The organism is Hydrogenophaga sp. PBL-H3 (assembly GCF_010104355.1).
Taxonomy (GTDB): Bacteria; Pseudomonadota; Gammaproteobacteria; order Burkholderiales; family Burkholderiaceae_C; genus Hydrogenophaga.
Genome location: NZ_CP044973.1, coordinates 1 through 57,671 on the forward strand (window position 1 = coordinate 1; position 57,671 = coordinate 57,671).

Sequence of the window (57,671 nt, forward strand, 5' to 3'; positions counted from 1 at the left end):
ATGATCATCATCATCGGCGCTGAAAAAGGCGGCGTTGGCAAGAGCCAAATCGCGTTCAACCTAGCTGCCTACATCGCCACGCATCAGACCGTCCCCGAAGGGAAAAAGAAGAGGGCGGCTCGTGTCATGCTGGTGGACACCGATACCCAGCGAACGTCATCCAAATGGGGCGCGCTGCGTGGGACCGACGGACCACTTCCGTTTCGCGTCATGGAGAAGACCTCCAATCCAGCGCCAGAGATCGTCGCCATTGCTCAGGATTACGACGCAATCGTGGTGGATGTGGGCGCGCGCGACTACGCTGGCCTCGCAGAGCTCGCGCGCATCGCTGACCTGTGGATTGCGCCAACCAGGGTGGGGCAGGGCGACCTGATGTCTTCGTTGGAAATGGCCACAGCCCTGAACACGGCCCACAGCAAACACAAAAACGGCCACATTCCCTTGTGCTTCTTGATCAACGCTGTGCCAGGCGCTTGGAACTCAACCGAGGGACAAGACGCCATTGAAGTGCTCCAGGCCGCTCTGCCGACCGGGAAGGTGCTCCAGAACTCGATCCGGGATCGGCGAGTCTGGCGCGATGCACACAAGCTCGGCCGCCACATTTTCGAGATGCCGCCAGCGGCGAGGGATAAGGCAGAGCAGGAGTTCCTTGCCGTCATCCAGGAGGCGTTCACGGCCTACCCGCAAACCTGATCGGAGTCGCACACCATGTCCAAGAAAATCAAACCCAACCTCAGCCTGGGCATCCGGCCCAACTCCGACGGCAACGCAATGCTCGACGCACTTGGCGCCGGTGCCAAGCCCACTGCCGTGCTGCTCGACACAGCGCCCGGCGCGAGCCCGATCACCGGCGAGGGACACCAGGCTGTCGCCTTCAACGTCAAGACTATGACGGTCAGTGACCTCAGGATCGGCTCTACCTACGAGCTGCCGCTGGCACTCCTGTCCCGCAGCGACAACAACGCCAGGGTCTACTACAACCCTGAAGAGATCGACGAAACGGCCGAGAGCATTGCACGCAACGGCCAAGAGGTGCCGGCGCTGGGCTACGTCAAGGGCGATACCGTGGTGATCGTGGACGGGCAAAAGCGTTTCAATGCCTGTGCTGACCGCAAGATCCCCACGCTGCGGGTAGTCATTCGAGAGGCTCCTGCCAGCGGGGCAGAAGAGTACGAGGCATCGCGTCGAATCAACATCGAGCGGAGCGCGCAAACCCCGTTCGATGACGCGGTGCGCTGGTCGGAGATGCTCACCAGGGGCGACTACAAGACGCAGGACGAGCTCGCCCAGCGTCTCGCTCTAACCCCGTCAACCGTGTCCAAAACGCTCGGACTCAACCGCATCCCGGTGCCATTGCGCAGGCTGATGATTGAACACCCTCAGACGGCCACCCTCGCAGTCGCCTACGAGATCAGCAACATCTTCGGCAAGGCCAGTGAGACGAACATGGATGAGCTGGAGGCCATCGCTGAGGACGTGGCCAACACAGTCATCAAGAAGGGCCTGGGCCGTGAGCAAACGATCGAGCTGGTGCGCTCCAAGATTGACGGACCGAAGACCCGTGTGAGGGGCGACAGCGTCCCGGTGAAGTACGGCCAACACAAGGGCGCCATCAAGATCGTTCCGTCCCGCGGCGAGTTCAGCATGAGCTTTCGTGGCCTGAGCGAGGAGGAGATTGAAGAACTCAAGCGCCGCGTTGAGTCCATCTTGGCTGGGCAGCAGGTTCTTTGACGCGGCACTGTGCCCACGTGCGGCCTGGCCCCTGATCGGCCAGGCCGCCGTTGTTTGGGGGTCGCAGACCGGTGCCAACTATTAGCGCTGCTGCACGCTTTGGTCGGGCGGTCACGAAGCTATGGGTGGTTTTGGGGTCGTATCCCCCATTGACGCGCTGTTTTCAACCAACTATTAGCTCTGGCGCACGATGCCAGAATCCAAAACCGTGATGTTGTTGAAATTAGCGACATTCAGCGATAGTAACCACTTACACCAACCGCCAGCACGCCTGTTTCGACCCTTTTTCGCGCTGCATATGCCGTGCTGCAGCGCTAGTAGTTCGGCATTCATGTCGCGATACCAGCCGTGCTGCAGCGCTAGTAGTTGTAGCCTTTGCCACAGTGCGGTTTTCATAGGGGAAAGGACGAACAAACCCCCTGGATCCCACACCCGTGCACCAGCGCTAATAGTTTCAGTTCGACGGCAACCGGTCGACCGGCCCAGCGCAACTGGCAACTGATAAATTGTTCGTGCTGTTCCGCTAGTAGTGCCTGCAGTCGAAGATCGCGCGCCACACCCTGCTCGATGATTCTTCCAGTGAGCTGCCCGGCCAACAACTCATTCGGGCCAATCCCAGCCTGCGACGTGCTGTTCCGCTAGTAGTGCAGCGACTGAGCGAGCAGTGATCGTGCTGCTGCGCTAGTAGTTCGCCGGTTGCGGCCAGCTAACTGCATGACACCGCCCAGACCTTCGGCTGAGCGCAATCCGCTATCGTGCTGTTCCGCTAGTACCCTTGACCATCTGTAGATCGCTCCCGTCGACCGGCTTCGCGCCATGGGTCGTGCCGTTCCGCTAGTAGTGGGCGGGGAAACAATCACCACTGGGCGATGGACGCCGCAGGGAACGTGCGCGGCGCGAGTGGTAATCGTGCTGCTCCGCTAGTACCTGCGTAGACCAGGAGGTCCCAACAGGCTCCCATGGAAAAGGGAAGACCGATCGTGCTGCTCCGCTAATAGTTGGTCACCGCTGCTCAGGGCATTCCTGAAGCCGACGTACAGACTGGAGCGTGCGTGCTGCTCCGCTAGTAGTTCATGAGCAGAGAGCAAAAGAGCGGTGCCAGGCTGTGCCGTGCGTGGGTGGCCGGTGCTGTCATATCGCTATCAACACCGCCAAATCGTGCTGTTGCGCTAATAGTCTGTGCGCACAAGCGGTGCAAACTGGGCTGGCCGCACAGAGTCCAGAAGGACGATGAGGCATGCTGCCAACAGGCGATCTGCAAAACGTGCTGCTCCGCTAATAGCTGAACGGCACGTTCACCACTGTGGATAAGTATCTGTGAAGCCATAGCGCAGTGCCACATCGCTAGTAGCGTGGTGCCATACCGCTAATAGCGGAGTGCTGTTGCGCTAGTAGCGAAGCAGCACACGAATCGACCTGCAGCCCGCATAAACACTGGTGTTGCGAGACCCTAAGTGTTTTGGAAGTCCTTATTAAATCTGTCTTTAGTCGGCGGCACCTGTGGAGAACACCACCATGTGAGCTAGCGCAGCGTTCTTTTTTTGAATGAAAAAGAAGCCGGGGATTTATCGTGCTGCTCCGCTAGTACCGTGCGTTGACCAACGCGATCTGACTCCGGTCTAATTGGAAAACTCTTCTGGAGCCTGCATGTCTGCAAAGCCAATTCCCAAAATCAACAACCTCGACTTTGAGCAACTGTCCCAGCTGGTGCCGAAGATCGGGCAGTCCGTGAAGAAGGTTGATCTGGCTGGCGACGTTGTTGAACCTACTGAAACAAAGGCGCGGGTCAAACGGAGCAGGAGCTACGAAGAATCGCTTGAAGCTGTACGGGCCCGTTCGGCGGCGCTGCTCGAGAAGAAGCAGATCGATTTCGAAGCACGGGTGATGCAGGAGAGCTTCCCCTGGTGGGATGACGAACACCGAGGCGTCCCAAACCCGTTCATCCGTAGTGGCTTGTTCAGTGTCAGGACCACGACCAAGCGAGAGTACCTGCCCAACCTGCATGTCAGCAGTTTGAGCAACTACGAAATCAACTACACCGGGCAAGAGCTCCAGCAGGATGACCTGAGTGTCTGGCTCAGCTTGATCAATCTTGCACGCGACAACAAGATGTCAGACAAGGTCCGCTTCACGGGCTACCAGTTGGTTACCGACTTGGGCTGGCGAATGCACTCAGAGTCGTACACACGCGCAAAGGAGTCGATCGCTCGCTTGAAGGTTACAGGTATCAACATCACCTCAAAGGACAGCTCAGAGGGGTACAGTGGGTCGCTGATTCGAGAGTACGCATGGGCAGATGCCGACGACAACGGCAAGACCAAATGGATGGTGCGTTTTGAGCCTCGGGTGTCAGTTCTGTTCATGGACGACACGACCACCATGCTGGAATGGGAGACTCGCAAGCGCATCGGACCAAGAGCCGCTGTTGCAATGTGGCTCCATGCCTTCTACTCCAGCCACCGTGAACCCATTCCATTGGCAGTGAGCAAGCTGCATGAACTGTCCCAATCAGGGGCCCCACTCAGCACATTCCGCCGCAACCTCAAAACGGCGCTGGACAAGTTGGTGGATGTTGGTTTCCTCGAAGACTTCAAGATCGTGAACGACACGGTCTATTTGAAGAAGGCCGCCAGGATTAAAGCGGTGACCAGCTCGGCACCGCGCACTGTCAAACGGTTGACCACCAAGCGCTGACGTTGGGCGTCACGTCCGCCCGTATGGCGTGTCCATGCGAGGCCACCTTGCTTCCTGGAAAAAGTCACTTTTTGCTGCGACCGACAAAGCGTCGTTTCAGCACTTTGTTGCCTGCTGTTTCCACGGTCTTGTGAGGTTCGAGTTGTCTTGCCCTGCGTTCAACATGATCTAAACCGACAAGGAGTTGACTTGGACACAAAGCCCTCCAGCGAATGCAAATACGACGATGACGGGAATTATTTCTGTTCTGCATGCGACGCGCCACTCTACGAAGAGCACCTTCAAGATCACACGCGGCCTCGCGGTATGCCCACTTGCTTGCAGTCCTGTACATGCGCTGAATGCGGCCACGTATGTTGCTGCACACGAGATGCGCCCAAGCCAAGACTCGAACCTATTGTCGAGGTCAAGAGCAAGCCGCCGCGCATGGGCTAGAACCGCGTTCTCTGTGACAGATCAGAAGCGGGATTTGTGCATTTCAATCATTCGAAGGCCGCCGTGCTGGTAGTTGGACTTGATCCTGGGGGTAACAACGCTTTTGGCTGGGTAATTGCCGCTGGCACATTTGCAGCACCTCGGTTCTTGTCCGGGGGTGTTTGCAGCAGCGCCCAGGCCGCCATCACGGAGGTCCAGAACAACCTCACTTGTGAAATGGCAGCTGTGGGAATCGATGCGCCACTCTTTTGGTCTTCCTCGGGCGACCGCCGCGCCGACGTTCACGTCAGAAGGCTGGTCTGCGCAGCTGGAGGCCAAGCAGGAACTGTCGGCCATGTGAACTCACTTCAAGGCGCGTGCTTGGTTCAGGGTGCGATAGCTGCACGGCTTGTGAATGAAAAATGGCCGGCTGCAGCAATCACTGAGGCACATCCCAAGGCCCTGTTGAGGGTCTGCTCCGATGTCCACGAATTCGCTGCCATTCAAGACCTGCAAGGCGAGGGACATCACATTCGCGATGCTGGACTTGGTGCGATCTCCGCGCTGGCCATGATTGAGAAACGTGCGTCCTGGCAGGATCTCGCAGCGACGGAACCTGAGCCGCTGTATCCCCTGGGGGTTCAGGTCGCCTACTGGTTTCCGCGACGGGCGGACCCTTCGCGCTGAGTACTCTCCACCTGTCAGCGGAATTGCAGCGGAGTGACGCCCACACGCTCACTTGCATGCAGAAAAGTTGCACAGATCCAGGTACCTGCTGAACTGGCCTGCAACGAGCCCTTCATGCACGCACCGCAACCCACCGACCGTGCCGGCCAGCTGCTCGTAGTGACCTGAGCTGACAGTCAGTCCAAACTGGGACCAAAACATTCGTCTAGCATGCTCCAGCCGCGTTTTCTGGTCCGTTGGATCGGAGGGGTTGGAGAGGATGCCCGAAACAGGGGCGTCTGGCTCGTAGGTTTTTTGCAGCACTTGCACTGCCAAGTTAACGGCGAAAGTGCCAAAGCCTCGGCGGTGCAATTTGCTGCCGTATCCGTTGCCAGTCAGGTCACCGAAGCGGGCGGACTGGTGCTGAAGAGGTACCCACAGGCGCATGCAGGGGGTTGCATCTTTACTCTTCCACCAAACATCCACGTCCAATTTGTAGCCTGGTTGGAAGTCTAGGCGCACGCGAACTTGATCATTTGTGCCACCTTCCCAGGAGTAGCAACCGGCATTCATGGGGAACATGACCATTTCAGACCGTTGCGCCCTGCATCCAGGCACGGCTGGGCGTGTACTGGTGCCAGTGATCCAGTTCAATCTCGCCTTCGCTACTCAGGTCCGGCCAATGGTCCGTCAGGGTGCACGCCTTGTAGATGGACAGGCACTCCTGAAACTTCTTCGCGCCATTGGTGAGGAATGACTCGCTAGCCGTCAGGCGATGGATGGAATGGGGCGCGCTCGTCTCTGCCGCCAGAAACACGAAGGGCTTGGGTGTGGCGCTTCCCTCGTAGAGCGAACGGCCCATCGAATACATGAACGCCTGAAGGTCGTAGTCCATGTCAACCGCGTCACGCCCGAACTTGGCGACTGTTCCGTGCCGTGTTGACTTGAGATCCAGAGTCATGTCGGGATGGTAGATGTCGGGCCGGATGCGCAGCTTCAAGCCAGTCGTGGGCTCAGTGAAGTAGATGCTGACCTCGGTAAGTGCCTCTTCCAAGAACAGACCGATCTTGCGACCCTTGAAAGTCGTCTCCTGCACCTTGGCGGTCAACGCGCGCGCCTCGGAGAACGTGGGCTCATCAACGACCAGCTTGAGCACATTGGCTTCGAGGAAGCTCTTGTAAGCACGGTCACGGCCGTTGCCAATACCAGGGTACACCGCGACTTCCTGACCGGCGAGGTGGGGCTGCAGAAGCAGCAGGTGCAGCAATGACCCAAAGTCCTTGGCGCTACTGGATGTGTACTGTTGAACGAGCGCGGTCTTGAAATGGGCTGGCGAAATCAGGAGAGGCTTTAGCAACGAACAGCTGAGTGATTCGCGGCCCGCGTGATACACGTGCGCCGGCAAGTCCTTGTACAGGAAGGAGCCGGGGGAGAACCCAACGGTGGCTTGCTCTTCCTGAGTGGCAACAGCGGCCATGCTCAGGGCGTCTGCGAAGTCAGTGAAAGTGTCCATGTGTCTGCGTGCTCTCTGGTGTTCTGCGCCTGCGCGTGTGCGGGCTTCGATCTATGAAAACACGCCGCGCTCTGTTGTCAAGGCCGTGTTGTGCAAAAACGCACAAAAGATATCGAACTGGTTCGCGTCAACGACTGGTTTTCCAGTGACTGGGGACCTTGAAGGTCGAAATCGACGTGATACCTTAATCAGGCAAGCCATCCAACAACAACCCATGACACAGACCAACATTCAGCACGCACCCGGCATGAACACTCTTCGTCCCCTTGACGCCAACCTCTGGCAGTCGCAACTGGATGAAGCGATCCGTAGTAGCAACGACGCGCAGATGTGGGACCTGGTGCGCCAACAGGGCGACCAGGAAGAGGCGCACGAGATCGTCGCTACCCGTCTTTCGCGACTGGCATTCCGTATCGACAACAAGTCGCGATATTCCGAACTGTTCCTCATGCCTCTCATCGACCATGCAGGTTGCGTGGTGGACAACGCCGATGCGTGGAAAAGGGCCAGTCACCCCATCGGCGAAGCTCTTGACCAGTGGCTTCCGGCCAAGTCCTCCAAGATCATCTTCAATGGCGTTCGCCCATTCGATTGGGTTGGTACGTGGCAGTCGAAGATCATTCGAAGTCATCTCCACCGTGCGGTGCCAGGATACGAACAAGTGCGGTTGACCACTGTCGCCGAGAAAATCCTGCTACCTGAAAACGCCCCGCGCCTGGGGTTCGTCAGCATGGTCCTGACGAGTCAACTCGGTTGGCTCTCTATGGGGCAGGCCACAACATTGCGAGATAAGCGACTTCGCGATGTTGTACGTTTCTCGCTTCAAGGTGAGGATGACACGCCGCCTTGCACCGTGCTCGCTCCTGATCGCGTTCAGTTCGCTGTCACGGATGGTGTTTGCGTTTGGCTCAACGAGCTTCACCAGGTGGTCCCCATCACCGGCTGGATGGTCGGCCTGGTACCGACGACCCCCGATGTCGTGAAGATTACGCTGAGCTTGGCAGACGAAAACGTGGGCCTGACCCAGTTCACTGTGCGCAGGCATCAGATTGGGTTACGCGGCTTGGACGACATCCTTTGCGTGCTCAATGACATTGCTCCATGTATGGAGCAACTGAAGGATGGCGCAACGCCTAAAAAGCCCTCGAAGCGCCCTTGACATACGAGCGCCGCGTGTTTTGATGTTTTGAAGCACCCCATCACTCACGTAGCCAACACACCATGAATCTCAATCGCATCTCCATCGCACCCTTTGTTCAGGGCGTCATTCGCGTCGACGTGGATGGCGAAGCTGACACGCTCAAGACCAGCCCGAACATGGTCATCTGCGCTCGCACGCATCTGCCTGTCGAGGCTGGCGCCCCCAAACTCGCGCCGCATCCCATTCAGGCGAAGGTGTTGGAGTCGGTGGTGGCCAACAAGGAGGCGGGCAAAGTCGTGGAAGTGCCTATCACCATGTTCTTCAACAAAGCAGAGAACGGCATTGGCATCCAGTACAAAGCCTATGACCGCGAGAAGGGGACCCCCTTGTGCGCAGGCGACGGCAAAACTGCGCATCGCTTGGCCACGGCGCCAGACCAGACCCAGACGCTCATCGAGGTGGCTTGTCCAGGCGCAGAAACCTGTGCCTTCGCCAACAGCGAAGCCGCGGCCTGCCGCCGTCAGGTGAAGATGGTCGTCCAGATCGTTGGGCAGGATGACCCGTTGAGTGTGTTCGAGGTCCGCTCGGGCTCATTGAACAACTACCGCACGCTTGCAGCGCAACTCAAGATCGTGGAACGCCGCTATGGTGGTCTGCGCCATGTGCCTTTGAAGCTCACGATGTGGCAGGCCAGCAATCAAGCCAGCAACTATGAGGCGTTTGATCTCATGCGATTGAGCATCGGCGCACCAACCGAAGCGCAGGCGATGGAACAAGCAAAAAAGGCTCGCGAACAGGTGGCGGCTGACGGCCTGGTCGACGACATGGACGATTTGTTCATCACTGGCGATGAGCGCCCCACCTTCGCCGAACTCATGGCTGATGACTTTCAGATGGTGCGCGACTTCTACGAAGAGTCGCCGGTTCGCCCGAACGCCGTCAAGCACAGCGGTCGCTCACCAGTGCGTGCGGCCGCAATCATGGATGGAGGCGTGAGCATGGCCAGCAGCATGATCGCGGACGCACTTCGAAACGCAAACAATGCCAGCGCTGCAGAACACGCCGCAAGCGTGCCTCCGGTCGCCAGCCAGGTGGCGGTGCCTGTCGCTTCAGAAGAGCCTGTTCTGGATGCAATCGGAGAGGGGACGTTCCTGTGAGCCAAGCTGACATCACTCGCCTGGTGGTGGGCGAGCCCATCACCATCGCCCTCGGGCAACCAGTAGGGCAGGCCCTCGCCGGCGCACGCGACCTTGGTTCCGGCGATCTGTCCAAAACACTGCGCTGGAGCGACGGAAAGTGGATGGGACAAGAGAGCCTGCTGGACAAGTTCACCCGAGCAAAGCGCTCAGACAAGTTGGTGATCAAGCCTCTGGGGGCCGCATCCGAGTCGAGCGCGTTGATCGTGGTACCGCCCAAGGTTGCGGCCATCGGCGCAGCTATCCTGGTGGCAAGCGCCGCTTTGGTAGTGGCTACCTTCGCCGGCATCGGCCCGTTCGTCGCGACCGCTCCTGAGCCAGTGGTTGAGGCGGAACAGCCTCTGCCCTTCGCCCCGCCTTCTGAGCCTTCCCCGGTACGCAGCATCAACGAACCGTTCGGCACCACGGCTGCAGGCCAGACCGGTCTCAGCATCATCCAGCAGGTCGACGGCGCGGGGCCTGGACCGAGCGTTGCGCCGCTTCCATTCGACGGCCCCAGCCCGACCATGCCGCTGGTGGCCAGCGTTCCAGATGCGCCTCCAATGAGGCTTGCACCGACAAAGGTTGCACCCTCACCACCTGATCGGTCTGCGAGTGCGAGAGAGCCGGACAAGGACAAGGCCGGCAAAGAAGACGAGCCCAAGCGCAACCGCGCCGTGATCCTTGATGAAGGCCCGGACCTCAACCAGAAGCCAGCCAGCAAACCCACAACGGCGGCAAAACCCGAAGCCACAGCTGCAGCGACAGTGGCCAAGCCAGCAACATCTCCCGCGGTCCCACAAGTTGCTGCGACAGCGCCGGCTGTGCCCGCACCTCCTGCACTCAAGCCCTCAGCTGGTTTGGTCGCCATCACCCCAGATGGGAAGGCGGCGCTGTTTACCAACCCGTCAACGCGGCTGCCTCAGCAATTCAAGGTGGGCGACAAGTTGCCCTCGGGTGAAACCATCAAATCGATCGATGCCTCGAACGGCAAGGTCACAACCGCAACGAAGGAGTACGGTCTTGACTGATCGCATCAACAAAGAAGAAATCGTGATTGACCCGGTGGCGATGAAGATCGTCAACCGGATCGCTCCTGGCTCAAAGTTCAGCGGCACACTGGAGTGCTCTGGAGGGCTGTTTGTCGAAGGTGAGTTCAGCGGCACGGCCATCGTCACAGGTGGCCCACTGGTGCTGATGCAAACCGGTGTGATGCGTGGCTCCATCAACTGTGATCAGAACGCGTTCCTCTTCGGTGAGATTGGCGCGTTGGAGAACGGTGATCTGAGCGAGCTGGAATGTCACGGCGCAGCCTTCATGACTGAAACGCTTCGTGCCAAGGCCAACATCACTGCAGGTTCCTTCAAGTCATACGATGGTTTTGAGGTCGAGGGCCGAATCAAGACCATCAAGCGCAGCTGAGCGCTAGCGTGGCCATGCAGCAGATATCCGCTCGATGGGTGCGACAAGTCCTCGCTGACCGGGGCATCACTGCGCCAGGTCTCCACCAACTGGAGTGGTATATCGCCGATCTGGATGGCAATGGAGTGGAGGCACTCCAGAAGCTCCTGCGCAGCATCCAGATCGGGGTGGAAAGCACGCTCGACCTGCAGGCCTTTCTGGAGCGGGTACATGCCATCGTTGTGCCTGAACAGGCCGGCAAAGGTGCAGAGACGCCATCCGCTGCTGCGCCCCTTCCTTTTGCTCGCGATCGCGCGAAGCCAGCGAAAACCGCTCAGTCCGCCTCTCGCCCACCCGTTGAGCGTCTTTGGGTGCGTGATCACGGTGTGCACATCTATGGCGGTAAGGCGGCCATGAAAGTTGAGTTGGACACGCTGCGCTCCGACGTAGAGGAAGCGGTTCGCTACACGGTGCAGGTTGAGATGGCCGGCGCCACCGCGCCTCGCACTTACGACTGGACGAAGAAGATTGCTTTTCAGTTCACTCGAAGGGAGTTGCCGCTGCTGGCTGTCCGGTTGCTGGGGTACTCCGCTGGTCCGCTGCGCCTCACGAACCATGGCCCGGACCATGACAAGCAGATCGAGATTCGCGACCAAGGGGACTCAATGTTTGTGGTCATGAAGCAGGGCGCGCGAACACTCGCTCTTCCCGTGGAGCCAGCCGATGTTTACCAGTGGCTTGCCATCGCCCTGGTGGCGCTCCAGAAAAACCACCCCGAGCTTGACGGCACGCTGTTGCTGGAGATGGTCAAGCGCACTGGCCAGATAGTGGCCACACCGAGGAACGAAGCATGAGCACATACAGCATTGGTTCGCGGACGCTGTTTATCGACGCGCAGCACAGCCAGGGAGCCGTGGCGATATCGATGGCACTTCTGGCCTTCCTGCTGGGTGTTGGCCTGGGCTGGGCAGGATGGGGTGAGGGCAGGGCGCCGGCATTGGCCGCAATGCTGCCACTGGTGGTGGCGCTATCCCGCACACGCGCGCAGGCATTCATGGTTGCCGCGGGCTACTCTGTGGGAGTTTTGCGTGAGGTACCGGCCTTCATCTCCAGCTGGTTCGATGGCGACCTGCGTATTGGTGCCGGTGCACTGTTGGCCTACGCGTTGATTGGGGGGGTGACCTGGTGCCTTGGCTTTAGCCGATCCCCCAAACCATGGCGCGGTGCACTGGCCGTCTGCATTGGGTGGACAGTCGCATTGCTGCCCCCCGTTACCATCGGCATTGCCGGGCATCCAGTCATCGCATGGGGCACACTGGCTCCGGGCTGGGGGTGGGTAGGCGTTGCCTTGAGCGTGGCTGTGCCGGCCGCTCTGGTCTACCTTCTGCGTGCTTATCGAACGGCGGCCAGGTATCAAGCCGCTTTGCTGGTTGCCCTAGCAGCGCTCCTTGCAACAGTCGGGCTCTTGCGCGATGAGTCCCACTCAAGCTACGCAGGTTCTGCGGTGGGTGTCACCACGCAATGGGGAAAGACCAGCGGCAAGATCGATGATGTCCTCGACCGGGTCAGCAGCATGGGCGCCATGGCCAAGACGCTGGCTGCAGAATCCCGAGTCACCACGGTGCTCTGGCCTGAGTCCATTGTTGGCGAATACAACCCAGCCCTGTACCCGGTGCTGAACATCGAACTGCTCAAGCCCGCGCGCGCGTCTGGGCAGACGCATATCGTTGGCATGGACCTGCCCTTGAAGGACAAGCGCTTCGAAAACGCAGCGGTGGCTTTCTACCCGGACGGCCGCAGTTCTCGCGTGGTAGCCCGTCAGCCCGCGCCAGTGTCGCTCTGGCGCCCATGGGACCCGGTTGGTTCCTTCACAGCAGACTGGCAGGGCGTCAACGTTCTGGCGCTGGGCGGTGGGCTTCGAGGTGCGGTGATCTTCTGCTACGAGGAATACCTGCCTGCGCTCTACTTGATCAACGAGGCTCGCGACGATTTCGAGGTCTACGTCGCAATGACGAATACCTGGGCTGCAGAAAGCGAACTTGCCTCGCTTATCCAGACGAAACACTCGCTGGGCATGGCAAGGCTGTTCGGTCGCCCGTACCTCAAGGCAGAGAATCGACCAGCCCTGTAGCTTCGGAGTGGTGCTTGACTGGATCGCCCCCGAACTGGCCGATCTGAATTGCCGGTCTGGGGGATTCGACCTAGAATCCGACCAGCTTCTCACCCTGTGAGGACTGCGCGTCTTGTGCGCGCCATCACCTGTCAAACCCTTCGGGATTCCAACGAGTCCCTTAGCGGTCCGTGGAATCCCATTTTTTTTGGAAATTCCATGGAAAACACCCAACCTCAAGCGAAGCTCAGCGAACTCATCCTTGCATCGCAAGTGAAAGAGGGCTTCAACTATCGTCGCCGCTACAACGCGGAGAAGATGATCAGTCTGCGTGCCAGCATCAAAGCCAATGGCCTGATGGCTCCGATCACTGTTCGTGCGCTCGAGGGCGGCGGTTACCAGCTCATCGCTGGCGGCCGTCGCTATCGTGCATTCGTCGAAGAGTTCGGTGCAGATGCGCAGATCCCTGCCAACGTGAGCATCATGACCGACGCGGAAGCGACGGCTGCGATGTTGACCGAGAACAAGGAACGCGAAGATCCCTCGATCATCGAAGACGCCGAAGGTGCTGCCCGCATGCTGGGGCTGTGCAACGGAGACCGCGAGGAAGCAGCGCGCCGCCTGGGTTGGACTCGCAGCCTTCTTGACCGCCGACTGGCTGTCATGAACGCGATTCAGCCCGTGCGCGACGCCTACATCGACGACAAGATCAATGTGGGCCACGTCGAGATCCTCGCGGCATTGCGCCGTGAGGTCCAGGAGAAGGTCATCCAGGCCCTCCTGAAGTCGCCAACGAAGATCACAGTGGAGCAGCTCAAGGCCATGGCCGAGCAGTCCCTGCAGAATCTGGAAGCGGCCATTTTCGATCGTGCCGAATGCGGTTCGTGCCAGTACAACACCGGCAACCAGCAGGCGTTGTTCGAAGCTTCGTTCAGCGGCACCCGCTGCACGAACAAGGAGTGCTTCGGCACCAAAACCGAGGGTGAGCTCGAAGCTCGCTCGAAGGCTCTGTCCGAGACCTACCAGGTCGTGCGAATCGTGCGACCAGGCGACAACTCCACGGTACTGCCGCTGCGAGTCGATGGTGCGCGCGGTGTTGGTGCTGAACAGGCGCTGGCCTGCCGCACTTGTGCTGACTTCGGTGCGTGCGTGAGCGCTGTGCCGGACAAGCTGGGCAATGCGTACAAGGACGTGTGCTTCAACAAGTCATGCAACGACGACAAGGTGGCAATCAACGCTGCAGCCTTGAAGGCCGAGCAGGATGCCCAAACCGCAGCCGCGGCACCAGACAAAGCCGGTGTCGAGGCTGGAACGACCACGAAAGCGGGCGAGGGTGCGAAAGCGCCTGCAGCTGCAGCTGGTGGTGCCAAGGTCAAACAGAATGCTTCGGCACCTGTGAAGCCAACGGCAAGTTCCGAGCAGCGCAGCGTCGTCAAGGAGTACCGCGAGAAGATCTGGCGCGATATTTTCCTCCGTGCGGCCACCAAGCTGGACGTGATGAAAAGCCGCTCGTTGCTGGTGGCAGAACTTCTGCATCGCCCGAGCGACATGGACGCCAGCGGCGCTCGCGAAGCCATCTCCAAGGCCCTGGGTCTGGAAACGCTTGCGGGCACCTCCACTCACGACCTGCTGACAACCATCCTCGCGTTGGACCAGCAAGGCCTGGGAACTGCCCTGCAGCACCTCGCCGCAAACGTGAGTCGCAACGCTGCGATCAACGACGTTGTTGGTTACATGACCGCTCTCGACATCAACATCGAGAAGTTCTGGAAAGTCAACGAAACATTGCTCGATGTCTTGACCAAAACCGAGATCGACGCCGTGTGCGTTGAACTGGGGTTGGACAAGTCGATGGGCAAGACCTACGCGAGCCTGAAGAACGGCTCGAAGAAGGACTTCGTAGCGGCCGTTCTGACCGTGAAAGACTTTCAGTACATCGGCGCCGTCCCGGCTTTGATGCGCTGGAAGAAGAAGTAAAGGGGATGGAGGCTTCGGCCTTCTTTCCGGCCCTGGCGGCATCTCAGCGCGTTATTCGCTGGTGGTGCCGAGCTTCAAACGAACAAAACCAGACTGCCGAAAGGTGGTCGTGATTCACGAGAGATCGTGATCCTGCAGACCTGAGACATTTCGTCTCGACATCAACCTCCCACGGGAATCACCTTCCCGTGGGGGAGGTGGTTTCTGTGCATTCCTTAGAGAATCACATGAAATTCATCGAACAATTCGCATCTCTGATCGCCGCCGGCGTTGCCGTTCAACTGAAGCTTTCCGCTCATGGTGAGAACGAAATCCAGCTGGACATCATTCCGGTTGCGAAGACCAACAAGGCAGGCATCCTGCTCACGCCCAAAGCCCTCATCGGCACTGCGCAAGAGCTCGACGACAACCTGCCGGCGTTCCTGGCCACCTACATCACCACTCAGTCCAGCATCAACACGCTGATCGAAGAGTCGGAGCGTGAACTGGCCACGGCCCAGGCTGCTGCGAAAGCAGCGACTGAAGCTGCCAAGAGCACGTCAAACAAGTCGGCCTCCACGCCGGCGCGCAAGGTTGCGCCCTCGGGCAAGCCTGGTGCACCAGCAAAGGTCCGTGACATGAGCGCGGGCATGCTGGATGAAGACGATACGGACGAAGGCACTGGCAGTGACGGAGAAGGCTCCGCAAGCTCCGAGGCCTCTGGCGGCGGCGAGGCGGAAGAACTTGCTGAAGCGGGTGCAACTGGGAGCGCTACGGCGAACACCGGTGGCCTGGACGCTTCGCTGTTCTGAAGGGAAGCATGACCATGAAAACGATCACGCTTACCCGCAAGTTCACCTACAACTCGCTGACCTTGCCCGACCCCAACGTGGGTATGTCAACGGATGCTGTGAAAGAGTTCTACGCTCTGCAGTATCCGGAACTCAACAACGCATTGATTGAAGGCCCTGTCACAGCCAATGGTGTGATGACCTATCAGTTCTTGCGTGCAGCAGGCGCGAAGGGCCGTGCCCCTGTGGCGGTCAAGACGGAAGGCAGCGATGCCCGCGCGGTCTTGAACCTCGCCATGGGTGGTGATGGTGCTTCGAGCACGATGCCCACGGACGAAGAACTGGCCGACCAGGCTCGTTTCAGTCGTGCCCTGGGTGCTGTGGTCCGCTCCAAAGGCGGTCGTGCAGTGAGCTTGCCATCCGCATCCTTCGGGATCTGGGGCTGAGCGAAAAGCAACTTTTAAGTCGCCTCGGGGGATCGTCCCTCGGGGCGATTTCCTTTTGGTGCTTGCCGTGGTTGACCCTGCGCCCGGTGCGGCCCAGACACATGAACTCCACTTCGGACCCCCGCCGCGTTTCGCGCTGCGGGGGTTTCGTCGTTGGGGGCTACATGCCGCGATGGCCTTGCTTCGGTAGCCACGACATGGCACGCGCACGCAACGGCGCACAAGCGGCCTGTTTGCTTTGACGCATTGGATGGCACCGGGCAAAATAGCCGGGACTTCGCCCTTGCGCGACTTCGTGCTGCGTTTAACCGCAGTGCCTCAATCAACCCATCGGGAACCCGCTTCCCGTAGGGATCGTGGGTTCTCACATTCGGAGAATCCATGGAAACAGCAGAAATCAGGCCTGCGCGCTCTCAAGCACGCAGCCTTCCTTCCCTGCCCGAGATCTCATCCGAGGTCCCGGCCTCGCTTCAACGGGCCAACACCCGCTCTCAGATCCTTGCGCGCCTCGTCCTGGCAGCAGAAGCCCACGGGCTGAAGTTGCCTGGCGGCCCGTTTGCGCAAGTGAACGACGTGCTGACCCAGCAATGGGCCCAGTACTGCGATGCAGTCTCTCCTGAACTGGGAAGGCTGTTGCTGGGTGAGCCAGAAATCCTCGTCAGTGATGATTTGCTGGATGTCGTGATCAACGCGCGTCCTGACATCAACACGTTCTTCATGAAGGCCGTGGTTGAGACGCTTGAAAAGGTGGCTGCAGGGTTGGGTTGGTTTGTCGTGTCTGTGCTGCAAAGCGCACGCGGCTCCGGCTTCGCCTTCTATGACCTGACGGTCGTGAGCTACCACCTCGAGTCCCGCTTCTGGGATCTGGATGAGTTCACCGATGAATGCTATGCGAGCCACCTCCTCATGGAGGAGGGCGATCGCGAGTACGGTGACGATTCCAAACCGACAGAAGACGATATGGCCAGGCTGCGTGAGCAGTACCAGTTCTGGCCCTCGCAGATCTTGGAAGCAGCCGGTGGTCATGACGTCTTGCTCGGCGGCGTTGTCGCTGCCAAAGACAGCAAGAAGCCGCGCGTGGCGCCTATGAAGCCCAGCGCGGTTCACAAGTGGATCAAGGCGAACTCAGACCATGCCCAGCTGGAGTGTGTGAAGGCGGCGCTTGCGCTGCAAAAGCACCTGTCGAAGAAAGAGGCCACGGCGCTCATCTTCGATTCCGGCCCGGATGACACCCAAGCCGTCGGCGGCATGTGTTTTCTTGCATGGGAAGACCCTCAAATGGTCTGGGAGTCAGCCAACCACGCAGAGGAGTACGCCTACAACGGCGGCGACGTCATGGAAGCAGTGGCGCGCAAAACACTTCAACTTGACAAAGAACTCACCGACGGCGACCTGTCGCAGCTGGTGGTCGAACTCAAGGCATACATCAACGGATGGCATCTGTTCGAGAGACTGATGTCGCACTTCCCTCAACAGGAATGACAACATGGACTTCAAAGTCAACAGCGTTGGCGCCGACTACAAGTTGGCGCACGCACTTCTGGTGTACCAAAGCTCACAGGACGGACGCGCGTACGTGACAAAGCATCCCGTTGCGTTGTCTGAAGGGCGTCCAGTGGTCCGACCAGGTCGTCCTCTAACGGAGGGCGACTTCAAGGATCTCGTGGAAGGCCTCAAGCCAAAAGATCGCCCAGCGATTCAATGGCAAGACCCCCGCGTCCTCGCAAAGGGCATGGGTCGCATGATCTGGTGGACGGCGCCTACAAAACGGGCAATGTTCTTCAAGGAAAGCACCTTCGCCTCTGGCACCTTCGAAGGCAATGCGGTCTGTCCCAATCCTGGGCTGATCTTCATGTCCACCGATACAGAGTTGTACGTCTTCGCCTTCCGGGGCGACGGCGCACCAACACAAGAAACGCACCTCTGCCAAGCGCCTTTTTTCAATGTGTGGTCGCAGGGAAAAGTCTGTGTCGGCAACGCCCGCGTCCCAAACGACGATCAAAAGGGTGACCCAAGCTCGTGGGAGCGGTTCTTCTTTGGATCACTGTTCACACACCCCAACTTCACCGAGAAGGACCGGCTGACCAAAGGCGTTTCGCCGGTCAAGTTCTGGCAGAGCCAGGTGAAAAAGCCCACCAACGCCTTCCCCGAGAAGGTGCTGGTGGATATCAACATCAAGGTCGCTGATCTGCTCAAGCTCGATTTCTTCGAGCGAAAGCATGTTCGCGCTCAAGGAGAGTTCTGATGAACGATTTCGATAAAGCCATTGCGGAAGCGTTTCCGCTGGTGGCGGCCCCCAAAAAGGAGCCGTTGGATGCACGTGTTGGAAGCGGCATCCGCTACGTCGTCGGCTCCAACGGGCTTGCGCGCGAAGTGATGCTGCCGTTCATGCGTGTGGTGCACATGGTGTCCGGTTTCGGTCCAAAGGTGAACCTGCCCTACGGGGCAGTGGAGCCGGTGGCTGAGATGTGGTTCGAGGGTATCCCCCGCGAGCTCATCCGTGAGTTCAAACAAGCCGCCATCGATGCGCTGCCCAACGAGGTTGCCGGTGCGTTCATCTGGGATGAGTGCAGCAACGACTTCCGTTTTGCCAAACGAGAGACGCTTGTCGCCAATGGCGGCTACGTCTCGTACCGTGAAGTGAAGCTGGAACAAGGTGAGCACCTGGTGGTGGACGTGCACAGTCACGCATCGCATCCAGCGTTCTTTTCGTCTACGGATGACAAGGATGACAACGGGTCCATGAAGTTCAGCCTCGTGCTGGGCAACGTGGATACACCCAGCGTGAGTTCTGCTTTTCGCCTGAACCTTGCCGGGTACACATTCCCGGCGAGCATCGATGCAGATGGAAACGTGGAGGTGAAGCTGTGAACCAAGAAACGATCCACCTGCTCGACGGCAAGTTGATGACCCGTGCCATTCAAGTGCTCCTCGTGGGCGCCGGCGGCACTGGTAGTCGAATGCTGGAGAAGCTGGTTGCGTTGCACCGCGCTCTGCGAGCCAAGGGGCACCCCTTTGGCCTGCAGGTGCTGGTCATCGATCCTGACACGGTGTCACCCGCCAACATCGGCCGCCAAGCCTTCTACCCCGGAGACTGCGGCAGTTACAAGTGCGACGTGCTCGTGAACCGAGCCAACATGGCGCTGGAAGATGTGCAGTGGGATAGCGAGCCAGCCAAGCTGGACACGCGTTCTGCGCTGGACAAATTTGACCTGGTGATCGGAGCGGTGGACAACCGCGCTGCCCGCCTGGCCATCCTGCGTGGTTTGGAGAACACGGTCAGCGGAACGCGGTATTGGCTTGACACTGGGAACAGATCGCACGACGGCCAAGTGGTGATCGGTCAAGTGACCTCGCGCAAGCGGGCGACCGATGACCTGAACCGCCTGCCGCACATCGCAGAGTTCTACCCCGAGCTCATCGACCCATCGGCTGAGGACAAGGACAACACACCCTCGTGTTCCCTTGCCGAAGCCTTGGAGAAGCAGAGCCTGTTCATCAACACCACCGTGTCCGACTTCGCAGCCAACCTGCTGTGGATGCTGTTCACGGAGGGGCGGTTGGACACTCAAGGGGCGTTCATCAACCTCAAACGGATGATGGTCACGCCTTTGCGAGTCGACCGTGACGTGTGGGCGCGATTTGACATCGTTCGCGATGGCAAGCGTCACAAGGTGGTGAGGCCCTCGTTGAAGGCCAAACGACTGAAGAAGCAAGAGGCAGCGGAAGTTGCTTGATCTGCAACCCCCGTCTTGGGGCAACATGGAAGGCCCGGGCATTTTGCTCGGGCTTTTTTTTATGGGCAACCTCCGCTGTTGCCTTCGATCTATCCGTTGTGCCGGGCATCCGCTGGCATTTGCAAAAGCGCGATCTGTAACAAATACTTTCATGCGCAAAGCGACTTCGATTGTCCCTCTCGTCAACCGGTCGCTGCCCCGTGATGTCCACAAATGCGGAACACCCCCCACCAGACCTACCCTTCGGCCCCTTCCGGCTCTGCTGCAGGCCTACTCAAGGGTGAGCCCAAGCTTGATCGCCAGCGGCTGTTGTCCAGCGAGTTGCTTCTGAGATCCCTCGAACAGGGCCTGATCACACAGGAGACATTCGATCGGCAAGCGCGCCAGATCGAGGAACTGGGGTGCGTCGTGGAATTCATGGGCGCAAGGGGGCGGTCTCAGGTCCATTTGTTGGGCTGAAGCTGCCAGGGAGAGGCTTCACTGGACGAAGGCGAGGTCCCCGACCGATCAAGGCGCGACATTTGTCACGTATGTGCCGGGAATAAGGCGTTCTTGTACTTCAGAACCTCTCCGACCCATAAAGCTGCGGGCAAGTCCGCCGATAGATTCCGTAACTTAAACTGTGCCGGTCAAGCAGGGTTTAAGTCGTGAAACATGCGACGGGGCTGCGCTCCACGTGGGCTTCTAACGCGGGCGGTGAATCGCACGCAAATTCCCTGCGCATGGGCGCAGTAGCGGAAGTACACAGAGGCGATTGAGAAATAATGATGACAGCGCAGATGGAGGGGGCTACCAAAGGTAGTCTGCACGTACCGACGTACGAAAGAGCAGTCCGTGCTGAAAACGTAAAGGCGATGATCCGTCGCTGGCGCATTGCTCAGAGCAGTGAGCTGGTGGACCAGCGCGTCATTGCCCGCTGGTTCCCTGGCCAGCGCAATCTGCTGGAACTCCTCGCCGTGCTGGTTGAGGAAGAGGTCATGAAACTGGCCGACTGTTCCCTCCCCCTCTTTTCCCTTTTGATTCACCCCAGTCTGATGCCCGCGACATCGGCTCCGTTGGTGCAACCCGGCGAATTTGAAGCTGCCAACCGACATGAGGCGTTCCTGGCGCTCGCATCGCGCGTTGACAGCATCAAAACCTCGTTTGCCGAGGGATGTGTCCTCTATGACTTGGCACTGCCCGACGCAGTGCATATCCGGCGTTTTGGTCCGCATGAGCTTTGGGACATCGCAGCCAACCCCGGCTTGGTGATGTTTCCTGTTGCCAGCGACCATTACTTCGAGGTGGCCGCTACCCGCGACCTGTCCTCGTCCCAGAAATCGCAGCTCATGACCATGAGCAAGCGATCGAAGAACAGCATTCACTGACACTTCAACCTTGGAATTGACAATGATGAACTCGGCTGGCCGCGCGCTCGCATCCTCAGGACACAAGCGAGTGCTCTTCGAAGACCAGGATGCGGATGATCGATTCGAGGCGCTGATCGCCCTGACTTCACGCACCAAGCTGATCGTCAAGTTGCTCGGCACCGATGTGGCCGAGCAACGGATCAAGGAGGAAATGGATCGTCGGCTGGGTCAGTACGGCATCAAGGTCAAACGCCCTCGCGGATTGGGGCAGACCACGGCGGCCAAGACGTTTCTTGACAGCGCAGCAGAGCGTTTTGAGGCAGCCTACCTGATGGCCCTGCACTTCGGCTCAAGGGGCATCGGTGAATATTCCGTTGTGGAGACAAATTTCGGCCGGGCGCTGGATACGATGATTGAGGTCTACAACCACTATCGTAGAACGGTGCCCCCAGTCGGGGACTCGATGCGCATTCCCTTCGAGACCTATGCTCTCTTGGTCGATGGATTGCAAAGCCGTGAAATCGAAGTTCGTCAGTGCAGCTTGTGCAACACGAAGCACCCCGTGGTCAACCATCATCAAGGTCCAGTGCATTGTCCCGCCTGCTCCACGCAGGATCTGCGCATGGATGAGGTGCGCGCAGACGTTCAGTCTCGCATCACCGCCTACCGCCAATCGCGCAATCAGATGCCCAAGTTCGGGTGATCGTTTGCCCTATGGGGCAAAACGGAGCCGTTGGCCCCGTGCCATGGTCGGCGCTGAGTAGAAGAATGGAGGGATGCTCCAAACGTGGAACGCCATCCCATTGCTCCAACTCCGGACGATCCCGTTCTGTAGCGGCTCTCCCTCGAGCGCACTTGTCTTTCACTCACGCCTGGAATCAGGTCGACTGCATGACTGCAGTCGTCAAGCCCAGGTGTTGGCCAAGAACTTCTTGCGAAAGCTGCTCTCGTCATGAGCCAAATCGTGTCATTGCAAACGGCGCGCGTCCGCAGCGCCGAGCATCTCCAGCCAGGTAGTGGTACCGAACACTGGATGCGCCGGGAACTCGAACGATCCGACCCCGAACAGTGGGTGTTCGATGCGATAGCCGGACTGCCACATGAGGACTTCGCCCTTGCATGCTGGTCCCAGCAACCCAACCTCAGAAAGGCGGCGGTGAAGCTGGCCTCCTACATTACCCCTCGGTGGCCAACTGAAGATGGCTCATCCTTGCTGGCGCACTCCATTGGCGAAGCGGTGAAGCGAGCAAAGGCGGCAGTGGACAACGGGGAAGTGTTCACGGGCCGTTTCGTTGGCGTGTACCTATACGGACTGACACTGCACGCCCGGGACGTCGCGCGCCTTTCCATCAAGGGTGTCGATCGCTTCGGTGTCCTTGAACACTGGCGGCCATTTTCTGAACCTCTGCAGCCGTGGGCATCGCGCCTGGGCGTCGACACGCTGATTGCCGAGACAGTTGCACCCGGCCCAACGGAGGCGACGGTAGAGGGCATCCGATCCCACATGATCGTCCGCGTCTCGGACCCTATCGACACCGGCTACCTGCTCAAGCATGCCGCACAAGGCTGAGCAAAGCGATGACGATCATGAGTCCTGACTTTCATCCGGTTGTGCATGGATTGAGCATGCGCCGTGCGCCACGCCACAACCTGGTGTCCAGTTTCAACAAGCACAAGTACCTCCTTGCCAGCGTATTCCAGGTTCTACTGGAAGAACGAGGGCTGGGAGCACTCACCGGTCCAGCTGTTGTCCTTCGCGTGGTGCACGCACATTCGCAGTTGGAAGCGGAGGCAGATGAATCGGGCAACGACTTCACGACGTCTAGCATGATGGGAGAGTTGCTTGGAGGGGAGAGCTACGAACCCCGGCCGTTCGCACTTTCGGTCCTGGCATCGTTGCCATCAATGGCTGTGAGTGGCCCTGTGGCCAGCGACCTCCTGTGCTTGGCACCCCTCGATCTAGACCGCTCGTGCGCCTTCTCGTCGCAGGAAGAGATCGATCACAGCATCCTGCACCTTGTGTGGGCCCCCTGTGATTTGGAGGGTACGGTGCTTGTCCTCAGCTGCAATGCTGGCGATCAGTTTGTCCTCCACATGAACGTTGCAGGTCGATGGCACCGTGCACAAGATGGCGAGGCGGCACGAGCTCTGCGACGCGACGTAACCTCCAGAAAAAGTAAGGCCATGAAGCACCCTGGTCCAGTGCTCGGCGAGAGCCTGCAGGAGGTCTACAGCTCCCTGGACTCGGTCGCTCGCCGTTTCGACAACATCGTGGTCCGAGCTGCCGTGCGCGAACTCCAGAATCACGAAGCTATTGAGTCTGACTTCCGGGGTATCTGGGCCTGAGCTTGTTCAAGTTGTGCACACCGAGGGAAGCGGCGGCCACGTCCTAGCTTCGTGACTCCACTGGGAGCTTGAAATACACGGCGCACCCATGGCCTGGCGTGCTGTCGGCCCAGATGCTTCCGTTGTGACGCTGAACTATCCTCTGACTCAACGCCAAGCCTGCACCGTATCCCTCAAAATCCAGCGAATGATGCTGCCTCTGGAACATGAGGAACAGGTTTCTCGCCTTGGCCACATCAAATCCCACGCCGTTGTCCACGACGAAAAAGACGGTGGAGCCATCGCTTTCCGTTCGGCTGCCGATCTCGATTTCGGCTCGATCAACCTGGCGCGTGAACTTGACCGCGTTATCCAACAAGTGCACGAACAGGTCTGCGACCATCCCTTCGTCCGCAAAAACCTGCGGCAGATCTGCGTGGACATTCCAAGAGATGTCTCGCCCTGGGTTCGCGGTGGTGAGTCGATCGATGACTCCGTCCAATGTGGCCTGCAGCTGCAGCGGAGCAGGATGGAGATCAACTCGACCGAGGCGGGAATAGGTCAGGAGGCTCTCGATCATGCCGTTGAGGTAAGAGGAGGAGCGCTTCAGGCCATCGCGATAGTGTCGAATCTCTTCACTCGCTTCCTCGCCCAGTTCCTCGGCAATGAGGCCGGCGAATGTGTTGATGTGGCGCAGTGGTCCTCGCAAGTCGTGCGTGATTGAGTGCGTGAAGATGTCCAGATCCTTGTTGGGAACCGTGTACTGGCGCACGCGCGCCTTGACGCGTCGGTCCAGCTCGGCGTTGAGGTCATTCATGACCCGGTCCAGATCCTTCATGGCAGTCATGTCGCGCGTGATGCATGACAGGCCTTCAAGCTCCCCGTTTTCTCCCCGCAGCGCGGTGATGAGCGTCTGGCCCCAGAAGGCGTCGGTCCCGACGCGAAGGCGCCAGCCGTGGTACTCCCACTGCCCCCGGTCGACGGCAAGGCGAATGGCGTCCTCGATGCTGATTTCCTCTGGCTCGCCCGCACGCGGAGCTGCCAGGTCACCAAAAGACATCCGGGCGGCTTGGTCGTGGGTGAACCCGTGCAGGCGGTGCGCGCTCTCGCTCCATTCAGTGATGTGGCCTGAAGCGTCAATGAAGTAGATGCATGAATCCTGAAGCGCGTCGATCATGAGCGCGTATCGACGCTTCGCCGTGAGCAGTTCGCTTGAGCGTTGGCCAACCCGTTCTTCTACCTCGCTGAGGTCCTGAAGGGTTGTGAGAACTGCGGCGACATCACCTCCAGTTGAGCGGATGGCCACCGAAGAGGCCTGTAGGGGCAGCGCCGTGCCATCGGACCGATCCATCGTGATGTAAGCCGGCGCAGGGACAGCACCTTCCAGGGCCATCTGCAGCTGTTCTTTGAGGTTCTCGAATGACAGTGGCTGATGCCCGTTGGAGGGGCCGCTGGAGGGCGTGGGTTCAAGGCCCATGCCCACATGGTTGTTCAGCCAGCGCAGTAGGGTCGGGTTGACCTTGAGCAGTTCGCCCTTGGGTCCAAACAACAGCATCCCGCAAGGTGCGATGTCAAACAGTGGGCCTACCAGCTGATCGGATATCTGAGGTGCACCTGCGTGCGAGTCATTTGGTGACATGGTGTTGTTGAGTTCTTGTTGTCCGACTGCGTTCGCAGCCACGCGCACAACCGACCTTGGTGTTCTTTTGAACGTTCCCTCCCCAAGGCCCGCGGTCCATCTGTTGGATGGAGCTTCCGTTGCATCGAGGCTCGCGAGTAGGCGAGCGCCGATACAGATGCGCATGAACGACCATACCAGCAGGCAGCGATGCTCCAGGTCGCAAATACAGCCCGCAGAAACCAGCCAAGATGTACATGCAGAATGGTTTTATAACGCGAGTTAGCACGTTGTAGGTATGAATCAGGTTGACGCTTGAATCGAATGGCTTCCGTGCTATCCCCTTGACTTACATGGGCCGCATTTCTGCACTTCATCGGTACTTTTGCACGTTTGCGAAAGGCTCGATATTTCTATAGCCTGACCTTGGGGGAAAACAATAGTTCAAAAAGTTGGACCTGTGCAGAGGTGAAGCTTTAAGTTTGATCACCTCTTGAGGCGGGGAAATGCCGCATTCCCCGCAAGGAGTTCTCAGTGCTTCATCAGCTCACGGTGATGGCAATTCGTGGCCACAGGTGATCGCCAGCCTTGGCAAAGATCAGCGAGCGCTCGGCGCCGTCGATGCTGGCGCGGACCACTTTGGCCCCGGTTCGCTCCGCGAGCCAACTCACGCCTGGGCGCTCAGCTTGTGGCCTTCCATTGGGGCTGATCTGACCCTCAGGGAACAACAGGACGCTGCGCCCCTCGCGGAGGTGGCGCGCCAACTTGCGCAGGCCTTGTGGCGTGCCCGAGTCCAGCGGTACCACCCACCCGTAGCCCAACCAGCACAGCGTGGCCATCCCACGGGCTGCCCACGGACTTTTCACGGACCAGTCGCTGTCGACCCCCACTGCCAGCGGTGCAGGGCTTAGGAGGGCCAGTAGCACGCCGTCAAGCAAGCTCACATGGTTCGATGTCAGGATCGTCCCGCCTTTGACCAACATTTCCCGTGCTTTTGGTGCGATGGTGGCGCGCGTGCGCAGCGCCGCAGCGAGGGCGGCCGTCATACAGAGCCTCACTGGCCGTAGGTAGACCCAGCGGCGCGGGTGTGCAGGAGAGGAGGGTGTTGTCATGGATGTCAGGCTACCGGCTTTCTCGCCATCTTCAAGCTGTGCTGGTTGGTGGGGCATCGGGTTTGAGCATCCAGCTACCGAGACGCGGGCCCTGCGTCGCAACGCCTTCCACATATTCGAGCCAGCCTTTGGCCTTGGAGAGAGAAATCAACGCCTCCAGCTCTTCGACGGTATCAGCTTGGAGCAGAAGCAGCCGGTGTGGCTCCTTCTCATGTTCGATGGCGCCGGCGTCGATGACCTGGTACATGGCGTGGAGTGTTGCCCGGCGAACAGCTCAGTTGCCGTCTGTGATGACCTTCGTCGCGTCGGACAGTCTCAGTTTCACGGCCATCTTGGATTCAACCACGGTGAGGTGGGGCTTACCGCTGAACCACACCAGGCAGCGGTTCTTTGCCCGCGTTATGGCGACGAACATCAGGCGACGTTCTGCTTCGTAGTTGACCACGGCGGAATCATTGTCGGATGCCGATGCGTCCAGGATGTGCACGGTTTCGAATTCGAGGCCCTTGGAGCCGTGCATGGTCATCAGGACCAGTCTCACGTCGCTTAGGTCGCGGTTCTTCGTGGACACCAGCTTCAGGCGGCTGGAAAGCGTACCTCGCAGGTCGCTCAGGATCCTGGCGCAGATGCCCACCAGGTCTGCCGCGCCTGTCTTGCGCTCCGCCTTGAGCCATCCCGCATACATGTCGCCCACTTCAAGAATCACCTCAGCTACAGACCCACCGGTGCCGGCGTTGCTCGCTCGCAGTTGGGCCCTCCAGTAGGCGCAGTCTTTGGCCAGACTTTTGAGTTGCTTCATCTCACCAGGCGGTGCGTCCTCAAGTTCGGGAACGTTGCCATCAAGCAGTTGGGCTGCCGAGCCGTTCATTTCGCGCAGGATGGAGGTCTTCATCTCATCCCCGATGCCGTTGAAGTGCAGCACGCCGAGTACGCCGACCGGGGAGTTGTCTACCAGTGCTTGCAAGAACGACAGATAGCCCGCAATGTGCGAGTTCTCCCAGATGCTCTTGCCGACGCGCTTGTAGTCGACTCCGGCGCTTCGCAGTTCAAGTTCCAAAAGATCCAGCGAGCGGTTGGTTCGCGCAAGAACCACGGCATTGACGTGTTGCGCAGGCGTTTCCACAACCATGGCGGCCAGTTCTTGCGCCTGCTTCTCGGCATTGGCGGTGGAGTATGCGGCTATGGCACCGCCCTTGCCGCGGCGTGCAACAAGCGTCTTCGACAGCCGTGCCTTGTTCAGGCTGACCAGAGTGACCGCGTGAAACAGGATCTCCTGGCGGCAGCGGAAGTTGTCACCCAGCTCGATCCTCTTTGCATCGAAGGTGTCCAAGAAGGATTTCATGCCGGCGTAGCCGAGAGCCTGACGCCACTCGTAGATGCTCTGGTCGTCATCTCCAACGATGGTGACGTTGCATCCAGATCGCGCGTGAGCAAAGATCCAGCAGCGCTGCAGATCGTCTGTGTCCTGACCTTCGTCCACCAGCATGTCGGTGTAAGGCATTGGCGGGATCGTGCCCTCGTGAACCCTGAGGGCACAGTCACGCATGATCGAGTAAAGATCCATCTGTCCAGTGGCCTTCAGTCGCTCCATGTACCTCTCAATGACCTTCATGGCCACCTCGGGCACTTCGAGCTTTGTTCGGTCGATGGCGTACATGTACAGCTCGAAGATCTCGCGAGCAGCCTTTTGGTCCTCTGCACTCTTGAGGAACGTGAACAGCGCATCCTGCAGGAGGATCCCTTGTTGGACGGGGCTTAGGACCTTGCGTCGGGGCACGTGTCGGAACAGGTGCTTGATGGCAATGCTGTGGAAGGTTCCGATGAGCAAGCGTTCATCACCGAAGGGCTTGCCTCCGGCCTTGACCTGTGCTGCGTCCAGCCGGCGGCGCATTTCGTCTGCACCCTCCTTGGTGAAGGTGACCATGATCAGACGGCGGTTCGGGTCGGACAGAATGCGCATGGCTTTGGCCACCGAGGTGGTGGTCTTGCCTGATCCGGGCCCGGCGACGATAAGCAGGTGACCGTCGTGGTCAATCGCTTGCTGCTGTTGTGGGGTGAAGGCCATGGGCGCTGGTCCGAGTGGAATTAGTCAAATAGAGCGGGCAGGCGTGGTAGGTGCTCAAATGAGAAGGGCCGCGCAGTGGCGGCCCTCTCTCAACCTCACAGAGAGGTGGTTAAGCGGCCACGGCGGCGGGGTCCACCTCTTTCGCTTTCGGCGTTTTGGCCTTGCCCTTGCCAGCGGCCGCAACCGCGGCTGCTGTAGCGTCGTCAATCACCTTGCTCGGGTCAGCGCCGCCGAGGTCCATGCTGGAATCGGCATCTGCACCTTCCGACTCGGAAGCAGAGAAGGCCGCGATGTCCTTGCCCTGCTGCGAGACCACATCGGCCATCTCGGGATTGACGGTGCCACTGGTCTGCTGTTCCTTGATCAGGCGGTCAGCTTCACGGTACAGCTTGACCACTTCTGTCTGCAGAATGGCTCGGAAGGCGCGCACAGCCTTTTTGCACAGGAATTCAACTTCGGCGCGCTGGGCCGAGTCGATCACGCCCAACAGGTTGGCGGTGCCGGCCATGAGGTTGACCTTGTCCAGGTCGGTGAGCAACTTGAAGTAGCTGCGCGCGTGTGCCGCGATCACCGGCACGGTCATGTGCACCGGGTTTGGGTAAAGCGAGGTTTCCATCTTCACGCCGTTCTGCTGGAGAAGCTTTTCCAGGCGGCTGATGTTGCTGGTCATCAAAGTGTTGATGCTGGCCAGCTTTTTCGTGATCACTTCGTTGTACTTCTCCAGCGTCTCGGGATTGAAGCCGCGCCAGCTGCGGTACTGGTATTCCAGGAACAGCTGCTTGGACAGGTAGGCGAAGTCCTTGCGGAAGAAGCGGGTGGAGGCAGGTGACTGCAACTCAGCGTTGTCAATGAAGACAACGGGGCTCTGGAAATTCGAACCGAACTTCTCGCCGAAGACCATCTGCAAGGCCTTCTGGCGTTGTTTTTGAATCTGGGCGTCGGCGTCGGTCGCCGTGAGGGCTGCATTGGTCATAGAAAGGACTCTCCAGTGGGTTGAGAAAACGCCACTTGACTTTAGGAGCGGTCCTGCAGCAGTCAGGTTGAGTCAATGCACCCAAACCAATGCAAAGCCTCGGTCTGAGTGCTTTTTTTTCAAGGAAACTCAGGGTGACTGGGCGGATTGACGTGTGTTGGTGCCCCCGATGTGGCCAGTTGCTGCTTTGGCGGTAAACCACGTTCGAGTCGCCTCAGAAACTTTTTCGCGGGAAGTGGCCAGATTGGTTTGACCCGCGTTTCGAGCTGCTCAATACTTCGTACGTCGTCTGGTATCCAGCGGCCGTGCAACTGGGACACGTAAACCTTCCGAGTCGAAACTGAACTGCTCTTTGCGACGGCGAAGTGCTACCTGAAAGGGGAACATAAAGATGAAAAGAACTCCACGAGTTCTTGCATGGCGGGTGCTTCGGCACCCTGCCCATCGCAGTTTCCTCTTTCAACACACATCGCTCTCTGCATATACTTCGCCACACAGCGGGTAATACCTGACGTCTCTTGATCGAGATGTGAGGTCTTCCTCGGTTCGCCGAAAAGAACTGAACTTCGGTTCAGTTGCGTGTCCAGTACACGCCTTCAACTGACTTGCCGACCTCCGGGTTTGCCTGTCGCACATCAACCTCCCCACATGGGCATTCCAATGCCCTATGGGGTGGACTGCTTTGTGGGAATCCTTTTAGGTGGTCCCCATGAAAGTAGTTCTCGCCGTTTTCGTCATTGCCATGGTTTTGGTCAACACCGCCGGGGCAATGCTCCCCGCAGTTGAAACAGTGAAGTCGCGTACCACTCATGTGGACTTCGTGGTCGAGCAAGCAACTCGGTGAGTTGACGCTGCAACGTTTGTAAAAAAGGAAGGGCCTGGCCCTTCCTTTTTTCATTTCATCCCTTCGCACACACTCCGCGTGAGAACTGCTGACGGACCTGGACGCATCCAGCACCGTGAGCACTTCTCGATGCAAATTCGAGCAGAGCTGGCATCCGTGTCAGCGCACAACTAGCGGCTTCAAACCGCATTCATCAACCCAGCCGGGACCAGCTTCCCGGTAGGGATGCTGCTCGGCTATTTAGCTGGAAGCATGATGGAAAAAAACATCACCGGCGTCAGGGAGCAGTCCCATGCACGCCGGGGCGATTGATACCCAACCGCAAGCGCAACAGCTTTTCCTGCCGATGTTCATGGCCCACGAAATTCATGCGTGGGCCCAGCGCGAGCAACAACGTCAGAGCAAGAAAGAAAAGGCCGTCAAAGCCAGATCCATCAAGAGCGTTCTGCTCAAGAGGGACGAGGACACGACAAGCCTGTTCGATCTGATCGACGACAGCTTGCTGGACATGCCACTCGGGGGCGTTGCCGAAGGAAACGAACTGAACTGTGATGTTGACCCCTTGAGGGCCGATGTCGCGGAAAAGATCGAGGACTTCGTTGACGAACACATCGAGTGGTCCGATGCCGCCATTGAGGAGTTGCACGAGGGTGTACTGCACTACTCGCTGAAGCTCCTTCAGGCTAAAGGCAACGGCGCGGAGAAGAAAGAGGTCCTGCGGTGGATCTTCGCTCCGAAAACGATGGTCGCGTCCCTACACGGGGAAAGCGGCCGAACGGTTGAGACAGTCCTGTCCCAACCCTTAACTCCATTCTCGTTCGAACAGTGCTGCGCTATCTGCGGATACAGCCCTGAACGTTTGACGGACGGCTTAGTCCCCGTACTCAAAGAGATTGGCCTCCAAAGTGTCTTTAAGGAACTTTTCGATGGAAAACACCATTAAACCCGTACACCAGAAGTACAACGTGCGCGCAGTCTTCGGCCTGCTTGAAGCGCCCGAATCAGCCGAAATTCCAGGCCTCGCGCCTGGTTTGAACGGCGTCCCCCCGGTTGACCCGATGTACGTCTTTGATACTGAGCGCACGCGCCAGTTGACGATGTTCTGGGTTGGCGGATTCAAGGCATTGAAGATCGAAGGAAGTCCCGCAGCGGGTAAGACCTCGATCATCGAACAGTGGCACGCGCGTCTGAACGTGCCGCTCTACAAAGTGCCGTGCTCACCCACCACTGAGAGCTTCCGCCTGATAGGTCAGCTGCTGCCGACCGAGGATGGCAAGCTCGTTTGGAAAGATGGCCCGGTGCTCAAGGCATGCCGTGAAGGCACGTCTGTGCTGCTGGACGAGTACAACACTCTGGACGCGGGAGAGGCCACCGGTCTCAACATGCTGCTGGAGGGTTACTCGATCACGATCCCTGAAACCGGGGAGACGATCACGCCAGCGAAGACCACCCGGTTCTTTGCCACGCAGAATCCTGAAGACAGCCGAGCCGCGGTCGCAGGGCGAAACGTGCAGGACGTGGCCAACGATGACCGCTGGTCCCACATGGAAGTGGAATACCTCAAGCCCGAGCTTGAAGAAGCGCTGGTGCTGCGGCACCTGTTGGCCGGCAAGGTTGACAGGACGGTTGCTGAATCGATCGCCAAGGTGGTCGTGCAGGTGGCCAACAACGTGCGCCAGGCCTTCCTCAACGATGCCCCCGGAATCGACAAGCCTTTGTCAACTCGGGTGCTGCTTCGTTGGGCGAAGTACACGGTCATGTACCAGGGTGTCATGCGCAAACAGAACCAAAGCGGACTGCACTACGCAGTTCGTCAGGCCGTGCGCATGAGCGCAGCCATGGCGACAGCCGTCAATGAGCAAATCACGCTCATTGCGGGCTACGACGAAAACATGCAGAGCTGAGGCAGGGTATGAACCTTGTCTTTGATGTCTACCAACATTCGGACAAAGGTGCCTGGGGGTTCTGCCCCCGGGGATCGGAAGTCATGATCGCGGAGATAAAGCTCGATGGGACGCTCAAGCTTGAGACCATCAACGCCATCAAGCTTGGCGGTGCACTGACCGCGAAGGTTCGCATGGGGTACTCCCGCGCCGCAAGGTGCAAGTACCTCCACCGAAACGTCACCCCTGACGGCAAGGTGCTTGGCGAGTTTTCCGAAGTGCACCCCGACCTGGACTTTGCAGGCGATGGTGAGCTGGTGCTCATGGTCACCCGGAGCATTGGCCTGGATGTCGACGCGCTGCTGCAGGAGTGGGAAGTGCTTCTGCAAGGCGTGGACGGAGTACGCAACACCGCTGACGTCTGGATCGCCAGGCAGCGGCGGGCAGTGCAGTACTTCACCGCACCGGACACCCACCCCGCATTCGCACTTGTGCTGTCCAACTGGGCAGTCGAGAACAAGCAAGTTGTCATTGCACAGTCGGGCCAAGTGCCGGCTGTGACACCGAAGAACGATCCAATGGCCTGGAAGCAATTCCTGTCCAAGTGGTTCGCGGAGGCAACCACACAAAGAACTTTGGAGCAGCTGCGTTGGTCGCTACGCGACGCGATGCTGGCGGCTCCAGTCATTCACAACAACACTGATGACGCAGACGGCTGGATAGCCGATGCGAGTCAGGCCGCCTTTTAACAGGAACAAAGTGAACAAACATATTCACCCCCTCATCAATGCTGCCCGCGCTCTCACGCTCGGAACCAGCAGGGTGGTGGCGTCAAGCATCGCAGGCCTTTCAAGGCTCGTGAAGCCACGCCTCCGCAACCCGGTGATCACTCCCAAGGTGGTCATCAGCAAAAGTGACGCGATGCGCCAGACCTTGGCCAAGGCCAAAGAGGCGGCCGAACGCAACCCAGGAGCGAAAGCGACGGGCGAGTGCTCGGCTCCGGTCATGGTGCAGGCAAGCGACTTCGAGATTGCAGACCGGATCATCTCGATCCGCCTCGATCCTGCGGTTGGCGTCATCAACATGCGTGTCTACAAGACGCTCAAGGTTGTCAAGCGAGACCTGATCGTTCATGAACCCCGACTGCGGGCCATGATGAAAGGTCGCCGGTTCAACTTTCCTGATGCTGTATTCGACCCCAAGTCGGATTTGGAGGATGTGAAGGATGAGACGGTGTACCTCGCAGAGAAACTCATCAACGCTGTGGGCAAAGGCAAGGTCAAGGCGGTCAAACCGCCAAAAGACACTGTCAAGGTTCCGCCCAAGGTCGCGACGAAGGATGTGGTGGCAGCACCATCTCCGACAGCCGTGGTCCAGCGAGCAGCGGCGGCGCAGGGAACGCCCGCACCGAAACAACATCCGGCACCCGCGTCCAAACGCGAGCAGCCGCGAGCACCTGCCACGCAGGCCCAGGCACCGGAGTCGAAAGTCTTCGCGCCCAAGCCAGCGGTGGGATTCACCTACGTAGGCACCTTGCGTGAAGCTGGGAGCCGAAAGGTGACGCCCCGGGGACGTGATGCATACGAGGTGTTCACCGCCATCATCCAGATGGACAACGGCGCTGAATTCCCGCTTCGTGGTGCCGAACTCGAACGCGAGCTCGAACTTGCAGATTGCCAGTTGGGCGATCGCATTTCGATCACCCCGATGGGCAAAGTGCCCGTGACCCTTACCAATGGTGGTGAGGGCAAAAAGAACCTCTACAAAGTCCAGAATCTTCAGGAGAAAGCATGATCGTCATCACAGCCCACGGGCGCCTGGCTGAACAGCCTACCGTCAAGATCGTGGGTGACAGCTGCGTTTGTGAATTCCGCTTGTTGAGTTCTCGATGGGCCAAAGGCGATGAAGTGACCGAGGCGGTCAACTTCTTCGTCTGGGGCGAGGAGGCTGAGCGGTTCTGTGAATCCACGGAGAAAGGTCAGCTGATCTCAGCCACCGGAACCCAGGAGACATCGAGCTACACAGATGCACAGCAGCAACGCAAGCAGTTCGTCAAATACCGGATGACCTGGTACAGCAAGGGTGCCCGCCCGCGCAGCAGCCGGGGCGATGGCCAAGCCAGCAACCAAGTTGGAAACCAAGGTCAACGATCTGGCAATGGAAACGGCAACGGTGGCAACTACGGCGGCAACTCACCCTCCGGCAACGGTGGTGGCAACCGCGGTACCGCTCCCAATGCCTACGCCGCAGAAAAAGGTGGCTTCAACCAGCGTGCTCCAACGAGCAATGCTGGAGCTGCTCCCCAGACCGCGCGGCCCGTATCTCGATCTGCTCCATCGGTGCAGCAAACCGCTCCCCAGGAGCCAGATGGTTTTGACGACCACGGTTTCACCGGAGATCCCAGCGATGGGTTCGAAGATGTGACCCAAACGTTCGTCTGAACAAAACAACCAACCCCGACTGGGACGCTCCCAGTCGGGGCGTTCCTGGTCATCCGATCAGGAGAAACGCATGTGCATCACCGAAGCCCTGCGAGAGCAGGTGAAGAAGTTTCAACAGTCAACGGGCGAGCGCGCCATGATGATCGTCGTCGAAAAGCGCGATTCGTCCATGGGCGTCCGTTCCGTCGAGTTCAGTCCCTACGTGGGTCTGATGGTCGACGGCAAGCCGCCCGGCCCACAGTGGTACCAGGAAGTCGAAAGCTTCCACCAACTGCAGTGGGGACCAACTGTGCTGCATTGAGGAAAACCGCACGGCCAGTCGAAAGACTGGCCGTGTTGGTTTGCTCACTTCGTTCAGTTGCGAGAAAATACAAATCGAATTTTGGTGAAAGTGCCTTTGCGAAAGGTGCTTTCTACAGAGTTTTCTGCTCTCACGAGCTCGAACAAGGCGCTGGGATACCTTGTGCTCGCCCTCACCGGCGTGTAACCCCAGTCTTTCAACTTTGAACGCCCATCCCTTCGCAGGGTGCGTGTTCTGCCTTAGTGCCGTTCTGTCTATGCAGGACTGCATCCCATCGGGACCGGCCAATGTGCATCTCCCGACTGGGGGGGTGTGCATTCGCGGGTCTCGCTTTCTTTCGACCCACTTTTGCCAATTTTTAACCCCCCTGGAGAGTTCCAAATGAAAAACGAATTTGCTGTGTTGCCTGCCCTGCAGCCGCAGGATCTGTGCTTGCACATTTTCAAAGAAAAGTACGCCGCCCCCGGTGAGACCGAGGTGATCGACGTGCAGAAACGTGTGGCCAAAGCTTTGGCCACATCACAAGAGATGGAATCCAACTTTCTGCAAACGCAGGCAGATGGCTTCATCCCTGGCGGACGCATCAACAGCGCAGCCGGAATGGACCGCGTGGCCACGATGATTAACTGCTTCGTGCAGCCCCTTTCGGACACGATGACTGGCTACAAAGACGGCGTGCCTGGCATCATGGAAGCACTCGGACATGCCACCGAAACCATGCGTCGAGGTGGTGGTGTTGGATACGACTTTTCAAGCATTCGCCCGATGGGTGCACGCGTGAAGGGAACCGATTCGAACGCTTCCGGCCCGGTGAGCTTCATGCGTGTGTTCGACCGTGCTTGCACGACCGTTGAATCCGCTGGCGCTCGACGCGGTGCCCAGATGGGCGTGCTGCGTTGCGACCACCCTGACATCGAGTTGTTCATCGATGCGAAGAAGGCACCAGACTTCAAAACTCTTGGTCTGGATGAGAAGGAGGAAGCAACCTTCCTCGGGCTGATGCAGTCCAAGATGGGCTTCGGTTGGGCAGTGCGCAGCGCACTGGCTCCGCTCTCCCAATTCAACATCAGCGTGGGCGTAACAGATGCGTTCATGGAGGCAGTCGTCAGCGATGGCGATTTCGCTCTCGTGCATGAAGCAGAGCCGGCCACTGTTCCGCATGAAGTCCTGGTGGGCAAAGACGGCGTGAGCCGTTTCGTCTACCGCACGGTCAAAGCCCGCTACCTGTGGGAAAAGATCATGCGTAATACGTATGAGAGCGCAGATCCGGGAATTCTGTTCCTCGATACGATCAACCGCGCGAACAACCTTCGAGCGATCGAAAAGCTTGAGGCGACCAACCCTTGTGGTGAGCAAGTGTTGCCCCCGTACGGTTGCTGCTGCCTTGGCTCGACCTTCCTGGCGCGATTCGTGGTGAACCCTTTCACCAAGGAAGCGTACTTTGACTATGCGGCGTTTCGTCGTGTGGTTGCAGGTGGTGTGCGTCTGCTCGATCGCGTGTTGGACGTGACGAAGTGGCCGCTGCCACAACAGAAGGCTGAAGCAGAAGCGAAGCGTCGTCTGGGCATCGGCTTCCTCGGCTTGGCCAACGCAATGGCGATGCTGGGCTTGCGTTACGGCAGCGAAGAGTCTGCTGAATTCGCTTCCACCGTGTCGCGTGAGCAGCGTGACGCGGCCTACATGGCATCGGTTGATCTGGCAAAAGAACTGGGCTCCTTCCCGCTGTTCAATGCTGACCAGTACCTGGAAGAGGGTACGTTCGCATCGACACTGCCTGACCACATCAAAGCGGCAATCCGTGAGCACGGTATCCGCAACTCGCATCTGCTTTCGATTGCGCCCACCGGCACGATCGCTCTGGCATTTGCAGACAACGCAAGTTCCGGCATTGAGCCCACGTTTGACCTGAGCGCGTACCGAAATGTGCGCACCGGCAAAGGCGAGGAGCGCAAGCTGTGGCAAGCCGACGACCACGCTTACCGCGTGCTCAAGATGGTCCAGGGTGAAGATGCAGACGCATCGATCATCGCGACCGCTCAGACACTGACTGTTGAGGAGCACCTGCGCATCATGGCGGCTGTGATTCCGTTCGTGGACAGTGCGATCAGCAAGACTGTCAACGTGCCGGCCGACTACCCCTTCGAAGCTTTCGCCAACATCTACATGGATGCGTGGAGGTCAAAATTAAAAGGGATCACCACGTACAGACCAAACGCCATAACCGGCTCGGTTTTGGTGTCGGCTGCGGACAAGAAGGCCAGTGAAGGCGCCCAAGACATTCGTGTCGATGATCCCGATCGTCGCGTGGAAATCAAGGACGTGCCGAACATTGTGGAAACGTTGAAGTGGCCCAGCCGCCCAGACGTGAACGCCGAAGGCATCACCTACAGCTTGCGTCACCCCCAAGGTGATTTCGCGGTGGTGGTCAACCATTGGGAAAACGGTGTGCGACATCCGCTGGAGGTGTACATCGCCGGCAACGAAGCTCCCCGCGGGCTGGGCGCCATCGCCAAGGCCTTGAGCGTGGACATGCGCACCGATGACGGTGCGTTCCTGGAGATGAAGCTGGATTCCCTGATCAACACGATCGGTGATGATGGCTTCGAGATGAACGATCCGGCTACGGGCAAGCGCGTGATGATGCCATCACTCACCGCTGGCTTTGCAGTGTTGGTCAAGCACCGCCTGACCCAGATCGGCGCTTTCGGTGGCGGCAAGCCTTCGCCCATGGTGGATGCATTGTTCAGCCGTCGCGAGCCCAAGACCGGTCCTAACGGCGCAATCGGGTGGCACGTGGATGTCAGCAACCCGGCAACGGGTGACGACTTCCTGTTGCACACGAAGGAACTGAAGCTGCCCAACGGCCAGGTTCGTCCCTACTCGGTGTGGCTGTCTGGCCGGTACCCCAAGGTGCTGGACGGACTGATGAAGGTGCTGTCGATCGATATGCGCGTGAGCGATCCGAAATGGGTTGCCATGAAGCTGCAGAAGCTGGCCAACTTTGGTGAAGTGCGTGGGGATTTCCTTGCGCATGTGCCTGGTGACGTGAAGCAGCAAAACTACCCGAGCACGGTGGCCTACGTTGCAACTCTGCTGCTGGCTCGCATGAAGTTGCTGGGCTTGCTGGAAGGCGAGCCAATGGCGCGGTCCGGCGATGCGCACGCGGTGGTGGAGGTTGTCGAAACCACGAACCCTTTGGTTCAAGGCGGCGGCAAGCAATGCCCGGATTGCCATCAGATGACTGTTCATAAAAAATCGGGCTGTGAGGTGTGCAGCCACTGCGGGCACATTGGTTCTTGCGGCTGATGTGCAAAAAAGGGCCGGGGAAACCCGGTCCTCTCAGTCCCCTCCCTCGCGGAGGGGTCTGTCTAAAGGCTCGATGGCCTTCAGAGAGACTGCACTGAAAAGTTGCTTTTTGTAGGGGCACTCCTCGATCTCCCCTCGCAACCTCACCGTTGAGGAATGCGGGGTGCGCCAGACCTCGCGCCCCCCTGCGGTTGCCTCTAGATTCGCCTGGAATCTCAGGCAAACTACCACCTCAAGTACTGCTACGCCCCGGTCCCAGCTGTCACTCGCGCACCGGTGTGCGGACCGTCGCGCTTCGAAGGCCGGCGTTGCAGGCAAGCACTCAAGCCACAGACAGGAACGGTGAAATTGAATTATCGAAGGGAAGTTGACGGACTCAGAGCCGTTGCGGTGTTGCCGGTCATCCTTTTCCACGCGGGCTTGTCCAGCTTCAGTGGGGGCTTCGTCGGGGTCGATGTGTTTTTCGTGATCAGCGGATACCTGATCACCACCATCGTGTTCGGGGAGCTGGAAGAAGGCAAGTTTTCTCTGGCCCGGTTCTATGAGCGGCGCGCCCGCCGAATCCTCCCAGCACTGTTCGTCGTTACTGTTGCCACCGCTGTGGCGGCGTGGTTCATCCTGTTGCCTGAAGACTTGAAGGAGCTGGGCAAGAGCTTGCTGGCAGTGGCCTTGTTTTCTTCGAACTTTTTGTTCTGGAACGAAAGCGGCTACTTCGACACGAGCGCCGAATATTTGCCGCTCCTGCACACGTGGTCGCTGGCCGTCGAGGAGCAGTACTACATGCTGTTCCCTCTTCTTGCTGCGGCATTGTTTCGTCGAGGCAGGCAGGCCGTTTTAGTGGGTTTGGCCACGGTCGCCCTCGGAAGTTTCGCGCTCGCGCAGTGGGGCGCTACAGCGCATCCCAATGCCGCTTTTTACCTGCTCCCGTTCAGAGCGTGGGAGTTGATGGTGGGAGCGTTGGCTGCCGTTTACCTCAGCAGATCTGGGTTGCCCCTCCTTCGGGCAGACTCACTGTCGGGGTTCCTCGCCGGCGCCGGTCTGGTCATGATCGGTCTGAGCGTTCACCTCTACGACCGTGCCACGCCTTTTCCAGGTATCTACGCACTTCTGCCAGCCATCGGTGCCGTACTGATCATCCTGTTTGCTCGGCCCAACAACTTGGTCGGCAGGCTGCTTGGGACAAAGGCGTTGGTCTACATCGGCTTGCTGAGTTACAGCGCCTATCTCTGGCACCAGCCGCTGTTTGCTCTCGCGCGCCGGGCATCGCTTGAGGAGCCGCACATGCGAGTTTTCCTCGCTCTGTCCGTGGCCACCTTTGTTCTGGCCTATTTCACCCGTCACCTTGTGGAACAGCCGTTCCGCTCACCGTCCAAGGTCTCCCGCCGCTCGATCTTCATCGGCTCGGGCGCAACCGCTGCGGTGGTGGTCGGCTTGGCCTTCGTGCTGTACGGGAACAAGGGTTTCCCCGATCGGATCGACAACTACGCCAAGGTGGCCGACACATTCCGATGGCAGGACCTCGCCAAGCCCTGCGGAAGCGAACCTTCCTTGCCTACAGGGGTGCAAGCGCTTTGTCGCTTGCCTGATCCCGATAAAGTTACCCGGGTCGACGTTGCCCTGTTCGGTGACAGCCACGCCGATGCCTTTCTGCCCGCAGTGGTCGCCGCTACAAACCAAAGGGATTCCACGCCAGCGTACATGGGGCTGGGCGGTTGCATCCCTCTGATCGGCGTGGACGTGCGCGCGGGCAATTGGCCAGCTGGTGTGTGCCAGACCCTCGCTCAGGAGCAGTACAACTTTGCCGTGAAGACCAGGCCTCAAAATGTGTTGCTTGTGGGCCGGTGGAGCATGTACATCGATACCGAGGATTCCGCGAGCTCAGCTCGTAAGTACTACCTGGTCGAGGACGAGTCCAACCCACTGTCCAAGGAGCATTCACGCGAGGTATTTGTGCGTGGGCTCGAGCGTACGGTGCGTGCCTATGAAGCGCTGGGGGCAAAGGTCTTCTTTGTCGAGCAAGTTCCCCAGCAGCTCGCCGATCCAAGAGCGGTTTTCCATCGGATCAATCAGCGCGGGATGTGGGGCCTCCCCGAAGCAGAGGCTGCGATCGAAAGGAACTCGGTGTCACAGGAAGTGATGAGCAAGCAGCAGGCTCTTTTACGGAGGTTGCTTGACCAGGTGCCCGAGATCGAAGGCTTCACCGTCTTGCGTCCGGAATCGCATTTCTGTACCGGCGGCAAATGCCTAATGGGCGACAAGGACGGACCGTTCTATCACGACAAGGACCATCTCAACATCCGAGGTGCAGAGCACGTAGGGCCTTGGCTGGTTACGCGCATGTCGGAAGCGAATGGCCCGCGCTGAGTCTGCTACGAACCCGGCTTCTCTCTGGCAGGGTCGCGCGACTGCTTCCACTTTGCCAATATCGTAGCGACATGCTCAGTCGCGTAGAAGTGAGCCTTACGACCCGGCATGGCTAGTGGGCTGATGTCGATGTGACCACGCTTTCGAGCCGTGGAAAGAGCGCCTGGAGTCTTGTATTTCAACAAGGCGCATGCTTCTTTGCCTGTCAGTAGCGGGCCGTACTGGCGAGTCAGTTCTCCCACGAAGTTTGCTTCTTCCTCAGCGATGGAGCGCTCTTTCGTCATGGCGTCAGTGCCTCCTTGGCGCAATTTTGAGCACTGCTGCGCTTTCATGCAATGGCCGCATCTCATTCTCTTTTACCGACACCTGGGGAATCGGTAAACAGTGGGCAACTAGGTGCAACAGAGACTTACGACCCCGGCCTGAATCGTTTGCGCGGAATGTGCGGCGCCGCTACATTTGAACTGTTCGGTACTGCCGTCCGTGGGTCTTAGCGCCCACCTTTAACCTCAACCCCTGCGGGAATTCATTTCCCGCTCGGGGATTTGGGTTCCCGCTTTCTTTTGCGAGAACCCAAAATGAACACACCAGTTGTTCCCAACATCAAGCAGACAAAGACCGATGGGATTGTCTGCGTCGCCCTGGACATCCATCTCTGGTCCGGCCGAAAGCGTCTCCGCAAGGAGGCATTGCTCTCCAAGAATCCCATGCTGGCCGATCTCCCCCCGGAGTCGTTGGCCACGCTGGGATCCATCAAGATCGCCGATCCCGACGATCTCGCACCCTTCCTCAAGTTCAAGCGCGAGGCCGACAAGCTGCTGAAGCTCAACGGCCTGCCGCTCCTTGGGACGGTCGGAATTCCTGAGTCCAAGGTGGACAAGGTGTTCAAGGGCCTCATGGACATCAAGCAACGCTTCGATGACCATGCCCAGCGCCTGTACCGTGACTTCGATGTGCGCATCACTGAGTGGCGCGAACGCGATGACAACGTGAACTGGGCTCACCTGATCAACGACATTCCCACCCCGGAATACGTTGCCGGGCGGCTCTCGTTCGGCTTTCACCTGTGCCGCGTCAGTGCCCCAAGCACCGATGAGTTCAGTGACGCGAACAAGATGTTCGGCAAGCAGATGACTGGCCTCAAAGGCGAGTTGTTCGCAGATGCCGCCGAAGAAGCCCGAACCCTGATGGAGAAATACCTGACGGGCAAGGACGCACACGGTGTCGTGCGCAAGCGCGAGAAGATCACGCCAAAGACCTTGGGCCCGCTCAAGCGAATCGGTGAAAAGTTCAAGAGCTTCAGCTTTTTGGACCACACCGTGGAGCCGCTGGCCAAGATTGTCGACCACGTGTTGTCGCTCCTCCCCACGGAAGGCCCCATCGATGGCGTGCACCTGCTGCATGTCTGGACAGTGGCCCAGATGCTCTCCAACCCGACAACGGCGATGGAAGCAGCTCGCATGGTGATGGACACCGGTTCGGCAAACGCGGCTTTCGAGTCGTTGCTGCTGACCGTGCCTGACTCAGTGTCTGACCATGTGGACGTTGTGGCTGTAGAGCCCACCACCCCGGAAATCGTCGCTGCATCAGCAGTGGCCGAGATCCAGACCGCCGAGCCGCAAGTGCTCGAAAGCGCGGTCATCGCAGCTGACGACTTCACCCCTGAGTTCGTCGGCATTTTCTGAACCTCAATGTGACCCCGGCCTCGTGCCGGGGCTGCAGGAGAACCCATGACTCAAACCAATGACCTGGCGCATGCCAGGAAGGTCATCGCTGCATTCGTGGCGATGATCGTAGGCCGCTCTGTCCCCGTCCAGTGGTGCAACACCGCCGCGATGGGCGCTGACGGCTCTCTCATGCTGCCTGCACCCTCTGTGGGTGATGCTGCAGAAATCGCCCTGCTCACGCGCATGGCCGTACACGAGTGTGGTCACCTCCTGGAGACCGACGCACACGTGATCGACAGGCTCAACGATGAGCAGCTGGCAGTGTTCAACTGCTTGGAAGACCCTCGCGTCGAGGCCCGAATGAACCAGCGATTCGCTGGAGCAGGGCTGGTACTCGGTCGTGGGCTCGAAGAGGCAATGCAGGCAATTGCTGCAAAGCTCGATGTGACCTCTGACGCCGGTAAGGCTGCCTCGCTGTCTTTGGAGATCCTTCTTCGAGGAACGCAAGCGGTGGCCCCCCAGCGCGCGATAGAGCGTTATGCGCCGGAGATTCTGGCGAAGACTGCGGTCGTCGTGACGGACAAGCAGCGAGACGCCATCGTTCAAGCGGTGGGCGAAATTGCCGGCATGGCCAACAGTGCAGACTGTGAAGCCGTTGCCATTCGTCTGGTGCAGCAACTGCACGCGGCCGAGCAGCAACAGGAACAACAACCTGAGCAAGAAGCAGGCGGTGATCAGGCGCAGGACGAAAGCCAGGGGCAGCCTGAAGAAACGCAAGGTGAACCGGATGAGAACGCCGGATCCAGCGATGTCACAGAAGGCAACGCCGGCGCCGACGAAGAAGACGGTCAGCCCGACGGTCCCCAAGACACCACCCAACAGGATGGTTCGGAAGCGCAGGAGGACGGTGGGGGGTCGCAAGGCTCCCCAGGGTCTGATGCTGGCGAGCATGGTGGCCAACCGCAGGGTGCGGGGGATACAGGCAACGAAGAGGGCTCCGAAAGCACTGACCCGCAGCAGTCACAACCAGGTGGCGGTGCGGGGGATGCAGGCGAGACGGCCTCATCCGGGGACTCAGGCGCGTCCGGGGGCTCCGAGGCGGGTGCCGACGACTCAAGCGGTGGAGCTGGGCAACCAGCGGACGGCCAGGCGGGGGGGCAACCTTCAGCCAACCCGGTCGGTCAAGGCGGGCAGATTGGCGAACCCACGGGCGAAGGCCCTGAAGGTGAACCTGAAAGCGCACAGGAAGCTGGCGCGCCTATTCCGAGCGAAAAGTTCGACATGGGTGACCTGCTGCTCAAAGCCTACGAGGCCAAGTTTGGCCTTCCGGATCCAGAGCAGTACAAAGACCTGGAGCTTCAAGAAGCAACGGCGAGTGACGTGGCCACGATGGCAGCGGCGCTCGCAGGGCTGGAAGCAGGAGATGACGTCGAAGATCTGCTCGATGCCGCGCACAAAAGCCTCACGGTGGTGCAAAGCGATGCAGCAGGTCCAGCAGCTGGCAGTCCCGGGGCTCACGCCCTGAAGCTTGTGGCTACGTCTGACACCCCTCTGAGCCTCAAGCTCGATGGAGTGCAAGGCCGCTTGGTCCGGGTACTGCTGAAGGAGATGCAAGACAAGCGTCGGCGTCCTGCAAAGTACGCTCAAGCGGGTGGCCAGATTGCAACGAATCGATTCTGGAGACTGGCCCGCCTTGGCGACACGAAAGTGTTCAAGGTGCGCAAGCTGGTCAACGGGATCGACGCAGCGGCAACCGTGTTGCTTGATACCTCCGGCAGCATGAAGTCCGATCTGGCGATGGCGGCCGAAGTCGCAGTTGCGTTCAGCCTGGCGATGCAACGGGTAGGGCGTGTCACCACTTCGGTGGCCACTTTCCCCCACACGTCGTCGGCTACCGAGACCCTGCAGCGCTTTGGCGAACCTGCCCAGCAGGCTGTTCGTCGCGTGGCTGACCTCAAGGCAGATGGTGGAACCCCCTTGGGGCTCGCCATGGCCACCGAGTTGCCCAAGCTCTTGCAACAGCAACGCGAACGGCACTTCATGTTCATCGTCACTGACGATGGACCTGATGACCCACAGCTCGTGCAGAAGGTGCTCGCGCTGGCGCTGGAGAACGACGTGGAAGTGTTCGGTGTGGGGATCGGCTGTGACATCAGTGCTCACATCCCCCGCTCGGTCGCAGTCCATGACGTGAATCAATTGCCCGATGCGCTGGAGAAGCTTTTCAAAGAGCAAGTTGCATTGCAACGCGCAGCCTGAAAGCACTTCAGCAACCTTTAGGTCCCTCCGCACTGCGGGGGGGCTTTTTTCAGCGTTCATGCGAGCCCTGAAAAAAGCCTTGAGCCCGTCCAGTTCAGATATTGGCCTGAACTGGCCTGATCGGTTGGACGAGGAGGCGCACTCCCTGGAGAATTGCCTCGTTAACGCATCTTGCGTCTTTCGCAGCCCACTGGCTGCTATCAACCACCTCCGGGGGCAGCTTGTCCCTATGGGTGAGGCGGCCCCCGGCTTTTTTATTGAGGAGCTAGGAGCATGAACGTCAATGCTGAAGACCTTGTCTACGGACGCTGGCCAGACATTCTGACGGCGGCCGGCATGGACACGAAGTTCTTCATCCAGCGCAATGGTCCGTGCCCCTTCTGCGGGGGCAATGATCGCTACCGTTGGGCCAAGAAGAACGGCGGTGCCTGGGTGTGCAATCAGTGCACCGGCGGCCGATACGCGAGCGGATTTCAGATGCTCATGAGTCACATGGGATACCGCACCTTCCGAGAGGCTGCAGATCATGTGCGAACGCACTACGGCTCAGGGGCGCAGATTCAAGCCATCGCGCGTGAGTCTCGCGCCACCGGCCGTGATGACATGACACCAGAAGTTGCACAGCGAAACCTGCAGCGGATCAAGAACTTCTGGGAACAGGCCCGCCCGATCACCAGTGGTGACCCGGTCGACCTCTACCTGAAGTGCCGCGTGCCAGGACTGGACGTGCAGCCGAACATGCTTCGCTTCCATCCGGGACTGGAGTACTGGGCGCCACCCGAGCAGGATGGCGGCAAGCCGGTATCTCTCGGCAAGCACCCAGCGATGCTGGCCTTGGCGATGGACGCCGCGGGCAATGTCGTGCAGCTGCACAAAACCTTCTTGACGTCGGATGGCCGTAAAGCCAACGTGCCGCTCGTCAAGAAAACCGACTACGGCGTGGGCGTCAACGCCTTTGCAATCCGAATGATGGAGCCTCAGGGCGACACCCTAGGGGTTTGCGAAGGCATTGAAACCGGACTGGGCGCTGCGATGCTTCGCCGCCTCCCGGTCTGGCCTTGCTTGAACGGGCCAGCGATGGCGCAGTTTGTGTTGCCTGAAGACCTCAAGGCAACGGTTCGCCGCCTAGTGATCTTCGCCGACCACGATGCGCGCAAGGCTGCCGGTGTGGTCAACGGGGTGCAGAAGTTTCGCCGTCCTGGCAGCTTCTACGCCGAGCAGTTGGCCCAGCGTGCACGCAAGGACGGGCTACGTGTCCTGGTCATCCAGGCCGCAACCGAGGGTGAGGACATGGCAAACCAGTGGGCGAAAGCCTATGAGCGTTCCCATGCACTTTGAGCAACATGGAAAGGGCTGCCCGCGAGGCGGCCCTTTTTTTCGTCTGTACCCCGAGCGGGTGTCGTCAGACCAACAGATCCCAGGCCTCAGCGGTGGTGGGAAGGTTGTCTGCGCCCTTGAGCACCGCGATGATCTTGCCGAAGTGATGCAGGTCATTGCCCAGGCCGCTGTCCTGAAAGTCTGCCTGCACCTCTCGCAGTCCGTGCTTGCGGATCGTTTGAACCTGTTTTCCGTCGAAGGTCGTGAGGGCGGCTCGGTCGCCCCCGGTGTGCACGCAGCGCCGGATGTCATACCCGTGTTCGCTTCCCACCAAGTACAAGTCGCCCTTCGCCAGTGCTTGAGGTTGCAGCTCAGCGTCCACGGTGAGGATGAAATCACCACCCTTCACGCCAAAGCCCATGGCGCGCACCGCACGGTAGTAGTTCAAGGCCTGCTGCTCGTCGACTCGACCTTCACAAAGAGTCGTGGGAAGGCAAATGGCCAGCTCCTCTCCCGGACCCACACAACGAACCAGCTTTGTGCGCGCTGGCAAAGTTTCTTTGCCAGCGTCCAAAAACCATCCTGGGTTTTTTCCCGTAAGTTCACAGAGATTCATCAGCACGTCGTAGTCGGGCATCTCACTTCCGGTGAGAAGTGCGCTGGCCACGGACTCGAACACACCCAGCCTGATGCTCAGCGCCTTGCTGCGGTCTCGAATCGAAGCGGGATAGCCCTGCTGGTCAAGCAAGACCCGAAGCCTCTGCGTGAATCGCTGATTTAGGGTGCCAGCTCGTCGGTTATTTTGGGTTGACATAGGCCCGTTTTATGTTTTCATAGTGCATGGGTGCCCACCCAAGCACCCCATTTTAGTTCGGTCTCTCTGGATTTAATGTGGCCTCCCGCACGCAACCATTTAAAGGAATGCCTTTGTTTACGAGTCAGTCAGGCGGAAACGACACCCAGTGGCAATTGCCGACCGAAACGCGCGCAGTACGCGCCGAGAACCTGACCGTTCTGCTCAGGCGTTGGGAAATCGCCCGAGTTCTAGATGACATCGATCCGCGAATCGTCGCGAGGTGGTTTCCAGGTCAGCGCGATCTTCTGGAGCGGCTTTCCGTCTACTCAGAGGAGGATGTCACGGCGGCTGCAGACTGCCTGTGCCCACTTTTCACCATCGCCTTGCTTGAAGGGCATCCAGCACCGGGATCTCGGCCGTTCTCAACGGTGGACCCGCACGAGCTCGGCAACCGCGAAGAAGTCTTCATGGCATTGTGCGTGCGCCTTGATGCCATCCGAACTGACATGGAAAAGGGCTGCATTCTCCACGACCTCACAGCGTCGGAGGCCGGCATCCTTAGTGCCTCAACGCCGCATCAGTTGAAAGATCTTGCCGCCAGTCCTGGGATGGCTCTCAACCTGTCTGCCAGTGACCAGTACTTCTCTGCCGTGCTCGCTGGAAACATGACGGTTGGGGAGCGGACACGACTGGCTTTCATGTCCAAGAAAGGGCGGGCCAACTTCAGGTGAGATGGCCCGTTCATTGCTCTCGTTTGCCACTTCGTTACGCGAAAAGTAGCTTTTCGATTCCGCCTTAACCCAGATAACCAACCAAACGCGATCATGTGTGACATTTGCCCAAAAAGAGAACTCAGGACGCCGCGCCTGTTGCCGATATTTGGGCCTATGGAGCGTCATTCGTTTGCAGGTATGACATCCACCAATTCTTCAGGGGTAAATCAGTGAACACCATGAGCGGACGCGCTGTTGCAGCAAAAAGAACTAGAAAACTGATCTTCACCGACCCCGCGTGGGAAGACCGCTTCGACCAGCTCATTCTGTTGACTCAGCGCACCGCACTGATTCAGGAGATCACAGGCACCGACCTCCGCAGTCAACGGATCAAGGAAGAAATTGACCGTCGTTATGGCGAGATGGGCGAAGAAGTGAATCGTCCGCGTGGTGTGGGTCGCGACTACACGTCCAAGACTTTCATTTCCAGCAAGACAGACAAGTACGACGCCGCGTATCTGATTGCACTGCATTTTGGCTCGCGTGGCGCTGGCGAGTATGCAGAAGCGGAAACGAATCTGGCCAAGGCTTGTGACAAACGACTGGCTGTCTACAACAAGTACCGTTCCGACTACTACTCGTGGGGTGTGGAGCCTCGCATCTCCTTCGAGAGCTACTACCTCATGGTGCAGGGCATCAAGGAACGGGCCATCGAAGTGCACCAGTGCGGTGACTGCAACTCCCGCTACCCCGTGTCTGCCTCCCACCAAGGCCAGTCCACGTGCCCCGTCTGTTCCATTCAGGACTTGCGCATGGACAACGCGAACCTGCTGATCGAGGAACGACTGGCGGCAAAACGCGCGGCAACGGAACAAACTTACAAATTTGGCTGACCCACATCGCGTCAACGACGCGATATACGCTGTTTGGAGCTCAGTGCTTTGGCACTGCTGGGTTGAAAAATACCCACATGCTCCAAACGTGGCTCAAATCCCTTTTCGCCAAGACTGAGGCTCTGGTCAGCCAGACCCCATCAGTCTCCTCCACAACCGCACAAAAGGTTGTACCCGCAACCGCGCAGGCGCCTGTCTACCCGCCCATTGACCAGGGGTTGCCGGTAAACGATCCTCAGGCCCTCCTCGACTCCAATGCGGATCTGATCCAACGCCTGCGCCTGCATGCCGCGATGGATGCCCCGGTGTTCGATGCTCGGTTCATCGCTCCGCTTCGCAACCTTGCCGAGCAGGTCAACACTCTGCCGGCTACCTCAAGCGGTCTGTTTTCTGGTCATGGGGGGTTGTTCCGCGCTGCACTCGAAATGGCCTTCTTTTCCTTCCAGGCATCAGATGGACGGATATTCACCGGCAATGAGACTGTGGAACGCCGGCATGCCCTGGAAACACGTTGGCGCTACGTCAGTTTCCTCGGCGGTATGTTTTACCCCCTTGGTAGGTGCCTGGACACTGTTGTGGTGACGGGTGCAGACGGCAAGGCGTGGAGACGTCATTTCGGCAGTCTCACGCAATGGGCTCAGCAAGGCGGGACTTCACGCATCTTCGCGTCGTGGCCAGACCAGGACGAGACCGAGCAGCAAGTGGGACCCTCCACGCATATCGCGTCGATGATTGCCCAGGTGGTCGGGGCGGACAATCTCCAGTGGCTCGATGACGGTTCGCCCGAATTGGTCAAGGCGCTGTACGAAATCAGCTCGGGTCAGCCATCGTCTGCGCGCAATTGCCAGGACGTGATCGCCACCGTCTGGATGCGAATTTCTCGTAGAGAAGAAGCCCGGCGTCCACAAGCCTTTGGTCGTCAGAAGGTCGGCACCCACTTGGGACCGTATCTCGTGGGCGCCATACGCACACTTCTCGCCACTCCAACCTGGAAGCTCAACGGCGACCGAGTACGCGCGGATGCATCGGGTGTGTATCTCGTCTGGCCAGAAGCGATTGAGGACATCGCCAACTTCGGACAGCGTGAGCAAATTCAAGGCTGGCCGACGAACCCCGCCACCATCGCCGAATTGCTCAAGGCGTCTGGAATCGTGACGAACAACGGCGAGGAAATGGGCATGGTGGAGGTCGTCGCAGACGAAGGCGAGATCGTTCGCGCCCTCCAGATAAAGAACCCTCTTTCTGTCATGGAAGATTTCGACCCCGACGCTTTGGACATCAAGGCTCCAAAAACGGTCGCCGCGGTCATTGCAGCAGATCCCCTCGCGGCAGCTGAGGCGAAGGCAGAGCGCGTGCAGCGGAAGAAGCCCGAACCGAAGGCAAAGCCTGTACCAGTGGGCCAAGAATTTGAAGATCCCCTTGCTTCGCTGACGGCACCCAGTCAGCCTGACCTCCTGCAACGGGAAAGTGATTCTGAAACAGAAGTAGGAGCGCAGCAGCCTCCCCAATCAACGGCGCAGTCGGAAGAGCCAGAAGGCCTGCGCGCCGCAGAGTCCTTGGTGCCTCTGGCCATCTCTCCGGCGCCGGCGGTAGAGGCCGATGGGCAAGCTGCGCCAGCGATCAAAGAAGCGGCTGAGGTCAAGTACAGCGATCTGGTGCCCTCGGAAGTCCAGAAAGACATCAAGAAGCGCTTGCACATAGAGCTGTTGGGCAAGGTCATGAAAGCATGGCGTGATCGGGGTGAGGCGAGCAAGCACATGCGCATGACCGATCACGGCGCCGCCATCGCACTGGAGTTCCTCAATACGATCGTCCGGGATGTGCCGGGCTGGGTAGGGGAGATGGCCGCTGCAGGGCTCGTGTACAGCCCAGCTGCTACCCCTGGTTTGAAGATCAACAAGGTATCCATCCCTGAGGGTGCAAAGCCCAAGGAGTGTGTGATTCTGTCGCGGTTCGCCGTGAAGAAGCTGGGACTCTGAAATGGCAAAGAAACGACAATTTGAGCAGCTGCTGCGACCTGTTTTCGAGGCCCGCTCAACCCTTGCCTGGGGAGTTGCTTGCATCTGGATGGCAGGGGTAGCGCTCGTTCTGAACGCACCCAAAGCAGCATTGGCCGCATGTTCGCTGCTCGCGCTGACGATGGCGCTCTACAGAGCATTCGGAGCTCACCGGCTCATAAAGTACAAGGTGTCGTTGGTGGGCAAGCCCACCGTGGTGATGCCTGCTACGCACCTGCAGAAATCAATGCACAAGCTGGGCAACAACTTGTGGCTAGGCTGGGGCTACAGGTGGGAGCCAAGGCACACGCAGCGCGCCTACGAAATCATGAAGCGCGACCTGGATGAGGTCTATCCACCCAAGTGGTGGATGAAGTATTTCGGCAACGGGCAGGATCCGCTCAAGGTTAAAGGGCTGCCTTGGATCCACGGCCTGGACATGGGCGAAAAAGACGTCATCCTGCCCTTCGACTCGCTCAAGGGGCACTGCGCCATCATCGCGACCACCGGCGCGATCAAGACTCGACTCGCCGCTCTGGTCATCTTTCAACTGGCCATGCGAGGCGACTGCGTGATCGTCATCGACCCCAAGGGCGACAAGGACCTCAGAGAAATCTGCCGCCAGGCAGCGATCCTGTCGGGCAAGCCCGAACGCTTCCTGATGCTCCACCCCGCATTCGCAAGCGAGTCCGTGCGTCTTGATCTGATCAAGAACTGGGACCGCGTGTCGCAGGTAGCCTCCCGCATCACGATGGTGCTGGACAGTCAGGAATCCGACAACTTCAAGGAATTCTGTTGGATGGCCGTGCACCGGATCACAAACGCCATGAAGTACGTCGGGCGCCGAGTCTCGATCTACAGCCTGAAGACGGCCATGGAATCTCGCACGGCAGTCGAGTCGCTGACCAGCACGGCTTTGCGCAAATTCTTCGAGGAAGACTGCCCGGAACTGAAGGAGGCGCTTGAAAAGCAGTTGAATGCGCAGGCCTCCGCCGGCGGCAAGCCGCAGAAGGGGGGCATTGAAACGTCGTCGCCCGAGCTGGCCGCCATGATCAAGGTCTTTCAGGAATTGGTTCCAGAGGACGAAGAGCAGGCCAAGCTGACCGGACTACCGATAAAGCCGGAGGAACTGCGGGGCTTGATCGCAATTCTTGAGGCGAATCGTGAGTGGTTCGGGAAGATGATCATCTCCATCACCCCGATGCTGACCAAGCTGACCACTGACGACCTGAAGGGGCTACTTTCACCTGACTACGACGATATCAATGACACGCGGCCCATCATGGATGGCAAGCGCATTGTTGAAGGAAACCACATCCTCTACATCGGCACCGACACTCTGGCCGATGAATCCGTCGGCCGAGCCATCTCAACGATGGCGCTGGCAGAACTATCAGCAGTGGCAGCTGAGATCTACAACCACGGCACGGCGGCCGACACTGGCGAGGAACCTCGTCGAGTCCACGTCGTAATCGATGAGTGGGGCGATGCTGTTTGCGCGCCCGTTATCCAGCAGGCAAACAAGGGCCGGGGCGCAGGTTTCTTTATCTGGGCACTCGGCCAAACGTTCTCCGACCTGGTGGACAAGTTCGGCGGAAACACAGCTCGTGCCAAACGGTTCATCGGCAACATGAACAACATGATCGTCGGTGCCACCCAGGACCCCGACACGATGGCTCTCATTACCGAGAAACTGGGGGAAACCACGATCACGGTTCGCGGCCAATCAACCGGAATAGGGTCAAAGACCGAGGACGTCGGCCTGGAATTCTCGGCAAACTCAAGTACATCGATTTCGGAAAAAGACAAAGAAATCTTCCCGAAGTCACTTTTGCCCAGTCTTCAGGACCTCCACTACATCGGATTCTTCAATCGCGGCGAACTCATCAAGGGCCGCATACCCGTGATTGTTGAAGACAGGAAATACAAGCCGACATGACCCAGATCGTTTCCCTCGCAGCAGCGCGCGCCCGCCCTCCGAATCAGTCCGGTGACCCGACCGCGTTCGCTTACTGGTCGCTTGCTGACTTTTCTACGGACTCCACCGAAGACTGGCTGAGCGCGGCCATCGCCGGCACGCCGCACGAAGGTATGGCTATCTCCATCTGGGCACACCAGCCCACGCTGAAAAAAGCTACCAGCCGCCTTGCTGAATACATCACGCCGCGTTGGCCATCGCAGGACGGTCAGTCACTGCTTTGCAAGTCCATCGCCGAAGCGGTCTCGCGGTCAACCACGGCCATCAATAACCGAGAAGCGTTCATCGGCCGACTCGTTGGCGTCTATCTTTATGGACTCACTCAGTACGTCGCAGACGTGGCCCGGTTGAGCATCAGTGGGGTAGATCGCAATGGCGATCAACAGCGGTGGCAGCACTTTGCAGAGCCATTGAAGCCGTGGGCAGAGAAGCACGGCATCGACACCATCTGCGCGCAGTTGTCCCACCCTGGACCTACTGAGGTCCAGGTGGTGGGCTTGCACGCTCACATGGTTGCGCACCTAGCAGACCCAATCGACACCGGTTACCTCATCAAGCACGCATCCAAAGGGTGAGTGTTCGCCGGGGCTGGGCGTCACGATCCATGAATCCACCAGGCAACACTCGCGCGCACGCCATACATGAAAAATTCGCAGCACCTCGGTTTCTGGTTCTTCCTGGCGATGCTGGGTTTTCTCATCGCACCCATGCTTCGCACTGGTGACAGCATGGAACGGTTCGTGACGGCAGAGATTGCCCAGACCCGTGCTGCCATGGGGGAACGCGTTGGTAACGGCGTTGTCTCTTTTGCCAATGGACTGTTCGAGAACACGCCGCTCAAAGGGGTCATGGTCGCGGCCAACAAAGCGTCGCTCACCGACAAAGAACGCCAGTTGAGCATCAAGGTGGCTGGCGTGGGCGGTGCCGTGATGGCAGACCTCTTCAACAGCTACATGTCGGGCCTTGTCTTGCAGTCCTACGTGGTAGCGATGAGATTGGCCATTGTGATGATCTGGCTGGTCTTCCTCTTGCCATTCTTTGTCGCCGCGGTATACGACGGCTTGATGCAACGAAGCGTCAAGATGGCCGAGTTCGGCACTATGCGTCCCGCTACCTTCACGCTGGCGGGAATGATCGTGATTCCAATTGTCGCGATGCCAGTCGTTTACCTCGTGATGCCATTCACGATGTCTCCGCTGCTTGCGCCGGTCTGGGCCGCTTGCGTTGCACTGCCGCTTTCGGTTTTGATCTCGAACTCGCAGCCAATCTTCGGGCGATGACCCGATAGAAAGCGGGTCAACGCACCGAATAGGGTGCGTTGGCTCGACAGAAAAAGCGGGGCGGCACGCAAAAATTCTTGCATGCATCCCGTACCTACCCCAGCCCTTGCATCCAAGTCCGAGCGCGCGAGTTATAGCAAGAACGTCCTGAATCAAATCAAGGACACGCTCGATACGCTGCGCCCATATTTCGAAGATCCCGAGATCAACGAAATCATGGTCAACGGCCCGGATGACGTCTTCATCTCAAAACACGGTAAAGAGCGTCGCGTTCGGGTCGCACTGACTGCAGGAACGATCCGCACGGCAATCACCCTGATGGCCTCTTTCGTAGCGAAGGAAGTTGGCGAGCGGTCAAACAACAGGCTCTTGTCGGCCCAGCTTCCTGGCTTTCGAATCGAGGCGATTCTTCCACCCGCCGCAGTTAAGGGCCCAAGCATGTGCATTCGCCGCCATGCTGCCCGAGTCTTCACGCTGGATGAATATGTCGCAGCTGGGGTGATCTCCGAGAAGTACGCCAAGGTGATGGCGGACGTTGTCGACGCCCGCGAGACGGTGTTGATTGCGGGTGGCACCGGATCGGGCAAGACCACGTTCATGAATACCTTCCTTTCGATGATGCCGGCAGAGGATCGTCTGTTTGTCATCGAAGGGGTGCACGAGCTGCAGGTCACGTCCGAGAACCACGTGATCATCGAATGTGACGAGGAGCAGGGCGTCACACCACGGCGCGCTGTTCGTACAGCAATGCGCTATGCACCCAAGCGGGTGATTGTCGGCGAATTGCGTGGTCCAGAGGCGTACGACTGGCTCGACGCTGCAAACACTGGGCACCCGGGGTCGGCCGCAACGATCCACGCAAACAGCGCCGCCAAGGCGCTCCCCCGACTCGAAAACCTACTTTTGATGGCCGACATGGGCGTCCCTTACGACTCCCTCCGCGTGGCCATTGCTGAAACCGTCAACTGGATGTTCTACATCCAGCGCGATGGCGCAAAGAGAACCGTGTCCCAGGCAGTACGCCTGCACGGTTACGACCGTACCAAGGGCACCTATGACCTTGAGAACTTTTGATACCAACCAGCGCTTCACCCTTTTTTAACCACGGAGAACCTCCCTCATGAACCTCGCAAATACTCCCCTCGTGTCCTTCGGCGGCAAGCTCGATCATGGCGCCAACGGCTCCCCAGCACGCGTTGGCGGTTGGGTTCTCATGGCCTTCCTCATGCTGCTTGCCTTCACGCCAGGCAGCGCCTTTGCACAGATTGAAGTGCCCTTCATTCAGGACTTTGGCTGTGACGTGGTCCAGTGGTTGCGCGGACCACTTGCCGTGGTGATTTTCGTCATGGTGGTTGTCGTGACCCTCATCTTCGGAATGATCACCAAGATGGACTGGGGCCGCATCATCACGGTCTGCATCATCTTCGGCATCGTCCTTGGCCTGGGCCGAATCCTCTCCGGTAGCGAGTACATGCAGAACCTGGCCGGCTTGAACGCTTGCCTGATGTAAGCCATGGCGTCCCGCTCAAGCCTGTTTCACCTTTCGCTGCATCGGCCCAAGCTCATCATGGGCGTGGAGAAGAGCAGCTTTGGCGGGCTCGTGTTCGGCGCCGTGTTTTCACTCGTCGCACAAGCATTCTGGGCGTACCCGCTGCTCATCATTCTCTTCGTGTTGGCCCGTTGGGTAACGAAGAAGGATGACCAGTTTGTGGGCGTGCTGCTGAAGTACCTCAATGAGGAGCACGTCTACGACGCGCTTCCTCGGCCCTCTGATTTCCAGAAGCGGCCCAAGGGCTGGGGCAAGGGCTTGCCCCGCTAGTTCAACAAGAGGCTGAACTCGGCCAACCGAGCAGCCCTCTTGTTCTCCAAACCTCACTACGTTGTCCCCATGCTCTCCTTCGAAGACCTCTTCACCAAGCCTCGCAAGTCCGCCCGCAGCTTCGCTGAGTTGCTGCCATGGTTTGGCATGATCACAGACGATGTTGTGCTTTGCCAGGATGGCTCATTGCTTGCCGCATTCGCGGTCGCCGGTGACGACGTTGAGGGCAAGGAGAATTACGAAGTGGACCATCGCATCAACCAGATGCAAACGGCACTTCGCTCGTTGGGCGAAAGGGTGACCCTGTGGAGCATTCAGGAACGTCGGTATGTGGACGGCTACCCTGCGGGCGCCTTCACCAACCCAGTGGCACAGGCCATCGATGACCAGTGGGCCGCTTCGCTTCGCGTACGCCGCAATGCTGTCATCAAGCAACATTTTTTCCTTGCCTACAACTTCCCAAGCCGGTCTGAGGCGTTCTTTGAATCGCTGAGCGCAGAGGTTCAAGAACACGATGGCAACTTTTTCAAGGCCGTTTCGAGCCTCGCCAAGCGCCGGCTTTCTGACAGGGGCGCGATAGCTGGAGTTCGCGGTCAACTCGCTGAAATGGCTGCGGAGTTCGAAAAGGTGCTCGCAGCGTTCTCAGGTGTCGTCGAACTCAACTTGGGCTTTCGCCGCCTTGGTGGGAAGGAGTTCCTCGGCGAGCTTCATGCCCGAGCCAACTTCGCATCCATTCGTGGGCCCGTGACGCCTCCCCAAGGCCGAAGCTACCTGAACACGCTCTTGGCTACCGATTCGGTTGAACGCAAGCACGACCTGATGGAGTTCAAGGGCGTCAACAAGACGGTTTACGTCGCAGCGTTGTCAACCACGGGAACTCCACAGGAGGCACACAGCCTCGACATGGACAAGCTGATGGCGGTGGATTGCGAGTACGTCCTTGTTCAGTGCTACCGATTCCTTGATCGAATGGTTGCGGAGAAGGCCATTCAGGACGCGGAAATGTTCTACCGATCAGAGGTCAAGTCCGTTGTGACCCGAGTAGCCGAGCGCTTGTTTGATGTCGAAAGCGAAAAAGTCAACACCGGCAACCTGCATCTCGCTCAAGACGCACAGGATGCCCTCGTGGAGCTCACCACGCAGGACATCAGTTACGGCTACTACAACATGTCGTTGCTAGCCATTGGCGAGACGCCACGTCATGCAGAAGCAGCTGCAGATGTACTGGGAGGATCGTTGCGTAGCAGCGGGTTCACGATTGTTCGCGAACGCCATGGCCTCATGGCCGCTGTCCTCACATCGTTCCCCGGGAATGCCAACGCCACCCTGCGGTGGAAGCTCGCATCAACCGCCAACATTGCAGATCTGGCTCCTATCCGCACCATTACTCGCGGCGAGGCGACGCACCCTCTTTTCTCCCGCGTGATCGGTCACGAGGTTCCCCCGCTTTGCCGCTTCCTCACGCCATACGGTGTCACCTACGACTTCAATACCCACCAGGACGATCTTGGGCACACCGCGGTAATTGGGGGGTCGGGAGCAGGCAAGACCTCACTCATGACGCTGTTTGTCGCGCAGTTCCAGAAGTACCACCCTTCACAGACATACATCTTCGACAAGGACTACAGCCTGGCCATGGCGTCGGTGCTGATGGGTGGCAAGCACGTGGACGTCAGTTCCGCTGGTTCGTCACGGTCGATGAATCCTGTTGGCGTGATGATGATGAACGACGACGACATGCGTCTGCGCCAGTGGATCGAGGTATTGATCACCGCTGGCGGAAGCACCGTTTCAGCTGAAGAAGGATCGAGCATCTTCACAGCGATTCAGGGCCTTCGCAGGTCGCCCTCCTCGGCCTGGCGACTCTCTGCTTTGTACGCACTGATTGCTGGCGAAAACCTCCATCTGGCCGCGAAGCTCGCTCCCTATGTGGACCGTTCTGACTCAGAAGACGATTACGGATCGGGTGTGTATGCCAGCTACTTTGACAGCCTGGAAGACAACTTCTCCTTGACGAAGATGGTGTGCCTTGAGTGCGGCGGCATACTTCAGACGCCACAGCTGGCCAGCCCCTTCATGGATTACGCGTTCTACTGCATCGAGCGCAGCCTCGACGGGACGACGCCAACGTTCATCTACGTGGAGGAGGCGTGGTACATGCTCTCCAACCCAGTCTTTCTCCAGAAGTTTGAAGACTGGCTGCGTACCTTTCGAAAGAAGCGGGCGTTTGTCGTTTTCGCCACCCAGGCCCTCGACGAAATTGCGCGGCTGCCGAATGTGGGCAGCTTCACTCAGAACATTCCGACGCAGATCTTCCTTCCCTCGGTGAAAGGCTCATCGCAGTCACAGGCTGAGTTGTACCGAACCATTTTTGGTACCAACGAAGCCCAGATGCAGTTGCTTGCATCGGCTATCCCTAAGCGGGACTACCTGCTCATCAAGCCGACGGTAACTCGCTTGGTCAACACGCAGATGCCCCCTGCGCTCATTGCCATCAACGAGGCAACTACCCAGCCCGCAAAGGTCAAACAGATGTTCGAGTACCGCGATGACGGACTTCCCGCCTGGGAAGCTCGTTTCATGAAAGAGGTGCTGA

General features: G+C 58.9%; 53 protein-coding genes (1 of these 53 running past the window's edge). 43 read left to right on the top strand and 10 right to left on the bottom strand.

Translation table 11 applies throughout. The annotated features are described in order from the left end of the window. Both F9Z44_RS20560 and F9Z44_RS20565 read left to right on the top strand, forming a co-directional pair. Positions 1-693 carry a nucleotide-binding protein gene (locus tag F9Z44_RS20560; protein ID WP_159608832.1) on the top strand — a complete coding sequence of 231 codons (693 nt, stop codon included), beginning with the start codon at positions 1-3 and terminating at the stop codon, positions 691-693. 15 nt (positions 694-708) lie between these two features. Next, positions 709-1,731: a ParB/RepB/Spo0J family partition protein gene (locus F9Z44_RS20565; protein ID WP_159608833.1), complete on the top strand. Its 1,023-nt coding sequence runs from the start codon at positions 709-711 to the stop codon at positions 1,729-1,731. 174 nt (positions 1,732-1,905) lie between these two features. Here F9Z44_RS20565 and F9Z44_RS20570 read toward each other — a convergent pair whose 3' ends face one another. Further along, entirely contained in the window at positions 1,906-2,127 is a 222-nt protein-coding gene (locus F9Z44_RS20570) for a hypothetical protein (protein ID WP_159608834.1), read from the bottom strand. Positions 2,128-3,378: 1,251 nt separating this feature from the next. On the opposite strand from F9Z44_RS20570, the gene trfA reads away from it, so the two are divergent. Next, positions 3,379-4,425, top strand: coding sequence for a plasmid replication initiator TrfA (trfA, locus tag F9Z44_RS20575; RefSeq protein WP_159608835.1), 1,047 nt, complete (start codon positions 3,379-3,381; stop codon positions 4,423-4,425). A 471-nt stretch (positions 4,426-4,896) separates the two neighbouring features. Then, on the top strand, positions 4,897-5,526 hold the full coding sequence (locus F9Z44_RS20580; RefSeq protein WP_159608836.1) for a DUF429 domain-containing protein: 630 nt from the start codon (positions 4,897-4,899) through the stop codon (positions 5,524-5,526). Positions 5,527-5,574: 48 nt separating this feature from the next. On the opposite strand, the gene F9Z44_RS20585 is transcribed toward F9Z44_RS20580, so the two are convergent. Further along, on the bottom strand, positions 5,575-6,087 hold the full coding sequence (locus tag F9Z44_RS20585; RefSeq protein WP_159608837.1) for a hypothetical protein: 513 nt from the start codon (positions 6,085-6,087) through the stop codon (positions 5,575-5,577). A 7-nt stretch (positions 6,088-6,094) separates the two neighbouring features. Then, entirely contained in the window at positions 6,095-7,018 is a 924-nt protein-coding gene (locus tag F9Z44_RS20590; RefSeq protein ID WP_159608838.1) for a PD-(D/E)XK nuclease-like domain-containing protein, read from the bottom strand. Between the two features lie 214 nt (positions 7,019-7,232). Here F9Z44_RS20590 and F9Z44_RS20595 point away from each other — a divergent pair, with 214 nt between their 5' ends. The 17 genes from F9Z44_RS20595 to F9Z44_RS20675 all read left to right on the top strand — a co-directional run bounded on the left by F9Z44_RS20595 (position 7,233) and on the right by F9Z44_RS20675 (position 23,470). After that, positions 7,233-8,177 carry a hypothetical protein gene (locus tag F9Z44_RS20595; protein WP_159608839.1) on the top strand — a complete coding sequence of 315 codons (945 nt, stop codon included), beginning with the start codon at positions 7,233-7,235 and terminating at the stop codon, positions 8,175-8,177. 62 nt (positions 8,178-8,239) lie between these two features. Continuing rightward, positions 8,240-9,316 carry a recombination directionality factor gene (locus tag F9Z44_RS20600; protein ID WP_159608840.1) on the top strand — a complete coding sequence of 359 codons (1,077 nt, stop codon included), beginning with the start codon at positions 8,240-8,242 and terminating at the stop codon, positions 9,314-9,316. Beyond that, a complete protein-coding gene (locus F9Z44_RS20605) occupies positions 9,313-10,365 on the top strand; it encodes a hypothetical protein (RefSeq protein ID WP_159608841.1) in 1,053 nt (350 codons plus the stop codon). The genes F9Z44_RS20600 and F9Z44_RS20605 overlap by 4 nt, the downstream gene beginning before the upstream one ends. After that, positions 10,358-10,756: a bactofilin family protein gene (locus F9Z44_RS20610; protein ID WP_236574429.1), complete on the top strand. Its 399-nt coding sequence runs from the start codon at positions 10,358-10,360 to the stop codon at positions 10,754-10,756. The genes F9Z44_RS20605 and F9Z44_RS20610 overlap by 8 nt, the downstream gene beginning before the upstream one ends. An 8-nt stretch (positions 10,757-10,764) precedes the next feature. Next, a complete protein-coding gene (locus F9Z44_RS20615; protein ID WP_159608843.1) occupies positions 10,765-11,589 on the top strand; it encodes a hypothetical protein in 825 nt (274 codons plus the stop codon). Continuing rightward, positions 11,586-12,866 carry a conjugal transfer protein TraB gene (locus F9Z44_RS20620; protein ID WP_159608844.1) on the top strand — a complete coding sequence of 427 codons (1,281 nt, stop codon included), beginning with the start codon at positions 11,586-11,588 and terminating at the stop codon, positions 12,864-12,866. Before F9Z44_RS20615 ends, F9Z44_RS20620 begins: the two co-directional genes overlap by 4 nt. A 198-nt stretch (positions 12,867-13,064) precedes the next feature. Beyond that, positions 13,065-14,822: a PRTRC system ParB family protein gene (locus F9Z44_RS20625; RefSeq protein ID WP_159608845.1), complete on the top strand. Its 1,758-nt coding sequence runs from the start codon at positions 13,065-13,067 to the stop codon at positions 14,820-14,822. Between the two features lie 227 nt (positions 14,823-15,049). Next, positions 15,050-15,613: a PRTRC system protein E gene (locus tag F9Z44_RS20630; RefSeq protein WP_159608846.1), complete on the top strand. Its 564-nt coding sequence runs from the start codon at positions 15,050-15,052 to the stop codon at positions 15,611-15,613. 14 nt (positions 15,614-15,627) lie between these two features. Further along, a complete protein-coding gene (locus tag F9Z44_RS20635) occupies positions 15,628-16,038 on the top strand; it encodes a PRTRC system protein C (RefSeq protein ID WP_236574430.1) in 411 nt (136 codons plus the stop codon). Positions 16,039-16,419: 381 nt separating this feature from the next. Beyond that, the gene (locus F9Z44_RS20640) at positions 16,420-17,520 is read left to right on the top strand and encodes a PRTRC system protein F (RefSeq protein WP_159608848.1); all 1,101 of its coding nucleotides are present in this window, start codon (positions 16,420-16,422) and stop codon (positions 17,518-17,520) included. 4 nt (positions 17,521-17,524) lie between these two features. Further along, positions 17,525-18,283, top strand: coding sequence for a PRTRC system protein B (locus F9Z44_RS20645; protein ID WP_159608849.1), 759 nt, complete (start codon positions 17,525-17,527; stop codon positions 18,281-18,283). Next, positions 18,283-18,909 carry a PRTRC system protein A gene (locus F9Z44_RS20650; RefSeq protein WP_159608850.1) on the top strand — a complete coding sequence of 209 codons (627 nt, stop codon included), beginning with the start codon at positions 18,283-18,285 and terminating at the stop codon, positions 18,907-18,909. The genes F9Z44_RS20645 and F9Z44_RS20650 overlap by 1 nt, the downstream gene beginning before the upstream one ends. After that, positions 18,906-19,775 carry a PRTRC system ThiF family protein gene (locus F9Z44_RS20655; protein WP_268894231.1) on the top strand — a complete coding sequence of 290 codons (870 nt, stop codon included), beginning with the start codon at positions 18,906-18,908 and terminating at the stop codon, positions 19,773-19,775. The genes F9Z44_RS20650 and F9Z44_RS20655 overlap by 4 nt, the downstream gene beginning before the upstream one ends. Before the next feature lie 764 nt (positions 19,776-20,539). Beyond that, entirely contained in the window at positions 20,540-21,142 is a 603-nt protein-coding gene (locus F9Z44_RS20660; RefSeq protein WP_159608851.1) for a hypothetical protein, read from the top strand. A 70-nt stretch (positions 21,143-21,212) separates the two neighbouring features. Further along, on the top strand, positions 21,213-21,827 hold the full coding sequence (locus F9Z44_RS20665; protein WP_159608852.1) for a hypothetical protein: 615 nt from the start codon (positions 21,213-21,215) through the stop codon (positions 21,825-21,827). Positions 21,828-22,076: 249 nt separating this feature from the next. Next, positions 22,077-22,694 carry a hypothetical protein gene (locus F9Z44_RS20670; RefSeq protein WP_159608853.1) on the top strand — a complete coding sequence of 206 codons (618 nt, stop codon included), beginning with the start codon at positions 22,077-22,079 and terminating at the stop codon, positions 22,692-22,694. Positions 22,695-22,702: 8 nt separating this feature from the next. Then, positions 22,703-23,470, top strand: coding sequence for a hypothetical protein (locus F9Z44_RS20675; RefSeq protein ID WP_159608854.1), 768 nt, complete (start codon positions 22,703-22,705; stop codon positions 23,468-23,470). A 43-nt stretch (positions 23,471-23,513) separates the two neighbouring features. Here F9Z44_RS20675 and F9Z44_RS20680 read toward each other — a convergent pair whose 3' ends face one another. The 5 genes from F9Z44_RS20680 to F9Z44_RS20700 all read right to left on the bottom strand — a co-directional run bounded on the left by F9Z44_RS20680 (position 23,514) and on the right by F9Z44_RS20700 (position 29,217). After that, the gene (locus F9Z44_RS20680; protein ID WP_159608855.1) at positions 23,514-25,088 is read right to left on the bottom strand and encodes a sensor histidine kinase; all 1,575 of its coding nucleotides are present in this window, start codon (positions 25,086-25,088) and stop codon (positions 23,514-23,516) included. A gap of 521 nt (positions 25,089-25,609) precedes the next feature. Further along, positions 25,610-26,113 (bottom strand): 1-acyl-sn-glycerol-3-phosphate acyltransferase, encoded by a 504-nt coding sequence (locus F9Z44_RS20685; protein ID WP_159608856.1) that lies wholly within the window; start codon positions 26,111-26,113, stop codon positions 25,610-25,612. Positions 26,114-26,210: 97 nt separating this feature from the next. Next, a complete protein-coding gene (locus F9Z44_RS20690) occupies positions 26,211-26,426 on the bottom strand; it encodes a hypothetical protein (protein ID WP_159608857.1) in 216 nt (71 codons plus the stop codon). A gap of 27 nt (positions 26,427-26,453) precedes the next feature. After that, positions 26,454-28,244, bottom strand: coding sequence for an ATP-dependent helicase (locus F9Z44_RS20695; RefSeq protein WP_159608858.1), 1,791 nt, complete (start codon positions 28,242-28,244; stop codon positions 26,454-26,456). A 109-nt stretch (positions 28,245-28,353) separates the two neighbouring features. After that, positions 28,354-29,217: an AcaB family transcriptional regulator gene (locus tag F9Z44_RS20700; RefSeq protein WP_159608859.1), complete on the bottom strand. Its 864-nt coding sequence runs from the start codon at positions 29,215-29,217 to the stop codon at positions 28,354-28,356. 709 nt (positions 29,218-29,926) lie between these two features. Here F9Z44_RS20700 and F9Z44_RS23210 point away from each other — a divergent pair. From F9Z44_RS23210 to F9Z44_RS20740, 9 genes are all read left to right on the top strand, one after another. Beyond that, entirely contained in the window at positions 29,927-30,061 is a 135-nt protein-coding gene (locus F9Z44_RS23210; RefSeq protein ID WP_268894232.1) for a hypothetical protein, read from the top strand. Positions 30,062-30,353: 292 nt separating this feature from the next. Beyond that, the gene (locus F9Z44_RS20705) at positions 30,354-31,004 is read left to right on the top strand and encodes a hypothetical protein (RefSeq protein WP_159608860.1); all 651 of its coding nucleotides are present in this window, start codon (positions 30,354-30,356) and stop codon (positions 31,002-31,004) included. Further along, positions 30,988-31,965 carry an AAA family ATPase gene (locus F9Z44_RS20710; protein WP_159608861.1) on the top strand — a complete coding sequence of 326 codons (978 nt, stop codon included), beginning with the start codon at positions 30,988-30,990 and terminating at the stop codon, positions 31,963-31,965. Before F9Z44_RS20705 ends, F9Z44_RS20710 begins: the two co-directional genes overlap by 17 nt. A gap of 8 nt (positions 31,966-31,973) precedes the next feature. Beyond that, positions 31,974-32,693 carry a hypothetical protein gene (locus F9Z44_RS20715; protein WP_159608862.1) on the top strand — a complete coding sequence of 240 codons (720 nt, stop codon included), beginning with the start codon at positions 31,974-31,976 and terminating at the stop codon, positions 32,691-32,693. Positions 32,694-32,703: 10 nt separating this feature from the next. Then, the gene (locus F9Z44_RS20720; RefSeq protein WP_159608863.1) at positions 32,704-33,738 is read left to right on the top strand and encodes a hypothetical protein; all 1,035 of its coding nucleotides are present in this window, start codon (positions 32,704-32,706) and stop codon (positions 33,736-33,738) included. Then, the gene (locus F9Z44_RS20725; protein ID WP_159608864.1) at positions 33,735-34,385 is read left to right on the top strand and encodes a single-stranded DNA-binding protein; all 651 of its coding nucleotides are present in this window, start codon (positions 33,735-33,737) and stop codon (positions 34,383-34,385) included. The genes F9Z44_RS20720 and F9Z44_RS20725 overlap by 4 nt, the downstream gene beginning before the upstream one ends. Before the next feature lie 70 nt (positions 34,386-34,455). Then, on the top strand, positions 34,456-34,686 hold the full coding sequence (locus F9Z44_RS20730) for a hypothetical protein (RefSeq protein WP_159608865.1): 231 nt from the start codon (positions 34,456-34,458) through the stop codon (positions 34,684-34,686). Positions 34,687-35,067: 381 nt separating this feature from the next. Further along, positions 35,068-37,992 carry an adenosylcobalamin-dependent ribonucleoside-diphosphate reductase gene (locus F9Z44_RS20735; protein WP_159608866.1) on the top strand — a complete coding sequence of 975 codons (2,925 nt, stop codon included), beginning with the start codon at positions 35,068-35,070 and terminating at the stop codon, positions 37,990-37,992. Positions 37,993-38,334: 342 nt separating this feature from the next. Continuing rightward, complete coding sequence (locus F9Z44_RS20740; protein ID WP_159608867.1) at positions 38,335-40,356, top strand: acyltransferase family protein; 2,022 nt, start codon at positions 38,335-38,337, stop codon at positions 40,354-40,356. 5 nt (positions 40,357-40,361) lie between these two features. Here F9Z44_RS20740 and F9Z44_RS20745 read toward each other — a convergent pair whose 3' ends face one another. Next, positions 40,362-40,640: a hypothetical protein gene (locus tag F9Z44_RS20745; protein ID WP_159608868.1), complete on the bottom strand. Its 279-nt coding sequence runs from the start codon at positions 40,638-40,640 to the stop codon at positions 40,362-40,364. A gap of 294 nt (positions 40,641-40,934) precedes the next feature. Between F9Z44_RS20745 and F9Z44_RS20750 the strand changes: the two genes are divergently transcribed. From F9Z44_RS20750 to F9Z44_RS20760, 3 genes are all read left to right on the top strand, one after another. Further along, positions 40,935-42,041: a DUF3150 domain-containing protein gene (locus F9Z44_RS20750; protein ID WP_159608869.1), complete on the top strand. Its 1,107-nt coding sequence runs from the start codon at positions 40,935-40,937 to the stop codon at positions 42,039-42,041. A 45-nt stretch (positions 42,042-42,086) separates the two neighbouring features. After that, positions 42,087-44,282 (top strand): VWA domain-containing protein, encoded by a 2,196-nt coding sequence (locus tag F9Z44_RS20755; protein ID WP_159608870.1) that lies wholly within the window; start codon positions 42,087-42,089, stop codon positions 44,280-44,282. Between the two features lie 273 nt (positions 44,283-44,555). Further along, on the top strand, positions 44,556-45,620 hold the full coding sequence (locus F9Z44_RS20760) for a DUF7146 domain-containing protein (RefSeq protein ID WP_159608871.1): 1,065 nt from the start codon (positions 44,556-44,558) through the stop codon (positions 45,618-45,620). A gap of 64 nt (positions 45,621-45,684) precedes the next feature. Here F9Z44_RS20760 and F9Z44_RS20765 read toward each other — a convergent pair whose 3' ends face one another. Further along, positions 45,685-46,347 (bottom strand): hypothetical protein, encoded by a 663-nt coding sequence (locus tag F9Z44_RS20765; protein ID WP_159608872.1) that lies wholly within the window; start codon positions 46,345-46,347, stop codon positions 45,685-45,687. 143 nt (positions 46,348-46,490) lie between these two features. Here F9Z44_RS20765 and F9Z44_RS20770 point away from each other — a divergent pair, with 143 nt between their 5' ends. From F9Z44_RS20770 to F9Z44_RS20815, 10 genes are all read left to right on the top strand, one after another. Then, a complete protein-coding gene (locus tag F9Z44_RS20770; protein ID WP_159608873.1) occupies positions 46,491-47,126 on the top strand; it encodes a hypothetical protein in 636 nt (211 codons plus the stop codon). Positions 47,127-47,347: 221 nt separating this feature from the next. Then, positions 47,348-48,001, top strand: a complete 654-nt coding sequence (locus F9Z44_RS20775) for a FlhC family transcriptional regulator (protein WP_159608874.1) — start codon at positions 47,348-47,350, stop codon at positions 47,999-48,001. Between the two features lie 62 nt (positions 48,002-48,063). Continuing rightward, complete coding sequence (gene mobH / locus F9Z44_RS20780; protein ID WP_159608875.1) at positions 48,064-49,980, top strand: MobH family relaxase; 1,917 nt, start codon at positions 48,064-48,066, stop codon at positions 49,978-49,980. 1 nt (position 49,981) lies between these two features. Beyond that, positions 49,982-51,937: a conjugative transfer system coupling protein TraD gene (gene traD / locus F9Z44_RS20785; protein ID WP_159608876.1), complete on the top strand. Its 1,956-nt coding sequence runs from the start codon at positions 49,982-49,984 to the stop codon at positions 51,935-51,937. Further along, positions 51,934-52,551: a hypothetical protein gene (locus F9Z44_RS20790; protein WP_159608877.1), complete on the top strand. Its 618-nt coding sequence runs from the start codon at positions 51,934-51,936 to the stop codon at positions 52,549-52,551. The genes traD and F9Z44_RS20790 overlap by 4 nt, the downstream gene beginning before the upstream one ends. Before the next feature lie 66 nt (positions 52,552-52,617). After that, positions 52,618-53,256, top strand: a complete 639-nt coding sequence (locus F9Z44_RS20795; protein WP_159608878.1) for a DUF4400 domain-containing protein — start codon at positions 52,618-52,620, stop codon at positions 53,254-53,256. A gap of 81 nt (positions 53,257-53,337) precedes the next feature. Further along, positions 53,338-54,330, top strand: coding sequence for a CpaF family protein (locus F9Z44_RS20800; protein ID WP_159608879.1), 993 nt, complete (start codon positions 53,338-53,340; stop codon positions 54,328-54,330). A 46-nt stretch (positions 54,331-54,376) separates the two neighbouring features. Next, positions 54,377-54,766, top strand: a complete 390-nt coding sequence (locus tag F9Z44_RS20805; RefSeq protein ID WP_159608880.1) for a TrbC/VirB2 family protein — start codon at positions 54,377-54,379, stop codon at positions 54,764-54,766. A gap of 3 nt (positions 54,767-54,769) precedes the next feature. Next, on the top strand, positions 54,770-55,075 hold the full coding sequence (locus F9Z44_RS20810; protein ID WP_159608881.1) for a VirB3 family type IV secretion system protein: 306 nt from the start codon (positions 54,770-54,772) through the stop codon (positions 55,073-55,075). 69 nt (positions 55,076-55,144) lie between these two features. After that, positions 55,145-57,671, top strand: the 5' portion of a protein-coding gene (locus tag F9Z44_RS20815) for a VirB4 family type IV secretion system protein (RefSeq protein ID WP_159608882.1). It continues 23 nt past the right edge of the window; the window shows 2,527 of its 2,550 coding nt (coding positions 1-2,527); it begins with the start codon at positions 55,145-55,147; its stop codon lies off the right edge, out of view.

Excerpts from the sequence above, each read along its gene's own strand:
- F9Z44_RS20560 (WP_159608832.1), top strand. The coding sequence starts at position 1 with ATGATCATCATCATCGGCGCTGAAAAAGGCGGCGTTGGCAAGAGCCAA.
- F9Z44_RS20565 (WP_159608833.1), top strand. The coding sequence starts at position 709 with ATGTCCAAGAAAATCAAACCCAACCTCAGCCTGGGCATCCGGCCCAAC.
- F9Z44_RS20570 (WP_159608834.1), bottom strand. The coding sequence starts at position 2,127 with ATGAAAACCGCACTGTGGCAAAGGCTACAACTACTAGCGCTGCAGCAC.
- trfA (WP_159608835.1), top strand. The coding sequence starts at position 3,379 with ATGTCTGCAAAGCCAATTCCCAAAATCAACAACCTCGACTTTGAGCAA.
- F9Z44_RS20585 (WP_159608837.1), bottom strand. The coding sequence starts at position 6,087 with ATGTTCCCCATGAATGCCGGTTGCTACTCCTGGGAAGGTGGCACAAAT.
- F9Z44_RS20590 (WP_159608838.1), bottom strand. The coding sequence starts at position 7,018 with ATGGACACTTTCACTGACTTCGCAGACGCCCTGAGCATGGCCGCTGTT.
- F9Z44_RS20595 (WP_159608839.1), top strand. The coding sequence starts at position 7,233 with ATGACACAGACCAACATTCAGCACGCACCCGGCATGAACACTCTTCGT.
- F9Z44_RS20600 (WP_159608840.1), top strand. The coding sequence starts at position 8,240 with ATGAATCTCAATCGCATCTCCATCGCACCCTTTGTTCAGGGCGTCATT.
- F9Z44_RS20620 (WP_159608844.1), top strand. The coding sequence starts at position 11,586 with ATGAGCACATACAGCATTGGTTCGCGGACGCTGTTTATCGACGCGCAG.
- F9Z44_RS20625 (WP_159608845.1), top strand. The coding sequence starts at position 13,065 with ATGGAAAACACCCAACCTCAAGCGAAGCTCAGCGAACTCATCCTTGCA.
- F9Z44_RS20630 (WP_159608846.1), top strand. The coding sequence starts at position 15,050 with ATGAAATTCATCGAACAATTCGCATCTCTGATCGCCGCCGGCGTTGCC.
- F9Z44_RS20635 (WP_236574430.1), top strand. The coding sequence starts at position 15,628 with ATGAAAACGATCACGCTTACCCGCAAGTTCACCTACAACTCGCTGACC.
- F9Z44_RS20640 (WP_159608848.1), top strand. The coding sequence starts at position 16,420 with ATGGAAACAGCAGAAATCAGGCCTGCGCGCTCTCAAGCACGCAGCCTT.
- F9Z44_RS20645 (WP_159608849.1), top strand. The coding sequence starts at position 17,525 with ATGGACTTCAAAGTCAACAGCGTTGGCGCCGACTACAAGTTGGCGCAC.
- F9Z44_RS20650 (WP_159608850.1), top strand. The coding sequence starts at position 18,283 with ATGAACGATTTCGATAAAGCCATTGCGGAAGCGTTTCCGCTGGTGGCG.
- F9Z44_RS20660 (WP_159608851.1), top strand. The coding sequence starts at position 20,540 with ATGATGACAGCGCAGATGGAGGGGGCTACCAAAGGTAGTCTGCACGTA.
- F9Z44_RS20670 (WP_159608853.1), top strand. The coding sequence starts at position 22,077 with ATGAGCCAAATCGTGTCATTGCAAACGGCGCGCGTCCGCAGCGCCGAG.
- F9Z44_RS20675 (WP_159608854.1), top strand. The coding sequence starts at position 22,703 with ATGACGATCATGAGTCCTGACTTTCATCCGGTTGTGCATGGATTGAGC.
- F9Z44_RS20680 (WP_159608855.1), bottom strand. The coding sequence starts at position 25,088 with ATGTCACCAAATGACTCGCACGCAGGTGCACCTCAGATATCCGATCAG.
- F9Z44_RS20685 (WP_159608856.1), bottom strand. The coding sequence starts at position 26,113 with ATGACGGCCGCCCTCGCTGCGGCGCTGCGCACGCGCGCCACCATCGCA.
- F9Z44_RS20690 (WP_159608857.1), bottom strand. The coding sequence starts at position 26,426 with ATGTACCAGGTCATCGACGCCGGCGCCATCGAACATGAGAAGGAGCCA.
- F9Z44_RS20695 (WP_159608858.1), bottom strand. The coding sequence starts at position 28,244 with ATGGCCTTCACCCCACAACAGCAGCAAGCGATTGACCACGACGGTCAC.
- F9Z44_RS20700 (WP_159608859.1), bottom strand. The coding sequence starts at position 29,217 with ATGACCAATGCAGCCCTCACGGCGACCGACGCCGACGCCCAGATTCAA.
- F9Z44_RS23210 (WP_268894232.1), top strand. The coding sequence starts at position 29,927 with ATGAAAGTAGTTCTCGCCGTTTTCGTCATTGCCATGGTTTTGGTCAAC.
- F9Z44_RS20705 (WP_159608860.1), top strand. The coding sequence starts at position 30,354 with ATGCACGCCGGGGCGATTGATACCCAACCGCAAGCGCAACAGCTTTTC.
- F9Z44_RS20710 (WP_159608861.1), top strand. The coding sequence starts at position 30,988 with ATGGAAAACACCATTAAACCCGTACACCAGAAGTACAACGTGCGCGCA.
- F9Z44_RS20715 (WP_159608862.1), top strand. The coding sequence starts at position 31,974 with ATGAACCTTGTCTTTGATGTCTACCAACATTCGGACAAAGGTGCCTGG.
- F9Z44_RS20725 (WP_159608864.1), top strand. The coding sequence starts at position 33,735 with ATGATCGTCATCACAGCCCACGGGCGCCTGGCTGAACAGCCTACCGTC.
- F9Z44_RS20730 (WP_159608865.1), top strand. The coding sequence starts at position 34,456 with ATGTGCATCACCGAAGCCCTGCGAGAGCAGGTGAAGAAGTTTCAACAG.
- F9Z44_RS20735 (WP_159608866.1), top strand. The coding sequence starts at position 35,068 with ATGAAAAACGAATTTGCTGTGTTGCCTGCCCTGCAGCCGCAGGATCTG.
- F9Z44_RS20745 (WP_159608868.1), bottom strand. The coding sequence starts at position 40,640 with ATGACGAAAGAGCGCTCCATCGCTGAGGAAGAAGCAAACTTCGTGGGA.
- F9Z44_RS20750 (WP_159608869.1), top strand. The coding sequence starts at position 40,935 with ATGAACACACCAGTTGTTCCCAACATCAAGCAGACAAAGACCGATGGG.
- F9Z44_RS20755 (WP_159608870.1), top strand. The coding sequence starts at position 42,087 with ATGACTCAAACCAATGACCTGGCGCATGCCAGGAAGGTCATCGCTGCA.
- F9Z44_RS20760 (WP_159608871.1), top strand. The coding sequence starts at position 44,556 with ATGAACGTCAATGCTGAAGACCTTGTCTACGGACGCTGGCCAGACATT.
- F9Z44_RS20775 (WP_159608874.1), top strand. The coding sequence starts at position 47,348 with ATGAGCGGACGCGCTGTTGCAGCAAAAAGAACTAGAAAACTGATCTTC.
- traD (WP_159608876.1), top strand. The coding sequence starts at position 49,982 with ATGGCAAAGAAACGACAATTTGAGCAGCTGCTGCGACCTGTTTTCGAG.
- F9Z44_RS20790 (WP_159608877.1), top strand. The coding sequence starts at position 51,934 with ATGACCCAGATCGTTTCCCTCGCAGCAGCGCGCGCCCGCCCTCCGAAT.
- F9Z44_RS20795 (WP_159608878.1), top strand. The coding sequence starts at position 52,618 with ATGAAAAATTCGCAGCACCTCGGTTTCTGGTTCTTCCTGGCGATGCTG.
- F9Z44_RS20800 (WP_159608879.1), top strand. The coding sequence starts at position 53,338 with ATGCATCCCGTACCTACCCCAGCCCTTGCATCCAAGTCCGAGCGCGCG.
- F9Z44_RS20805 (WP_159608880.1), top strand. The coding sequence starts at position 54,377 with ATGAACCTCGCAAATACTCCCCTCGTGTCCTTCGGCGGCAAGCTCGAT.
- F9Z44_RS20810 (WP_159608881.1), top strand. The coding sequence starts at position 54,770 with ATGGCGTCCCGCTCAAGCCTGTTTCACCTTTCGCTGCATCGGCCCAAG.